We start from the raw sequence: 57,671 nt of genomic DNA, 5'->3' as shown, positions 1-57,671 counted from the left end.
ACTTCGGCCCGCGCCTTGCTCGGGGTCATCGAGCAGACGCAGATGTCATATCGTCCGTTCCAGTGTCCGGCAGCGATCACATCCCAGGACGGTGTCTGCAGTTTCAGCTTCACCCCTAGCCGTTGCGCAACGGCCTTGGCGACATCCACGTCAAACCCGTCCAGTTGGTTCTGTTCATTGAGAAAGGAGAATGGCGGATAGCTTTCCATCAGAACGCCGGTCAGCTCCCCGCTGCTGGTTACACGATCCAGCGTCGGACCAGCGAAAGCCGTCGAGCAGGTCGCCAGCAATGCCAAGCCAAAAGGTAAAAGCGCCTTGGTTTTCAAAGATAAATGCTCCAATCGATTCAAGATACTGAATAGATTAAAACGCACTATAAAAATGATTTGTACTTAATTTATGGAATATATGACTGCGTTCAAGCTATATTGAATCGAGCTGCTCAGCACTTGCATCGCTGATTTTTCGTGGTAAATGAGGCCACGCAAAGCAAACGCTACCGCATCGTCGGGCCGGATGAGCTGGACCTCAAACAGGGCCTGATCAGCATTGATTCACCGCTGGCCCGTGCACTGATCGGCAAGGCACTGGACGCCGAAGTGCGGGTCCAGACACCGACCGGTGAGCAGTGTGTATATATCGTGGCGATCGACTACCCGTGACACTCAACGGCGAGTAATCAAGCCTTGCCGGGCAACACGGGTCAGTTGCCTGATCACTTCAGGCGCATCTTCGAGACTGGGGGATTGAATCACTGCCAGATCGAAACTGTCGTCGGCAAAACGGGCGAGCGACTCACCGTCTTCGACAAACTGGATCAGGAAGGCAGCGGGACCGCCGGTACGCCGTGGCCAGCCATCGAGATAACGCAGTAGCGTCGGCTGATGTTTGCCGCCAAGCAGGATTTTTGGATTGCGCTGGGTCAGATGTGCCGTGATCGGCGCGGGACGTACAACGGGGTTTAGTGCATTCATTGTGTCGTGTCTCTGCCTCAAAAGTCTGCATGGCAGGTGAGAGGCAACACCGAACCAGCGCTTTAGCGGTATTTCGAAGCCTGTTCCGGCTTCTATCGGCAACTGGATGAGTCACCTGGCGCCCCGCAAGTAGCTGTTTAAATCGGCGCATGAGCAACATCCTAGAGAAGCTGACTGGACAGTGTCAAGAATGACGCGCAACAAAAAAGGCCCGCACAATGCGGGCCTTTTCGTTGCGCCAGAGCGGTCAGCCGGCGATGGCACGGTCCGCCGAGAGCTTGCCCGCACCTTCGATCAATACCGCGATACTGCCGCCAAGCAACGCCAGGGCGAATTCATAACCGTTGTTGGCCATGAACAGCCCGTTGCTGATATGCACCGAGAAAATCGCAACCAGCGACAGGAAGGTCAGGCCAAGCGCGGCCGGACGAACCAGCAGGCCGATGATCAGGGCCAGGCCGGCAAAGAACTCGGTGCCGCCCGCCAGCGTCGCCATCAGGTAACCCGGTGTCAGTCCGATGCTTTCCATGTACTGCGCGGTTCCCGCCAGACCATAGCCACCGAATGCCCCGAAGAGTTTCTGCGAACCATGGGCGGCGAAGACAATACCGACAACGATGCGCAGAACGGTCAGGCCGTAGCCAGCGCGGGTAGACAGTACTTTGTTGATCAGAGTGCTCATGCTGTTTAATTCCTTGCCAGTGTGTGTGTTGGTTGGCCGCCATATTAATCAGTAATTCACATGTTAAAAGCGCAAAAAACCCAACATAACAATCAGTTTAGTTGATCATTTGCGTGAGACAACTTTTTGCCCCTGAGGCTCCAACGACTCCCGCTCCCGGTCGAATGCCAGGTAATACTTGTTCACGCTATTAACATAGCTGACCGGCCCCATGCCCACTTGCTCCATGGCCACGCGTTCAACCTGGAAGAACCACTGGTTGGGGTTCAAGCCTCGCCGCCGGGCTTCGGCGCGCATCCCCTGGACTCGCTCCGGCCCGATGTTGTAGGCCGCGAGCACGAAGGCCATGCGCTCGCGCTCGTTGAGTTTCGGGCTGGCAAAGAATTTGCGTTGGATCATCGCCAGGTACTTGGCCCCGGCCTGCACATTGCCATCAAGGTCCTGGATATTGTTGACCCCCACCCGCTGCGCCGCAGAAGGCGTGATCTGCATCAGGCCGGTCGGACCACCGCCACTGCGGTTGGCGGGTTGCAGGCCTGACTCCTTGAAGGCCAGCGCCGCCAGGTTCAGCCAGTCCATGCCCTGGGCATCGGCGTGTTTCTGCAGCACCGGGCGAAGTTTTTCCAGACGCTGCCGGTCCGCCTTGGCCATTGGATAGTGCACTTGATAGAGACGCCGATAGATCCGCAGGAACGCGGCGTCCTGATCCGACGGTTTTTTGTAACCGGTGAGGAAGCGATCGATGCTGGCCCGCAGCATCGAGGCATCACGGCGCACGAACCAGAACTCCTCTCCAGGCTCACTGATGAGTACCTGCTTGTCGAAACGCAGCCTGGGCAGGATCTTGCCCCAGCGCTCGGCGATCGGCTGTTCGACAATGGTCAGGTGGAATATCCCGCCCTGCACCATCTCCAGTACATCCTCGACGGCAAGGCTCGGATCGACCCATTCGATCGTGACCGGTGGCAATTTGTGCAGGGCGAGTTTTTGATTGATCTGGCTGACAGCATCTCCGGCGGCGCTGCCGGCGGGTAACGCCAGGGTCTTGCCGGAAAGCTGTTCAAGCCTGGTGTAGCGGCGTTCGCCCTTGATGCCCACCAGGACCAACGGAATGTTGCTGGCAATCGGCTCACTGGTGCTGACGGCGAAGCCCGGTTGCAGATCGAGCAACTCGCCTGGCGCCACCAGATCGCCCTCCCCGCGCTGCAAAGCACCGAGCAGTTGGTCCTTGGCCTTGGGAATGATCTTGAGGGTGATTTCCTGACCATCACGGGCGTGACCGTTGAGGTATTGCTCGAAAGCTCTCAGGCGATGGTACTCGACCCCGATCGCCTGCCCCTGGACTTCGCCGGAACTGTTGCGGCTCTGATTGACCAACACCCGCAGCACACGGCTGCTGCGAATTTCCGCAAGGTCGCGCACCTTGCTGGCCGGCACGGCTTGCAGCGGCCCGGGCAGACGCGCGACCGCCGACATCGGCAGCAGCAGCGAACAACACAGCAGTAGCAAAACCGAGGGACGAATCATCCACTCTCCGGAAAGAAGATGAGGCCCGCTTCAATGACGAATGGCATCAAGCGCGGCGACAAAAACAGAGCGCCCAAAGCGCTGGCAAGGTGCGAAAGACTGGCACAATGATGGCAAAACTACCAACCCGGCCTGCCCCAAGGCTCAAGAGACAGCGTTAACCCGTTGTAGTTCTTGGTTTTTCTTATAAATCCACGGCTCTGATATGCTTTCCGGCCTTTGGGCCGAGGTAGCACCATGCAACTCATCGATATCGGCGTCAACCTGACCAACCCCAGCTTTGCCGACAAACACCAGGCCGTACTCGACCGCGCCTACGCGGCCGGCGTATGCCAGTTGGTGCTGACTGGCACCAGTGTCGAGGGCAGCGAACAGGCCCTTGAACTGTGCCAGCAACTGGACGAAAGCACTCAGCGCTTGTTCGCCACCGCCGGAATTCACCCTCACTGCGCCAGTGACTGGAACGCCGACAGCGCCCGACGCTTGCGCAGCCTGCTCAAAGAGCCGAATGTGGTGGCCGTGGGTGAATGCGGGCTGGATTTCAACCGTGACTTCTCGCCGCGCCCGCAGCAGGAAAAGGTCCTCGAAGAACATTTGGCCCTGGCCGTTGAACTGCAGTTGCCAGTATTTCTGCACGAGCGCGACGCCAGCCAGCGATTGCTGGAAATCCTGCGTGACTTCCGCGACCGCCTGCCGGCCGCCGTTGTGCATTGCTTCACCGGGGAACAGAAGGCACTGTTCAGCTACCTCGACCTGGACTTGCACATCGGTATTACCGGCTGGATCTGCGACGAGCGCCGGGGCACGCATTTGCATCCGTTGGTCAAGGAGATCAAGCGCGGACGCCTGATGCTCGAAAGCGATGCGCCGTACCTGCTGCCGCGCAGCCTGCGCCCCAAGCCGAAAAACGGACGAAACGAGCCGGCGTACCTGACCGAAGTATTGCGCGAAGTCGCGCTGCATCGCGGGGAAAGCCAGGAGGATCTGGCGGCACATACGACAGCCTGCGCAAGGGCGTTTTATGGCCTGCCGTTGATCTCCTGATCAGCAAAAATCCCGGTGGGAGCAAGCTCGCTGCCACAGGTTTGAAGTTGATCTGCATCAAAATTCAGTCTCTGGAGTAGCGGCACAATAATGGCACCTTGCCAAAACTGTTTCAGCTATCAGAGAAGACCTCCATGGGTGCCTGGCTTAGCAATATCTCGCTGAAGTACAAATTCTGGGCGGTCAATGCCGTCGCCTTCGTCACCACGCTGCTGTTGGTGCTGTACGCCGTACACCTTGAACAACAGGCCCGCGCTCAGGCGTCCCAAGCCTCGGCTCAGGCACAGGCGCGAATGCTGGCCGACTGGCCTGCCGGGCAGCCCCTGCCCAGGACCGACAACCTTCTGACGTTCGATCGCGGACAGGCGCCGACGCTGAATGGACAGCCCATGCTCGAACTCGCCGATGCAAACGGCTGGGTCGAGATCAACGCGATGCCACTGTTCGGTGACAACCCGTTGATGGGCGCCGAAGTGTTTACTCGCACGGGTGGCCAGCAGCTTGCAGTCATCGCCCATGGCCCAAGCCTGAGCCAGGTATTCAACGAACGATTTTCCAACTACGCGGTGGCCGTACTCATCCTGATGCTGGCAATGCTCGGCGCCTCGCAGCTTTTGATCCGCTTTCTGCTCAGCCAGCTCAACACCTTGAAAGACGTCATGCTGCACGTGGAGAAAACCGGTGACCTGTCCGCTCGAGTGCCGTTGGCTTGCAGCGACGAAGTCGGGCAGATGGCCGGAGCCTTCAACGCCATGCAGGCCGGTTATCAAAGGGTGGTCAACACCGTCGCCAGCACCGCCCGGCAACTGGATGACGGCGCCGCGCGACTGGCGGCCAGCATGAATGAAGTGCGCCACGGCATGCTCGGCCAGCAGAGCGAAACCGATCAGGCGGCCACGGCGATCAATGAAATGACCGCCACGGTCTATCACATCGCTCAACACGCCGGTGCCACCCGCGACCTTTCACAATCGGCCGATACCCTGGCCGGCAGCGGGCAGGAGGTGGTGACGCGGGTGCAACGCTCGATTGCCGGGCTGTCCACCGGCGTCCAGCAGACTGCCGAGATGATTCAGCGTCTGGCCGAGGACAGCCAGAAGATCAACGGCGTGGTCAACGTGATTCACAGCATCGCCGAGCAGACCAACCTGCTGGCACTGAACGCCGCCATCGAAGCGGCCCGGGCCGGCGAGATGGGTCGCGGCTTTGCGGTCGTTGCCGATGAGGTGCGCAACCTCGCCAAACGCGTGCAGGCCTCCACGGACGAAATCACCCTGATGGTCTCGGCATTGCAGGCCGGGACACGGGACGCCGTGGATTTCATGCAGGAGAGCTCGTTCAAGGCCGACGACTGCGTACAACAGGCGCAGGAGGCCGGTGCGGCATTGGCCGAGATCACCGGCGCGGTGGCGCAGATGCGTGAAAGCAACACGCAGATCGCGGTGGCGGCCGAACAGCAGAGTCAGGTAGCGGAAGAGATGAACCGCGCGGTGGTGAGCATCCGCGACGTGACCGAGAACACGGTGCGGCAGACAGTGACTTCGGCGACCACCAGCATTGAGCTGGCGGCGTTGGCCGGGGAACTGAGCAAGGCAATAGGTCAGCTCAAACTTTGAGGGCCCTTTCGCGAGCAGGCTCGCTCCCACAAGGGTTTTATGTATGCCCGGAATCTGATGGTCACCGAAGATCAATGTGGGAGCGAGCCTGCTCGCGAAGGCGTCAGAGCTGACAACATCAATCCAGACCATGGCGCCTATCAAGCCAATAGCCAGCCTTGATTCGCCGCCAGCAATGGCCGGGCCTATTCTTCTTACATGTGTTCAACATGGATCGAGGATCAGCATCATGGGCAAACGTCACCCCAACCTTCCCGCCTGGCAATGGCGAGCGTACCCGAACAATCATCAGCACCCGACCAATCTGGTGTTGCACCTGATCGCGGTGCCGCTGTTCATCGTGGCGGCTCTGCTGATTGTATCCGGGGTGTTCAGCCTGACCCTTGCGAACATCGCCATCGGCGTCATCGGTGTGATTGCGGCGCTGGCCCTGCAACGCCACGGCCACAGCCTGGAGACGCAAGCCTCCGAGCCGTTCAGTGACCGCAAGGATGCGATATCGCGCCTGTTGGTCGAGCAGTTCCTGACGTTTCCACGGTTCTTTCTCAGCGGTGGCTGGTGGCGCGCCTGGCGTGAGCGCCACCGCCGTCACTGATCAGGCGAACACCGTCACCGTCTGCCGACTCATGGCGATCAAGCGGCCATCCGCGCTCCACATTTTTGCCGCGGCATGCCCGTAACCGTCGGCGGCGTGCTCGGTCTCGACGAGGTATTTACACCAGTCCAGGGTGTTCAACTCCAGCAGCGGTTGCACGAATTCGATGGTCCAGGTCAGGGTGCTACCCATCGCCGGCTTCTTCAAAAACGGCATCAGGGCCGGCGGCCAGGCGTCCACCAGCGCGAGGAAATGCGCCTCGCTGACGGCCTCTTCCTTCACGTCGCCACGCAAGCGTACCCAGCCGCCCATTTGCCGGGAGGTACTGCCGCTGAACGGCAACCCGCCGACATTCCAGCGCATTGCCAAATGTCGCATGAACTCCGGAATAACGCCTTCGACAAATGGCAGTTCCTGGCACTCATCCCAGTGGCTCATTTCAGGCGCAGGTAAAGCGCTCACCGCGACTTCCGAAGGGCGCGAGGCACCAAAACTGCCCTGGATCAAGGTCACCACCTGCCCTTTCTGCATCACCCGGCCCAGCACCTGGCTGACCGCCTTGCCTTCACGCAATACGTCGACTTCAAAACTGACTGGAACCTGGGGCTCGACCGGGCCGACGAAGGTGATTGCCAGCGAGCGTACCGGACGATCCGCCGGCACCCGAGCACGCATGGCTTCGTACTGCAAAGCGGCCACCAGGCCACCGAAGCTGGCGCGCCCCTGGGCCCATGAGGCCGGGATAGACAGCTCCTGCGGCTGGTTACGGACAGCGTCGAGCAGTTCGGAAAAGCGCATGAAAACCTCTGGGACAGGAAAAAGATGAAGGGATATTACCCAGCCACAGAGGGCGATACAGCACCCATTCCGGCCAAATTGACTGACAGATGAGCCGCACAAGGCCCGTGCCAAGCACAAAACTCTGTAGGAGCGAGTGCCCGCTTGCGGCCCGCTCGCGATAGCGCCCGGACAGCCAACATCAATGTTGAATGTCACGACCTCATCGCGAGCCCGCTCGCTCCTACAAGGGATCCGTGGTGTTTTCAGGATTTGAAGCAATCGCGACTGAGTTTTTCCAGCACGCGGTCAGCAATCTGTTCAGCCTCGGCCATGGTGGCTTTCCACACTGCAACGCAAGGCTGCAAATCCGCTTCCCGTTCAGCCATGGCCAACCATTGCACGCAATCGTGCCAGTCGCCAAGCGCACCCTGGGCCGATTTCAACCGGGGCATGGCGGCTTTCGGCAAACGATCCAGTTCAGGGTAAGCATCGATGCCATAACGCACGCGTTTGATCAGCAGACGTAGCCGATGACGGTCATGGGCCGGATCGTGCAGGGCCTCGTCGAGCTTTTTCCACTGTTTGCCCAGGCGCTTTTCGATGCGCTTGCGCAAGCCCTTGAGCAATTCCTGGCGCTGGGCGGCGCGCAGAAAACGCGGAAATGCATCGAGAACGATCAGCAACTGCGCCAGTTCAGGGCTGGCCGCCACCGCAGGGTAGGCCTCGGCCATCTGCGCCATGCGCCGCTGGGCGGCCTGGGGTTGCTGGTGCTGGAGCAGGTACGCCGCCAGCACTTCGCGATCACGTAACGGCGTGGTCAAGTCGCCCACCCGCGAGGCGGCCGCTTCCAGTTGCTCGACGCCGGGCAATCCGCGCAATGGCAACAACAGGCTGCGTAATTGCCGTATGGTTGTGCGCAGATCGTGTAACGCTTCGGGATCAGTATGCTCTTTCAAGCGGGCCTGACAGGCCAGCAGACGAATTTCCAGGCCCAGAACACGAGCCACCAGCCGATCGATCATGGGGGGGTTACTCCGTAGACAGCGCCAGGTTGCAAGCGCCAGGCTGCAAGTTCGATGAGGCTTGCAGCTTGCAGCTTAGAGCTTGTAAGCGCTTTTCGCCTTAACGCCCCGCACGCGACTCGCGAATATAGAAACGGGCCTTCTCGGCCTTGCTGGTGCAGCCCTCGAACCCCTCGAATTGCTGTTGGGTCTTGGCCGCGGTCAACAGCGACAGGGCCTTGGAGTAACTGACGGTCCCGGCAAAACCCTCTGCTTTGGCCAGGTCCAGTTCATGCCATGCCGCATCCAGATTACTACCGCAACTGTCGCGATAGGCGGTTTTGCCAGCACAACCGGCGAGCGCCAGGGCAATCAATGGCACGCAGATCCAGGCTTTCATCATTCACTCCTCAAAGATAGGTCAACAATCATGCAAGTAAGACGGTGTGGCACCTGAAAAGTGCCGTTGGTCCGTTGTGCAAACTATAGCGCTGACGAGAACAACCATGTGCCGCCATGGAGTGTCGAAAATACGACGCTCTAGCCCCATCCAACGACCATGACGATTGAAGCGCGCCCCTCGATGGGTGCATTGTTGAACCATTCAAACGAGGGCGATCCATGAAAAAGCGTGTCGCACTGGTATTGGGCTCGGGTGGAGCCCGGGGATATGCCCATATCGGGGTCATCGAAGAGATCGAACGGCGCGGCTATGACATAGCCTGTATCGCCGGTTGCTCCATGGGCGCGGTGGTGGGCGGGATCTATGCCGCCGGTAAACTCGATGATTACCGCGACTGGATCGAGAGCCTGGATTATCTCGATGTGTTGCGTCTGGTGGACGTCAGTTTTCGTCTGGGGGCGATTCGTGGCGAGAAAGTGTTCGGGCAGATCCGCAAGATCGTCGGCGAGATCAATATCGAAGACTTGCGCATCCCCTATACCGCCGTCGCCGCCGACCTGACCAACCAGCAGGAAATCTGGTTCCAGGAAGGTTGCCTGCACCAGGCCATGCGCGCCTCGGCAGCGATCCCCAGCCTGTTTACCCCGGTGATGCAAGGCAACCGCATGCTGGTCGATGGCGGCATACTCAACCCGCTGCCGATCGTGCCGGTGGTTTCGAGCCATAGCGATTTGATCATCGCGGTCAACCTCAACTCCACCAACCAGCGCCACTATCAACTGCCGGTCATCCAGCGTCCCGCCGCCTTCAAGACCCGCTTCGACAGCCTGATCAACTCCCTCGGTTCCAAGCTGCCGTTCCGCCGCAAACAGGCCGAGCAATTGTTGATCCTGGAGCAGGAAGCTCTGAGGGCCGCCGAAGGCGCAGATCTCAATCCATGGATCGAATCCGCCGAGCCTCAAGCGCAACAACCCGCGGCCGCTCCCGAAGCCAGTGGCGCGCCCCGCTCCGCCACGGGTTCGATCATCATCGACAACGTCGGGCCGGCGTCCCTGCTGGATTTGATCAACCAGAGTTTCGAGGTGATGCAGACGTCGCTGGCGCAATACAAGATTGCCGGCTATCCACCAGACATCCTGATCAACGTGCCCAAACGCGTGTGCCGGTTTTTCGAGTTCTACAAGGCGCCAGAGCTGATCGCGCTGGGAAGGGAGATTGCGCGGGATACGCTGGACCGGTATGAGAACGAGCAGAACTGAAAGCCTGAAAGTTATCGAGTGACTATCAGGGCCTGCTCCGGGCGGCGTTCCGACGAAGGGGCCGGACCATTCAGCACAGAACTAAAGGCTGTCCTCACTCAACAACCGATACCCCACCCCCGCCTCGGTGACGATGAACCTGGGTTGGGTCGGGTCATCCGCCAGCTTCTGGCGCAGGTGCCCGACCACGATGCGCAGGTAGTGAGTGTCTTCGGTGTGCGTCGGCCCCCAGATGTCCTTGAGCAATTGCTGCTGGGTGATCACCCGCCCGGGATGCCGCGCCAGTTGCGCCAGCACGGCGTACTCCTTGCGGGTCAGCGCGACTTGCGCACCGTCGAGCAACACTCGGCGATACGCCAGGTCGACGGTCAACGGACCGAAACTCAGTGCCGCTGGCTGGGTTTCACCCACGGGCGCCTGGCGCAGCAACGCACGAATCCGTGCCAGGAACTCCTGAATACCGAACGGCTTGGTCACATAGTCATTGGCACCACCATCGAGGGCTTCGACCTTCTGCCCTTCACTGGCGCGCACCGAGAGCACCAGTACCGGCACCGTCGACCACTCGCGAAAATCACGCAATACCTGTTGGCCGTCCATGTCCGGCAGGCCGAGGTCGAGCACCAGCAAGTCCGGTTTGCTCAATGCAGCTTGAGCCAATCCCTCACTGCCCGTGCCGGCCTCCAGTACTTTGTAGCCCTGGGAAGCGAGGCTGATGCGCAGGAATTTGCGGATCTGCGGTTCGTCGTCGATGACCAAAATGGTCGCGGTCTGGCTCATGAATTCACATCAACACAAAGAAGTGGCAAGAGAGTAGCGCAAGCGCGATCAGGCTTCACTTTCGTATCCCGGCTGAGCCTGTAGCGGCAGGTGCAATGTGATGCAGGTGCCACGCCCCTCGATGCCGTCGGCGACACTGATGCGTCCGCCATGGGCACCGACCATGCCCTGACAGATCGCCAGCCCCAATCCGGTCCCCTGCCCGCCACGATCACCCCGCGCCGCGGTGTAGAACATGTCGAAGATCTTCTCCCGCTCCTTCTCCGGAATCCCCGGCCCCTCATCGCTGACGGAGAAAAACAGCTCACTGTCATGGGTCCCGGCGCGCAATTGCAAACGCCCGTGGTGTGGCGAAAACCGCGCGGCGTTTTCCATCACATTGATCAGTGCCTGTTCGATCAGTGCGGCGTGGACGAACAGCAGCGGCAAATCCGCCGGTACTTCGATGCTGACCTGCAGCGACGCAAGTACCGCGCGCAGGCGATTGAGCGCACTGCCGACGATATCGGCCGGCGACACCCAGTCCCGCGCCAGCTTCAGGGCACCGTGGCCGAGGCGGGTCATGTCGAGCAGGTTCTGAATATAGCGGTCGAGGCGCTCGGCTTCATCGCGCGTGCCTTCGAGCAGTTCGCGGCGATCCTCCAGCGGGATCGCTTCCCCCAGGGCCAGGAGACTGTCGATACTGCCGCGCATGGACGTCAGCGGCGTGCGTAAATCGTGGGAAACCGAAGCCAGCAAGGCACTGCGCAACTGCTCGGTTTCGCCATGCAGCCGCGCCGCTTCCAGATCATCGGCCAGTTGCGCCCGGGCCAGCGCCTGGGCCAGCGGCTGGCTCAGCGCGGTCAACAAGCGACGGCGCTGGCCGCTCAGGGTCTGGCCTTCCCTGGCGCAAACCCCCAGCAACGCCAGCGGACCGTCCTCCACCGATAATGGCCACCACCACCAGCGGCTGAACGGCAAGGTGCCGGTGCCCGCACCCGCCGGTTGATCGTGCTGCCAGGCCCAATCGGCCGCGGCGCGTTCAGCTTCGGTGAACTCGAGCGGGCCGCCGGTTTCGACTTTCCAGCCGTTTTGACCATCGCGATTGAGCAGGCACAGTTGCACATCGCTCCAACCATTGAGGTGTTGGGCAGCCGCGCTGACCACGGCCTGGCGGTCGGTGGCGGCGGTGAGTTTGCGTGACAGGTCGAGCAATTCGCTGGTCTCTTCCTGGGTGTCGCGCAGGGCCTGCAATTGCCGCCGCTGGCGTGCCGCGAGATTGCCGGTGAGGGCCGCCATCAGCAGAAAGAACAGCAAGGTCAGCACGTCTTCTTCGCGCTGGATCCTGAAGGAGAAATTCGGCGGAATGAACAGAAAGTCATAGGTCAGAAACGACAGCGCCGCACAGGCCAGCGCCGGCCCGAGACTGCTGCGCACCGCCACCAGCAGCACGGCGGCGAGGAACACCAGCGAGATGTTCGGCAACGGCAGTACACTCGCCACCGCCCAGGCCAGGGCACTGGCCAGGACCGTCGCGACCAAGGCCAACGCGTAGTCGAACCAGACCAGCGACTGCATCGACCGTCGATGAGGTTGATGCTGTGGATGATCGCTATCGAGGACGTTGATTTCCAGTCCACGCGCATTGCGCAGCAGCCGTGCCGCCAGCCCGCCACCGAACAGGCGCCGGCGCAATCTCGGCCGGGACTGACCGACCAGCACCAGGCTGGCACGACGCTCGGCGGCATGCTGGATCAGGGTTTTCGCCACTTCACCGGCGCGCAGCAACACCACTTCGCCCCCCAGGCGTTCGGCCAGTTGCTGGGCGCTTTGCAGGCGCAGGCGCGACTGTTCGTCGCGCACGCGACCGTTGTCCACATGCACCAGACTCCAGGGCAGGTGCCGCCGTTGGGCCACTCGACTGGCATGCCGTACCAGGCGCTCAGCCTGGGCATCGCCGTCCACCCCCACCAGCAATCGCCCACGCACCGCTGGCGCCGCTTGCCCCAACTGACGATATCCCTGGGCCAGATCGTTATCGACCTGGGCCGCCGCGGTTTGCATCGCCAGTTCGCGCAGGGCCGTGAGGTTGGTCTGGGAGAAGAACGCATCGATGGCCGCCCGCGCCTGCTCAGGCACATAGACCTTGCCGTCGCGCAAACGCTCGAGCAGCTCCCGTGGCGGCAAGTCGATCAGCAGCAGTTCGTAGGCTTCCTGCAACACCCAGTCCGGCAGGGTTTCGCGGACCTGCACGCCAGTGATGCCGCGCACCTGGTCGTTGAGGCTTTCCAGATGCTGGACGTTGACCGTGGTGTACACGTCAATGCCGGCGGCGAGCAGTTCCTGAATATCCTGCCAGCGTTTTTCGTGACGGCTGCCGGGGGCGTTGGTATGCGCCAGCTCGTCGACCAGCACCAGTTTCGGCTTGGCTTTGATCAGACCGTCGAGGTCCATTTCCTCAAGCAGCACGCCACGGTATTCCGAGCGCACCAACGGTTGCTGCGGCAGGCCGCCGAGCAGGGCTTCGGTTTCGGCCCGGCCATGGGTTTCGACGACTCCGGCAATGACTTTCACCCCCTGGCGCAGTTGGGTGTGAGCCGCTTGCAACATGGCGTAGGTCTTGCCGACACCCGGCGCGGCACCGAGAAAAACCTTGAGCCGGCCACGGCCATCGCGGGGCAGGTCTGCTAACAGCGCGTCGGCGCGGCCGGAGTTGCTCATGATTGGGGATCTCTTTTTTCTTGAAGAGGATGGGTGGCAGTTCTATCGCCTTCGCGAGCAAGCCCGCTCCCACATAGGATCTTCAGTGGCCACAAATTGTGTGTACGACATCTATCCGATGTGGGAGCGGGCTTGCTCGCGAATGGCAACGCCACAAACCTAAAGTTTTTCCAGCGCCAGATTCAACTCAAGCACATTCACCACCGGAGGGCCTACCAACGGCCGCTCGATATGCGCGTCCAGCAGTTGTTGCAGCGTCGCCACCGGCAAGTTGCGCGCCGCCGCAACACGCGCCAGTTGATAGGCAATCGCCGCCGGTGGCAAGTGCGGATCGAGACCACTGCCGGACGTAGTGACCAACGCCAATGGCACTGGCCCCTGACCGGGCACCAACAGTTTTCCGGCATCGTCGACCACCCGCGTCGCCAGCGCCGGGTTGCTCGGCGACAGGTTGCTGGCACTGCTCGACACGGTGGCAAAGGCACCAGCCGAAGGACGCGGGTGGAACCAGGCGTCGCCGACGAAATCCTGGGCAATCAGCGATGAACCGCGGACCTTGCCCTCGGCATCCCGTACCAGGCTGCCGTTGGCCTGATCGGGGAACGCGACCTGGGCCACGCCGGTGACCACCAGTGGATAAGCGACACCCGTGATCAGCGTCATCAGGACCAGCAGGCTCAGGGCCGGGCGTATCAATGTGGACATTTCAAAATCCTCGAACTCGAAAAAGAACCTGTAGGAGCGAGCCCAGCTCGCGATGCAACTGAGAGCGCCGCGTACCGTCAGGATGTACGCGTTATCGTTAATCACGAGCGTGCTCGCTCCTACAGGGGCGTGTTCAGTCAAACCAGATGCAACGCCGTCAACAGCATGTCGATCGCCTTGATGCCCACGAACGGCACCAGGATTCCGCCAAGGCCGTAGATCAGCAGGTTGCGCCGCAGCAACGCCGCCGCACTCGCCGCCTGCACGCGCACACCGCGCAATGCCAAAGGGATCAACACCACAATGATCAAGGCGTTGAACACGATCGCCGAGAGAATCGCACTCTGCGGACTACTCAGGTGCATCACGTTGAGCACGCCCAGTTGCGGGTAGATCGCGGCGAACAACGCCGGCAGAATCGCGAAATACTTGGCCACGTCGTTGGCGATGGAAAAGGTGGTCAGCGCACCACGGGTGACCAGCAACTCCTTGCCGATCTGCACCACATCCAGCAACTTGGTCGGGTCACTGTCGAGGTCGACCATGTTCGCCGCTTCGCGTGCCGCTTGCGTACCGTCGTTCATCGCCATGCCGACATCCGCCTGGGCCAATGCCGGGGCGTCATTGGCGCCGTCGCCGCACATGGCGACCAGGCGACCGTCGTTTTGCTCGTGACGAATGCGCGCCAGTTTTTTCTCCGGCGTGGCTTCGGCCAGCACGTCATCCACACCGGCCTCGGCGGCGATGGCGGCTGCGGTCAACGGATTGTCACCGGTGACCATGACGGTGCGGATCCCCAGCTTGCGCAGTTCGGCGAATCGCTCGCGAATGCCGGGCTTGACCACGTCCTTGAGGTGAATCGCGCCGAGCAGCTTGCCGTCGACACACACCAACAGCGGGGTGCCGCCGCTTTGGGCGATCTTGTCGATTTCGCGGGACAAGGCCGGTGCCAGGTCAGCGCGTTTCAGGCCGACGAAGGCCAGTAACGAATCCACCGCGCCTTTGCGGTACACGCGGCCCTGATAGTCGACACCGGACAAGCGGGTTTCGGCGCTGAATGGCACGGCCGTCAGCACTTGAGCGGACGGCTCCGGCTGCGGATGGGTGCCGCGCAGGTACTCGACGATAGACTTGCCTTCCGCTGTATCGTCGGCCAGCGAAGCCAGCAATGCGCCTTCGGCCAGTTCCATGGCTGTCACGCCCGGGGCGGCATACACCGCCGAGCAACGACGGTTGCCGAAGGTGATGGTGCCGGTCTTGTCCAGCAGCAAGACATGCACGTCCCCCGCCGCTTCCACCGCACGACCGGACTTGGCAATCACGTTCAGGCGCACCAGACGATCCATCCCGGCGATACCGATGGCCGACAGCAAACCGCCAATGGTGGTCGGAATCAGCGTGACCAACAGCGCCACCAGGAACACCAGCGGCAGGCTGCCATTGGCGAAGTGGGCGAACGGTTGCAGGGTGACGACCACCAGCAGGAAGATCAGGGTCAGGCCGATCAGCAGGATGTCGAGCGCCACTTCGTTCGGGGTTTTCTGGCGTTTGGCGCCTTCGACCAGGGCGATCATGCGATCCAGAGTCGACTCGCCAGGGTTGGCGGTAATCTTCACCAGCAGCCAGTCGGACACCAGCCGAGTGTTGCCGGTAACGGCCGAGCGGTCGCCACCGGACTCGCGGATCACCGGCGCCGATTCACCGGTAATCGCTGCTTCGTTGACGGCCGCGATCCCTTCGATCACTTCGCCGTCACCGGGAATCATCTCCCCCGCTTCAACGCGCACTACATCGCCTTTGCGCAAGTTGGCGGCGGGTACCACCTGGAAGCTGCCGTTGCCGGTTTTGCGCCGGGCGCTCAAACCTTCGGTACCGGCCTTGAGGCTGTCGGCGCGAGCCTTGCCGCGACCTTCAGCCAAGGCTTCAGCGAAGTTGGCGAATAGCACGGTGAACCACAGCCACACCGCGATTTGCGCGGCAACGAAGGTGGGCACCACCGTGTCGGGAATGAAGCACAGCACGGTGGTGAGGATTGCGGTCAATTCGACCACCAGCATCACCGGCGCACGCTGCAATTGCCGTGGATCGAGCTTGACGAAGGCTTGCACCAGCGCCGGGCGCCACAGGGCCGAGATCGCGGTTTTCGGTTGTTCCGGTGCCTTGATGGCGACCGGTTTGACTACAGGCATGTTCATCATTGGCTCCTCAGAAGGCCATGCTCAGGTGTTCGGCAATCGGACCCAGTGCCAGGGTCGGCAGGAAGGTCAGGCCACCCACCAGCAAGATGGTCACGGTCAGCAGGGTCACGAACAGCGGGCCGTGGGTCGGGAAGCTGTTCTGCCCGATCGGCGCGGTTTTCTTCATCGCCAGGCTGCCGGCCAACGCCAGAACCGGAAGGATGTAGCCGAAGCGACCGATCAACATGCCCAGGCCCAGCATCAGGTTGTGGAACGCTGTGTTGGCGCCGAAGCCACCGAAGGCCGAACCGTTGTTGGCGCTGGCAGAGGTGTAGGCGTAGAGCAACTGGCTGAAACCATGGGCGCCAGGGTTGCTCACGGCGGCCACCGGGCCGGGCAGGCTGGCGGCGATCGCGCCGAGTACCAGTACGCCAATCGGCATGACCATCAGGGTCACCACCAGCAATTGCACTTCCCTGGCTTGCAGTTTCTTGCCGAGGTATTCCGGCGTGCGGCCGATCATCAGGCCGGCGAGGAATACCGCGATCAGCACGTTGAGCAACATGCCGTAGAGCCCGGCACCGACGCCGCCGAAGATCACTTCGCCGACCATCATGTTGACCATTGCCACCATGCCACTGAGCGGGTTGAGGCTGTCGTGCATGCCGTTCACCGAACCGTTGGACGCGGCCGTGGTGGTCACCGACCACAGCACCGTGGCAGTGGTGCCAAAGCGCGCCTCCTTGCCTTCCAGTGGCGCAGCCTGCTCGACGGCAACATTGTCCAGTGCCGGGTTCGGTTGGTATTCAGCCCACAGCGAGGTTGCGCCGCCGATCAGGAACAGCGCCAGCATGCAGGCGATGATCGCGCGACTCTGGCGCAGGTCTTTCACGTAGTGTCCGAAGGTGAAGACCAGCGCGACCGGGATCAGAATGATCGAAGTCACCTCGAACAGGTTGCTCCACGCCGTCGGGTTCTCGAACGGATGCGCCGAGTTCACGCCAAAGAAACCGCCACCGTTGGTGCCCAGTTGCTTGATCGCAATCTGGCTGGCAGCCGGCCCCAGCGGAATTACCTGGTCAACCCCTTGAACCGTCACCGCATTCACATACTGCGCGAAGGTTTGCGGCACGCCCTGCCAGACCAGATACAGCGCCAGCAGCAGACACAGCGGCAGCAGGCCGTAGAGGGTGGCGCGGGTCATGTCGACCCAGAAGTTGCCCAGGGACTGGGTGGATTTACGACCAATGCCGCGGCACAACGCAACCAGAACCGCCAGGCCAGTGGCGGCGCTGACGAAGTTCTGCACGGTGAGGCCGACCATCTGGCTCAAGTAGCTCAGGGACGCTTCGCCGCTGTAGGTCTGCCAGTTGGTGTTGGTCATGAAGCTCACGGCGGTGTTGAACGCCAGCGTCCACTCCTGGCCCGGAAGGTTTTGCGGGTTCAGCGGCAAGTGGTCCTGGAACAACAGGATCGCGAACAGCAGCAGGAAGCCCGCCAGGTTGAAGGCGAGCAAGGCCAGCGTGTACTTCTGCCAGCTCTGTTCGGTCTGCGGATCGACGCCGGCCAGACGATAACAACCGCGTTCGACCGGGCCGAGAATCGGCGTCAGCCAGGTGCGCTGTCCTTCCATCACCCTGTAGTAGAAGCGCCCGAGAAACGGCGCAGGGACCAATACCAGAGCGAAAAACCCGAGGATCAGCCAATAGTCATAACTGTGCATAGCCGCTCCTAGTTCCGGTCCGCGCGCAGCAGCGCAACCAACAGATAAATGAACAGCCCCACTGCCAGCAGCAGCGACACCCCGTCCAGAACGCTCATGGAAGTTCTCCGTGTTACGGCGTATTGCCGCGAGTGCATTCATTGTCGGAAAGGAGGCTGTAAAGGAACGAGATCGAGGGCACGCGCAGGGCATAAAGAAAGCGTAAAGAGTGGGCTTGCGCCTGGGTTACAGGGGGCGCAAGCAGGCTCCAGTGGGCAAAATGCCGGGGTGCCGCATGGGTGCTGTAAAATGTGCGCGAGAGTAGTGAGCGAAGGCGGCAAGTCATGGATAATCCCGCCTGATCGGCGCGACGCAACCCAATGGGGTCAAGAACGCTTGCACCTCCCCGCTCGCGCCTGCAAGCTACCGCCATTCGCATTACTGAAAAAGGCTGGCCCAACGTGCGTATCCTTATTACCGGCGGAGCCGGCTTCATTGGCTCGGCCCTTGTCCGCGAGCTGATCCAACACACTGAGCATGAAGTGCTCAACCTGGACAAACTGACGTATGCCGGCAACCTCGAATCGCTGACCAGCATCGCCAACGACACTCGCTACGAGTTCGTTCAGGCCGATATTGTTGACCAGGCGACCGTCAGCGCCGTGCTGGCGCGTTTCCAGCCGCACGCGATCATGCACCTGGCAGCGGAGTCCCACGTCGATCGCTCCATCGACGGGCCCTCGGAATTCATCCAGACCAACATCGTCGGCACCTACAGCCTGCTCGAAGCCGCCCGCGCCTATTGGCAAACCCTGCCGGAGCCGGAGAGAAGCGCCTTCCGCTTTCATCACATTTCCACTGACGAGGTTTACGGCGACCTGCACGGTGTCGACGACCTGTTTACGGAAACCACGCCTTACGCACCGAGTTCGCCCTACTCCGCCAGCAAGGCCGCGTCCGACCACCTGGTCCGCGCCTGGCAGCGAACCTATGGCCTGCCGGTGCTGTTGACCAATTGCTCGAACAATTACGGGCCGTTCCACTTCCCCGAGAAACTGATTCCGCTGGTCATCCTCAATGCCCTGGCCGGCAAGCCTCTGCCGGTGTATGGCAATGGCCTGCAAGTGCGCGACTGGCTGTTCGTCGAAGATCACGCCCGGGCACTGCTCAAGGTGGTGACCACAGGCACCGTCGGCGAGACCTACAACATCGGCGGGCACAACGAACAAAAGAACATCGATGTGGTGCGCGGCATCTGCGCCCTGCTTGAAGAACTGGCACCGCACAAGCCTGAGGGCGTTGCGCATTACGCCGACCTGATCACATTCGTCCAGGATCGTCCCGGGCATGACCTGCGCTACGCCATCGACGCTGGCAAGATTGAACGCGAACTGGGCTGGGTGCCCGAAGAGACGTTCGAAACCGGGCTGCGCAAAACCGTTCAATGGTACCTGGACAACATGGAGTGGTGCCGTCGTGTCCAGGACGGCAGCTATCAAGGTGAACGCCTTGGCGCCATCAATCCCAAGGAGCTGCTCGCATGATGAAAGGTATTGTTTTGGCGGGTGGCTCGGGCACGCGCCTGCACCCGATTACGCTTGGCGTGTCGAAACAGCTGCTACCGGTCTACGACAAGCCGATGATCTACTATCCGATCTCGGTGCTGATGCTGGCCGGCATCAAGGATATCTTGCTGATTTCCACCCCGCAGGATCTGCCTCAGTATCGCAATCTGCTGGGTGACGGCAGCCAGTTCGGGGTGAATTTCAGCTTTGCCGAGCAGCCATCACCGGATGGGCTGGCCCAGGCCTTCCTGATTGGCGAAGAATTCATTGGCAATGACCCTGTGTGCCTGATCCTCGGCGACAACATCTTCCATGGCCAGCACTTTGGCGAACAACTGCAGAACGCGGCAAAACGCACATCCGGCGCCACCGTGTTCGGTTACTGGGTCAAAGACCCCGAGCGTTTCGGCGTCATCGACTTCGACAGCGAAGGCCGCGCGCTGTCCATCGAAGAAAAGCCGAAAAAGCCGAAATCCAGTTATGCCGTTACCGGCCTGTATTTCTATGACAACGATGTGATCGAGATCGCCAAGGCGGTGAAGCCATCGCCACGCGGCGAACTGGAAATCACCGACGTCAACAATGCCTATCTGCAACGTGGCGATCTGCAGGTCGAGCGATTTGGTCGAGGCTTCGCCTGGCTCGACACCGGCACCCACGACAGCTTGCTCGAAGCCTCTCAGTACGTGCAGACCATCGAACACCGCCAGGGCCTCAAAGTCGCCTGCCTCGAAGAAATAGCCTATGAAAATGGCTGGATCGACCGCGATCGGTTGCTTGAGCGCGCCCGGTACTTCGGCAAGACCGGATATGGCCAGTACCTGGCCAAACTGGCAGGGGAAGAGCAATGAACCTGTGCCTGCCCGATTTGTCCGGCGACAAGATCGGACTACTCCCATGAAAGTACTCATCAATGGCCGGCACGGTCAGGTTTCACATGAGTTGCAACGGCGACTGGGGGCTGTCGGCGAACTGATCGTACTGGGTCGCGACCAGCTCGATCTCGCGCAACCCGATCAGATTCGCCGTCAGGTGCAAAACGTCCGGCCTGATCTGATCATCAACGCCGCAGCCCACACGGCGGTTGATCTGGCAGAAATCGAACCGCAATCCGCCTTTGCCATTAACGCCGTAGCGCCCGGCATACTGGCCGAAGAAGCGCTGGCTCTCGACATTCCGTTGATACATTACTCCACGGACTACGTATTCGACGGGACGAAAGCCGCGCCTTACAACGAGGACGACACACCCAACCCGCTCGGGGTGTATGGCAAGAGCAAGCTGGCCGGTGAGCAAGCCATCAGGGACGTGCACGGTAAACACCTGATCCTGCGTACCAGTTGGGTCTATTCAACTCATGGCCGTAACTTTCTGCTGACGATGCAACGTTTGCTGCAAGAGAAACCGCAGTTGCGTGTAGTCGCCGACCAAATCGGAGCCCCCACCTGGGCCGGCACAATCGCCAACAGCACCCTTGCCTTGATTGAACACTGGCAGGCGAACGAAGTGGCCAACTGGGGTACTTATCACCTGACCGCTCAAGGGGAGACCTCCTGGTTTGGCTTCGCCCAGGCAATCGGCGAAGCACTGCGACAACAGGGCATGCCCTGCGCCGACCTGTTTGCGATCCCGTCCAGCGACTACCCCACTCCCGCCGCCCGGCCGCTCAACTCGCGGCTCGATTGCAGTCGCTTGCTGCGCGACTGGGGCGTCAGTCAACCTGACTGGCGAACAGCGCTGCGCGAGTGCCTGACTGAACAATCCTGAGTATCGCCGCTGCCCGCACTGGCATTGAAATGCCGGATCTGCGCGGCGTTCGAGTGAACCTTGAACACAGGCATGGAATGGGGGATAACGATGGAACTGCGATTAAACCCCATCACTCAAAGTGGTATGCACGATCGGTTGGCGAACCCCTCGCCAAACCGTCAGTTTTTCAAGGAGAGCCCCATGCCCTGGTATGCCTGGTTGATTCTGGTCGTTGCCATCGGCTCGATCGTTGGTGGCCTGATGCTGCTGCGCGACACCGCCAACAAGGTCGAATTGACCGAAGAGCAACGTAAACGCGTCGCCGAACGCAATGCGGAAATGGACGCCAAGGAAGCGCAGGACCGCTGACCGAAAACCCCGCCCCGAACGGCGGGGTTTGTCTTTGTGTGAAAAACGCCTGAAATCATGCCGCTTTGTACCCATATCGAAGCATCTGCATGTGTTTTAGAAGTAGAAGTACAGTCACCATGCAATTTTCATTGGTTAATATGGGCCGCATTGATGCGGAGATATCAGATGCGTTACTCGCAGGACCATAAAGCCCAGACCCACCAACGCATAATCAAGGAAGCTTCAGCGCGCTTTCGACGCGATGGCATCGGCGCAACCGGGCTGCAACCCCTGATGAAAGCACTGGGCTTGACCCACGGTGGCTTCTACTCGCACTTCAAGTCCAAGGACGAACTGGTCGAAAAAGCCTTGCAAGAGGCTGGTGCTCAAGTCGACGGATTGTGCGCGCAAATCTTCGCCGAGGAACGTCCACTCGAAGCCTTCATCGACACCTACCTGTCCGAATGGCATCAAACCTCACCTCACGAGGGCTGTCCGCTGCTGACCATTTCTTCTGAACTGGGGCTGCGCGGCCAACCGAGTCCAACCAGCGATGTCGTGCTCCAGGCGCGACTCGATCAGATCCAGCACACCCTTGACGGTGAGCACGCCGCCGACCGCAGCATCGTCATCATGTCGACGCTGGTCGGCGCCTTGCTGTTATCGCGCAGCGTTGCAGACGCCGAGTTTGCCCAACGGATTCTCGACGTCACACGCGAACACCTCAAACGCTCACAGGATTAACCCTGCCAACGCTTGAACAGCACACTGGCATTGACCCCGCCAAATCCGAAGCCGTTGGATAACGCGTACTCGATGGCCATCGGCCGCGCGTTGCCATGAACGATGTCCACGCCTTCAGTGGCAGGGTCCGGATTCTCGAAATTGAGCGTCGCCGGCACGATCTGGTCGCGGATCGCCAGCAATGTGAAGATCGCTTCGAGCCCTCCCGCTGCGCCGAGCAAATGCCCGGTCGCCGACTTGGTGGAGGTCACAGCGATACCATTTTGCGCCCCGAACAATGCCTTGATCGCCGCCAACTCCCCCATATCCCCCACCGGAGTCGAGGTGGCATGAGCATTCAGATGCTGGACCTGAGCCGGTGACACACCTGCTTGTGCCAATGCCAACGACATCGCTCGCCGGGCACCGCTGCCATCCTCGGGGCCGGCGGTCAGATGATAGGCATCGGCACTGGTGCCGTAGCCGACCAGCTCCGCCAGTGGTTGAGCGCCGCGAGCCAGCGCATGGTCCAGAGACTCGATGACCAGCAGCCCGGCCCCTTCTCCCATGACAAAGCCATCGCGCCCACTGTCGAAAGGTCGCGAAGCGCGCTCTGGCGTTTCGTTGTAAGCGCTGGACAAGGCGCGAGCAGCCGCGAACCCGGCAAGGCTGACCCGATCGATCGCCGCTTCCGCGCCGCCGCACACGGCGATATCCGCCTCACCCGCGCGAATCAGCCGCGCTGCGTCGCCAATTGCCTGAACTCCGGCAGCGCATGCCGTGACCGGTGCGCCCAATGGCCCCTTGAAGCCATGCTCGATCGACACATGACCTGCCGCGAGGTTGACCAGAAAGGACGGGATAGTGAATGGAGACAAACGTCTCGGGCCACGGCTATCGGTGGTGCGCACCGCATCGGCAATCGCGCCGAAACCACCCACACCGGAACCGATGATGGTAGCCGTGCGCTCCTGGGCATTGGCGTCCAGTGCTTGCCAGCCCGCCTGCTCAAGCGCCTGTCGCGCAGCTTCCATGGCGAACAGAATGAAGCGGTCCATTTTCTTCTGTTCCTTGGGCGGGGTTGCCCGGTCCGGATCGAACCCCGCTTGCGGATCATCAGCCAGCCCGGGCACCGCGCCGCCGACCTTGGCCGGCAGATCGGCCACCACCTCGTCCGGCAGATTGCGCAGCCCGGAACGCCCGGCCAGCAGCCGTTCCCAGACCGCTTCGACACCGCTCCCGAGCGGCGACACCAGGCCCATACCTGTTACGACAACGCGACGATCACTCATACAACACGTACCTCAAGCCGATTGATGGCGCTTACCGATAACGGGCAGCGGCCTTGCTTTTGGAAAGGTTAGGCGCCATCACATGACGCGCCGCCACGAACGCATCCCAATCCGCCACATCGGGCAATGAAGGAATAGTGATCAATTCACCCTGATCCAGACCCGACAACGCTGCATCGACCATCTCACCCGCCTCCATCACCATGTCCGCGGGAATCTGTGACGCATCGATGCCAGAGCGCTCCCAGATCTCGGTGCGTGTCACACCGGGCAACACCGCCTGGATCTTCACCCCGGTGCCGTCCAGCTCGGCGCTCAATGATTGAGTCAAACTCAACACATAGGCCTTGCTGGCGCTGTACGTTGCGTTGAAACGCTCCGGAAACAACGCCACCACCGATGCAATATTGATGATCGTGCCGCGCCCGGCCCTGGTAAAACTGGCCGCGGCCGCCGAGGCCAACCGCGTGACAGCGGTGATATTCAACTGAATCATTCGCTCCAGTTGATCGGTATCGGCATTGGCTAACAGGCCGTCCGCCGCTACGCCGGCGTTGTTGAGCAGCAGACTGATGCTCGAGTCGCTGCGTAGGCGCTGTTCGAGCCGCAGCACGTCTGCCTTCTCGGTCAGGTCCGCCTTCAGCACTTCAACCTTGACCCCATGCTCTGAGCGTAGCTTGCTTGCTGCCGCCTCCAGTCGCTGCTCGTCGCGAGCCACCAGCAACAAATCAAAACCACGGGCCGCGAACCGCTCGGCGTAAACCGCCCCGATACCGGACGAAGCGCCGGTGACAACGGCCGTACCCTGGGACTGAACTGAACTCATGACGGTGCTCCTGAAGGATGCTGAAAGACGACTGGCGCCAAAGCACTACGGCGCCAAGCCTTTATATTATAGGCATAATCAAAAGACAATATGATGGTCGTAATTTTTTAATCCCAAAAACCGGTCGGCCCTCGCCAGTGGCCCGGTCAGTATGAGATTAGACCCTGAGTGAACACGGAACCGCGTTGAACCTGAGCGATGGAATGAACGGTACTGCGGGCTAACCGATAAACGGTGGGGTGGACAAACAGACCACTTTCACTACGTCGAACCAGTCCCTGGTGCCATCGAAGCGATTTCTGACCCCCTCCGTTTGCATCTGCGACCCTTTCTCACCCTTGCTGTTTGGTAACAAATGCAGGAAAATCCAAAAAATTTTAACCAGATGTAAATCTTTTCAACCTGGATGACGATAATTTTCCAGAAACACTTGGGAGCGTCTATCCAAACTTTCAGAGCGCGTAATGAACATTCCAGTAAATACAATCAACACCCCGGGAAATGAAGTTACTGAAGTAAAGGAGCTTATTGGTAGCCTCTGGAGCCAACGGGCGATTGTTTTACTGTTTACTGCACTGACTGTTACCGCCGCTATTGGTTATGCCCTATTGGCAACACCGGAATATGAAGTTGAAACTTTTGTTCGGCCTGTACCACTGGCAGATCTGGACGAGTTGAATGAGTCCGGACTTTACAAAATACTGCCAAGTGATGCGCTGAATATCGTTGGCTCATCGATGCAATCTTATGATGTTCGCCTGAAGTTCTTCCAGGCCAACCCACAGTTCCTTGCGCCATTGCAGGCGCCAGGACAATCCATTGAAACTACATTTGAGAAATTCAACGAAAGAGCATTTTCGCTGGAAAAAGTCGACCCCAAGAAAAGCTCCAGCCTTACCGAAGCCGTTGGCCTTAGCCTCAGATATCCTCAAGGTGTGGATGGTGTAGGCATCTTGAAAGCCTTTACCGACTTCGTCGTTAAAGCCGAAAAAGAAAAAGTGGCCGCAAACCTGAAAACCCTGATCGCCAACCGCATCGAAAATGTGGAAAAGAAGTTGGAGTCGAAAAAATCCTCCTATGATGCGGAAAAAGACTCAAAAATTGCCCACTTGCTGGAAAAAGACAAGTTAAAAAAACAAACGCTCCAGGACGAACTCAAAGCACTGCGTCAACAACTGCAAAGCCGCAGACAAAACCGCATCAAAGAGCTTGATGAAGCCATTGTCATCGCCAAGAAACTCGGCATTGTAAAACCCACCACGCCTTCGGCGCTTGGAGATGGGGAGCAGGCACATCAGGGCAACATGATTCGCACAGAAGTCAACAATCAGAAAATTCCGCTGTACTTCCTGGGCCAGGCGGCACTCGAAGCAGAACGCGCGACCCTGGTAACTCGTACTTCCGATGACTTCACCGAGCCGCGTATCGATGAAATTCAAAAAGAACTCAGCCTGCTGGCTACCAACCGCGAAGCGGCTCTGCTCAAAGAGCGGGACAATCCTGAACTGTTCCTCAAGGACTTCGCAGATATTCGCGGTGAGTTGACTCACTTGAAACAGCTGAGTGTAAATTTCGATCAGTTCAACCTGGTTCAAGTTGATAAAGATGCGACAGCACCTCAAGCGCCGATTAAACCGAAGAAAGCCCTGATCGTCGGATTTGGCCTGATCTTTGGATTCATACTCGGCGTGGGTGTCGCCATTCTTCGTCGCGCCCTGCTTTCAATGCAGTCGACTCGCCGTTAATCATCAATGGCTGCGCTTGCCCTGCAAGCGCAGCCCGACTTGACCTGTTGTTCCAGTACCCGCCTTTACCACCCCGAAAATCCATATCGCGTTATCACGACCTGACTTGTCGAAAACGTGATACGCAATGAACGGTTAACGGGTGACAGCTTAATTGTGTAGCGTTTCTGGTGAAGTGATCGCTTGATCATTCCCACTCAACCAGACATTGACGTTCTCGACACTTTCTTCCGACAACTTTCCGGCCCAACGATTCAGGATAAAAAGGTTGGTTATAAAGTCATACTGAGTCTTGAGCAGATCGCGACGTGCCGCGAACTCGTTCTGCACCGCCGTCAATACATCCACGGCATTGACCACGCCGTAGGTGAATGCCTTTTCTGCTGCAATGCGCGATTGTTCGGCCGAAGCCAATGCATTGCGATTGGCATGAATCTTTTCCACGCTTGAGTCAGCAGTCAAATACGCGTTGGTCGTTTCCTTGACCACCTGACGACGCGTCGCCACCAATTGCTGTTCTGCGGTGAGCTGATCCTGATACAACTGCCTTACCCGCGCGGACGTCGCGCCACCGCTATAGATCGGGATCTGTACCCCCACACCTGCGACATAGCTGTCGGTCTGCGGCGTCAACGAATTGTTGTAACCCTCGTTGGTCTGTTGAGCGCTCAGGTTCAGATTGACCGTGGGATAGTGCCCGCCCTTGCCGGCGCGCAGGGCAGCTTCGGCAGCCTCCTGGGCACTTTCACTGGCCTTGATCGCCGGATTTTCGGCGATCGCCAAATTCACCCAACTGTCCAGGCTTTCGGCGGACACCTGTAATTCGACGTCATTACGCACACGGCTCAGTTTCTCTTTGACCGGCCGTCCGATAATTTCCGACAACGCAACACGGCTCAGACTGGACTGGTTCCGCGCATCGACTTCCTGGGCAGCCAGCGAATCGACTCGAGCCTGGAGGTCGAGCATGTCGGTCACCATTGCCAACTGCTTGCTGTAGAGCGCACTGACCCTGTCGAGGTTTTTCTGGGTAGCCCTGCGTTCGGCCTGCACCAATTCAAGCTCATCATCGGCAGCCAGCGCAGCGAAGTAACGCTGTGCAAGGTCCACCGTGGCCTCGGCCTGAGCCTCCTTCGATTCGGAGTCCGCCTGCTTCGCCAGGCTTTTGAAGTGCTGGTAGTTCTCCCAGGCAGCCTTGTTATACAAAGGCTGGGTCAACCCCACCGAGTAATTGCGGCTGTCGTAGGCCTGGTCGATTTGCAGGTTGGTCTGTTTGATCCGGTTGAAACCGGCGTTAGCCGTCACAGAAGGCAACAGACTGCCAAACGCCTGGTTTTGCTGTTCGACTCCGGATTGAGCCTTGGAGTAAGAAGCAATCACCCGAGGATCTTCCAGGCGTGACTCGCGGTACAACTGCATCAAGTCGACCGAGTAGTTCTGCTTGCTGACCGATGACGTCGGCGGTGTCGTGATGGCGGACCGGGGGACGGGCGCTTCGGCGGCGTGGACAGGCAAAGCCATCGAACCCAACACCAGGCAAGGAAACAGACGCACGATCACTCCTCGATCATCGACTGGGCGATAACGTTACGTGCCGGCTGCATCAAGTACTGCAGCATGGTGCGCTCTCCGGTGTTGATCAACACCTCTGCCGGCATACCCGCCAACAGCTTGCGATCCCCCAGTTTGCGCGCCCCTTCCTGAGTCACGCTGATCCGGGCCAGGTAATACGGCGCACTGGTTTTCTCGTTGATCAAGCGGTCGCCGGACACACTCGTCACCCGACCTTCGATGACCGGTGTCGTGGCCGTGTTGAAGGCGTTGAAGCGAATGTCCGCCAACCTGCCGATCGCGATTCGATCGATGTCATTGGGCGAGACCTGCGCCTCGACCACTAGATCGGAAACCGATGGAACGATATCCAGCAGCGGGGTGGCGGGGCGTACAACGCCACCGATGGTGTGAACCGTCATGCCAATCACCATCCCGTCTTCCGGAGCGCGGATAACCACCCTGCTCAGGCGATCTTCCAGCGCCGCGGCTTTTTCCTGCAGGTCGTAGGCCTTGGTCTGGGTCTCTGCCAACTGCTTGGTAACGTCCGCGTTGAAGTCCTTGTCGATCTGCAGGATCTGCAACTGGGTTTCGTTGATCTGCAACCTGGTCTTGATGTTTGTCGAGCGGTGATCCGCCACTTCAGACTTGAGCAGGTCCAACTTGCGCGCCTGCTCCAGCATCCGCTGTTTATCGACAAACCCCTGGGCCAGCAACTCCTTCAGTTCGGCAATTTCGCCGCTATAGGACTCCTGCAAGCTGGTCTTGGTACCGATCATGGTGTCGGTTCCCTTGATTTGCTGATTCAGCTGACCAATACGCTCTTGCAGGACCGCGATTTGTCCAAGCCGCGAGTTACGCCGTGCGTTGAACACCTGAGTCTCGCCGTACCGTGCCTCGGCACTGCGCTGACTATCGGAATTGAGATCGTTCGGGAAGGCGATCACCGGCAGGTCATCCCGCTCGGCGAGCAGGCGCGCTTCCATTGTCCTGGCAGCGATCAGCTGGCTGCGAGTCATCTCGTACTCGGCGCGCAGTTGAGCGTCATCGAGCACGATGATCGGGTCACCTTTTTTCACCACATCGCCATCATGGGCAAGCAGGTCCTTGACGATGCCGCCCTCGAGATGCTGCACCGTCTTGCGATACGTTTGCACAGTAACGACGCCCGGCGCGAAAGCCGCGCCGTCGAGCGGAGCAAACGCCGCCCATCCGCCAAACAGGCCGAAGGTCACGAATACAATGAGAAATCCTTTGCGGCGTACGGATCTGTCAGACGTGGGCAGATCCGCGAAAGTGTCGGCAGGAGTAGTGAGCGTACGGTTCATCGATTGCTTCCTGTCAAACTTCGGTCGAAGCGACGTCTGTGGCTGCCCTTGCAACAGGCTTTTGCTGGGCGGGCAATTGATGCGCATTGAGTTGCGCAAGGACCTGATCCCGCGGGCCATACAAACTGATCGTGCCGGCGTTCATCACCAGCAACCGGTCGAGTTGGGCCAAAATCGAGGTCCGGTGGGCGATTACGAAAACCGTTGCCCCGGTGAGTTTTATCTGCTGCAACGCCAACGCCAACGCTCGCTCGCCGACCTCGTCCAGATGAGCGTTCGGCTCATCGAGCACAATAAGTCTCGGGCTGCCATAGATTGCCCGGGCCAATCCGATACGCTGCCGCTGCCCACCCGATAGATTGATGCCCCCCTCGCCGATGACCGTGTCGTAGCCATTGGGAAGCATCAGAATCATTTCGTGGACACTGGCGATCCTGGCCGCCAGCACTACTTTTTCCGGATCTACGACACCAAAACGCGCGATGTTGTCGCTGATGGTGCCTTCGAACAACTCAATGTCTTGGGGCAAATACCCCAGGTGCGGCCCCAATTGGCTTTTGTCCCAAGTGGCAATATCGGCAGCATCCAGACGGACTACGCCATGCTGCGGCTTCCACACACCCACCAGGGCCTTGCCGAGCGTCGACTTGCCCGACGCACTTGGGCCGACGACACCAATCATCGCACCTGCCGGTGCGTTGAAACCGATACCTCTGATGATTGGAGTCTTTGCCCCAGGAGCACCCAGGGTGAGGTTTTCCACCGTCACATGACCGATTGGAGCGGGCAATTGCATACGCTCGGGTTCGGCATTTTGCTGGTCGAGAATGCTGTTCAGACGCGCGTATTGTGAACGGGCAGCGATGAATCCTTTCCAACTGCCGATCATCAAGTCCAGCGGAGCCAACGCTCGACCCAACAGCACGGAACCTGCGATCACCAGCCCGGGGTTGATCTCATGGCTGACCGCCAGATAAGCACCAAGACCGAGAATCAGCGATTGAACAAGCAGACGGAAAGTTTTTGATATCGACGTGATGATCCCACTGCGATCGCTCGCTCGCGATTGCAACAGCAGTACTTTCTTGTACTGCAGACTCCAGCGTGACATGAGGGAATCCAGCATGCCCATGGACTCGATCACTTCGGCATTGCGCAAATTCTTGTTGGTTTGCAGCTTCGCGACAATGCTCTGTCTGTTGGCCTCTGCAAGGACTTTGCCCGTGGACTGCTCATTGATACAGGCCAACGCCAGCAGAATCACCGCACAACCGATTGCCGTCCAGCCATACCAGGGGTGAAACAGGAATAGCACCGCGATATAAATCGGCAGCCATGGCGCATCAAAAAACGCGAAAAGACCGTTCCCGGACAAGAATTGGCGCAACCCGGTCAGATCGCTCAGCGACTGGGCCGATGCATCCTGGCCACCGCTGTCCAGAGCCCGCTTGAAACTGGCCCGGTAAACATCCCGGCCAAGCAACACGTCGAGCCTGGTACTGACTCGAACCATGATCCGCGAGCGCACCCACTCCAGCACGCCCATCGTCACGAGCAGAACGGTCAGAATAATGGTCAACATGGCCAGCGTCGTCAGGCTGCCGCCCGTGACTACCCGTCCGTAGACCTGAAGCATGTAGAAGGTCGGGACCAACATCAGAGCGTTGATGAAAAGGCTGAAAAAACCCACCGACATGAAACTGTCCCTGCAGGCCCTCAGGGCTACCTGCAAGCTGTTTTCGGGTGTACTGCGTATCATCTCGGAACTGACAACCTAATGTATTGATCGGGGATTGCGGGGCGCGCGAGTGTATCACCTGAGCACTGCTTGCAGAATGAAATCGCCAGTATCCTGGCAGCGCAATGCAGTCGACGAGCAGCGCTGGTCCTTACTCCCTGACGACTTATAATTCCGCTATGGTTGATAATGGTTCTTTAACATACCGGCCAAAGAACTGTAACATATGTCAAATTTTGGCCAGCAACGTCGTTTGCAGAACGATTTGGATATCGGGAGCGGCCACCCAATCAATATGGAGTCACTTTTGATCAATTATTTTTCTTTACTCGCCAATATCGTCCGGCAAGAAGCGGCTGCAACCGGCGCGTTGCTGCAAGACGTCGCCCGCGAACTATTGGCCAACAATACAACTCACTCGGATGGTGCCTGGTGGGCTGCCCACGGCAATGACCCCTTCTATACCGCCGAGCAAATTTACAAAACCGTCACAGGCGACCCGACTGCCGAACGCGCAGAACTTCTGTGCGGCAATATGGTTAACGTATTCAGCGGCCTGTGCGCGGAGCTTGGCCTGCAAAAACGTACCATCTGGACGTATTCAGACTCCCAGGGATTCTTTCAGGGACATACGTACCTTGAAATTTTCAATACAACTACCAACAAATGGGAAATTCAGGACGCGGACTATAACGTCTATTACACCGACGTTCGCACGGGCGAGCGTGTCGGTGTCAAAGACATGATGAACGCAGACGACATTGAGTATTTCATCCCGAACAATGCAACTGAATCCGGATGGACAGAAACAGGCGCAGAAGCCTTGCGCCTGGCTAATCTCTATGCAGCGCAAATTATTACTACCGAACATAAGCTCTATACCAGCAACGACAGCCTGAGCGATACCTTGCTGGACAGCATTGCCAACTCTCTGAGCGGAGTATTTGACTATACGGTAGACAGCGGTATTAACGACCTGGTCTCCACGCATTTCACCGATAGCGACGCCGTCACCAACAATGGAAGAGCCTCGATCACGGGCACTTCGAGCGCTGACTTCATTTCATATGATGGCAGCTCACTCAGCCCGGTGTTCGCCACGCTCGTCGGTGGAACGGGCGATGACACGCTCGCGCTACGTTTTTCCGGTGGTCAACTGTACGGTAATGAAGGCAATGACATCCTCATTGGCGGGCAATTGGCAGATCTTCTGGTCGGCGGCACTGGTGATGACTACATGTCTGGCGGTTACGGTGCAGACCAGTACGCGTTTTCGAAGGGCGACGGCTTCAACGACACCATCGACAGTTTCGGCGTAGGGGCCGACCAACTGGTTTTCCTTGGCGTTGCCGGCACCGGTGGTTCGGGTCGTACGCAAATGTCGGAAAAAGAGTTCAACTTCAGGGTCGACCAGAAAGTAACCGCGGACGGTGTCTATCTTCGCTATGACACAGATGGCGACTCACGTTTTGATGGCGGGATGTTGATCGAAGGCCGTACGACACTGCTCACCGCCAAAGACGCTACATTTGTTTTCAACGCCGATCCACTCAAAGGCTTCAATACGACTGCCGTTGCTGGCAACCCTGGCTCCGGGTACGCCGAAAAAATCTACGGTGGCAATGCGGCAGACAAAATCCTCTACACCGGTACCCTTGGCGCAGAGCTGGCTGGCAGTACCACCGGATTGAACAGTGGCAATGACATCATCCAGTCTCACTCGGATGCCAATTGCTCGCTGTACGGTCAAGATGGCAATGACACATTGGCTGGCGGAAACGGCAGCGACTTCATCGTTGGCGGCACCGGCAACGACCTGCTGACGGGTGGAAAAGGACGGGACGTCTTCGTATTCACCGCAGGCTCGGGCACAGACACCATCCAGGATTTCAAACAAGGTGAAGACACCCTGTATATCTACGGCTGGACGACTACCAAGAACGTGACGCAAACGCTGCAAGACAATGGGCTGGTTGTGACGTTCGACACTGCTGGCGATGGCGCTCACGGTGGCAATATCACGCTGCTTGGCCAGACAACCTTGCTGAACAATGCTGACCTGTACTTTGCCTGAGTTCGCCTGAGCGACAATAACAAAGACCAAAAAGGCCGATCAATGATCGGCCTTTGTCGTTCAATCACACCTCAGTTCATTTCGATCCTGTCGCGGTTTCTATCCAGAATCGTCTTGCCGATACCCTTCACTTCCAGCAATTCTTCAACTGACGCAAACGCACCATTGCTTTCACGATAAGCAACAATCGCTTTGGCTTTGGCCTCGCCCACTCCAATCAACTCACGTTGTAGCGTAGATGCGTCAGCACTATTGAGATCGACTTTGCCGGATTGCGCCTTGGCGGCTACATCCTGCACCAAAGGTGCGCCCTTCACCTCGGGCGTATTGACAGGTGCGGCGGTGGCCACAAGTGAGATGCTGGCGAGAAGGGCGAAAATCAGAGAATGGAAACTGCTTGTACGCATAAGTGAAGCTCCATGCCGTCGTTTGAGAAAGCAGCTTTTCCGAAGCTGCTCTCCAAACTTAGGCTATGGAATTGGACTGTCAAAAATGTGTACGTTACCGGATATGAAACAATCAGGGTTCCAGGCGGCGCTGCTGGTAGATCCAGTCGACAATCTCACCATCCGGGGTATAGCCGCTGACCGTATCGCGCAACAACTGACGGACGCGCGCATAGTCATCCTGATCCACCGCAGCAAGCAACTCGGCCAACTTGACCTTCAGCACATCCCAGGACAGATGATCCTCGTTGGCCGTCATGATCATCGGGTGCTGAGTAGCCGCCACGTTGTCACCAATCAGAAGCTCTTCGTAGAGCTTCTCACCCGGACGCAAACCAGTGAACTCGATGGCGATGTCGCCATGCAGGTTCTTTTCCGAGCGCACGCTCAGGCCAGACAAATGGATCATCTTCTCGGCCAGTTCGACGATCCTCACGGGTTCGCCCATGTCGAGGACGAAAACATCACCGCCCTGCCCCATGGAGCCCGCCTGTATCACCAACTGTGCCGCTTCGGGGATGGTCATGAAGTATCGAGTGATCTTCGGATGCGTAACGGTCAGCGGACCACCCGACTTGATCTGTTTGTGAAACAGAGGAATCACCGAACCCGACGATCCCAGGACATTACCAAAACGCACCATCGTGAAACGCGTTTTATTCACACGCGAAACATTGCTCGTATCACCGAACAACACAGGAGCCAGTTCACGACTCAGCGCTTGCAACGTCAACTCGGCAAGGCGCTTGGTGCTACCCATGACATTGGTTGGTCGCACGGCCTTGTCCGTCGAAATCAAGACAAAGTTGGCAACTCCTGCCTGAAGCGCAGCCTGGGCCGTATTAAGCGTGCCTATCACATTATTGAGCACACCTTCGGCAATGTTGTGTTCGACCATGGGGACATGCTTGTAGGCGGCGGCATGATACACCGTGTCTACTCGCCAGGTTTTCATGACATCCAGCAACTTGTCCGAGTTACGAACCGACCCGAGAATCGGCAAAAGACGGATGGACAGCGACTCTCGAGCGACCCGCTGCTCCAACTCGGACAAGATGGAGTAAAGGTTGAACTCACTGTGTTCAAACAGTAGAAGCGTCGTTGGGCGCAGCGCCAGGATTTGCCGGCACAGCTCCGAGCCAATGGATCCCCCGGCGCCCGTGACCAACACTGACTGCCCCGTGATGCAATGCTCGAGCAAATCAGCCTCGGCCGGGACTGCGTCACGCCCGAGCAGGTCGGCGATGTCCACTTCCTGGATATCATCGACCTTGACCCGGCCACTGGCCAGGTCCATGAAGCCCGGGACGCTTCGAACGTGCAGTGGAAAGCCTTCGAGAAACCCGAGAATCTCACGACGGCGTCCACGGTTGGACGAGGGAATGGCCAGGAGAATTTCCTGAGCGCCAGTGTTATCGATCATCTGCTGGATGTGCTTGGGCTTGTACACCTGCAATCCGGAGATCACCCGATCGGCGATTCCACAATCGTCATCGATAAAAGCCACAGGCCGCATGACACGCCCCATGCGCAAGGCGGTAACGAGTTGATTACCCGCCGCCCCCGCGCCGTAAATAGCCACTTTCGGCAGGCCGTCATCCCGGCTGGTGAACGGGACGTGCTGGGCAGCACTGAACCAGTCACCCATAAAGTACTGACGCATGGCCAGGCGCAGCCCGCCGATCATGATCAGGCTCAACCACCAATAGTTGAAAATGATCGAACGCGGAACCACATTTTGATGATTGCTGTACCAGTACACCACAACGCCAAGAATCAAGGACGACAGTGTCACCGCCTTGATAATGGCTATGAGCGCGTCATTTCCAAAGTAACGCATGACGGCACGGTACATGCCAAAGCGAACGAAAAGAGGAATGGCGATGACCGGTGCACTGACAAAAAACCAGACGTGTTGAGTGAACGGGTTGACCAATTCGTCCAACCCGAGACGCACGACAAACGCCATCCACAGGGCAAACCAGACCAACGAAATATCAGTCAGGACCTGCAGAATGCGCTTATGTCGTCTTGGCAGACTTAACAACTTTGCCCGAATCTTATCCATAACCCCTTTAAACACCTCTCGAAGCTCCCAGCATTGATACAGCAACCACAGCTTTCGGTAACTCACTTGCCGACAAAGCAATACTCAAAAATCAATGCGGCCATTACGCCTTGCCGGTAATTTCCAACTCGCCTGCGTGAAACTTGAAAGCCAGCAAAACCAGTGGTACGTAGGCCAGGACCAGTCCTGCCGCACCATCGAGATATTGCATGACGACCAATATAGCCACTGGTACTAACCACAACAAATTGATCGCTGCGATTGCCAGCGTGACCAGCCGATGGCTGCCAAATTGTCGTGAAGCATACTGGTATCCATGGCTGCGATGGGCTTCATAAACCTTATCCCCTCGCAAAAGCCGACGAATGAGGGTGAAGGTCGCATCAACAATGAAGACGCCCAACAAAATGAGCCAGGCCCACAGAAACAGTGGATTGGTCCAGGCTGCATGAAGCGACATCACCGCCAGCACGATACCCAGAAAACCACTGCCGGCATCGCCCATGAAAATCTTCGCTGGCGGGAAATTCCAGATAAGGAAACCCAAAACGGCCGCGGCCAATACAAGCGGAGCGATGGCAAGGCTGGCGTGACCTGCAATCCAGTAGACCAGACAAGCACCGACACAGGCGCAAATTGCCTCGACGCTGGCCAAGCCATCGATGCCGTCCATGAAGTTGTAGAGGTTGAGCATCCAGACCAGATAAAACGCTGCAATGACATATCCGAACCAGCCGAGACTGAACTCGAAACCGAACAGATTTATCGGTGCCATCCCCCCAATCCAGAACAGTGCCCAGAGCGCACCGCCGAAATGCGCAAGCAGGCGCCAACGCGCGGCAATATGCCCGTGATCGTCAAGAAAACCAATGATCGCGATCCAGCCGCCAGCCCCCAACAGAGCCAACACCATCGGCCAGGCGACTGCATCTGTCCACGCCAGGATGGGCAGCGCAATCAGAAAGCTCAGAACAATAGCAACACCACCACCCCGAGGGGTCGGGACGGAATGTGAGCTACGCGCATTTGGAACATCTATCAGGCTGCGTGCCAACGCGTACTTGCGCAATGCACCGGTGCCCAAAAATGAAACACCCACCACCAACGCCAACAACCATATTGTGTTCAAAGGTCAACTTCCTGAAACAGCCACAACCAATTCAGCAATTGGACTGGCATTGTCATAAGCCAGCTTAGCGCTGCCTTTCCTTGTAGTAGTTGGCAGCCGACACAAGCGCCTCATCGACGCTGACCGGCGGAGTCCAGCCCAGCAATTCTCGAGTCTTACTTATATCGACTTGCAACGATCCGCACAGACGCTGCGACAAAGCCTGCTTGCCCAGAAGCTGCGCCCCTCGCTCAAGCAACACGCTTGGCACAGGTAACAGGCGTGCAGGCTTACCCAATGCCTGTGCCATCCGCGTCAACAATTGTGTCGTGGACAAATCCTCGCCATCGCTGACGAGAAAGGTCTGATTGGCCGCGGCCGGATGACGGATACAGGTCACGATCAAATCCGCAAGATTCTGCAGCGCGACCAGGCTGCGTCGATTATGGATAGCACCGAACGGCAAGGGGATTCCCTTGTCCAGCCAACGCATCATGTTCAGAAAGTTGGCTCTTACACCCGGGCCATAAACCAGCACCGGACGGATGATCACCACCTCCATCCCCGAAGCGCTCGCAATTTCGCGCAGCCCTTGTTCGGCTTCCATTTTCGAAACGCCGTACGGATCGCCGGGCGCGGGTGTCGCGTCGGCGAAGTAAGGCTGATTCAGCGGCGTACCTTCGCCATTCACCTTGATCGAACTAATGAACACAAACCGCCGAACACCCAACGAGGCTGCCTGCCGAGCGAGGCTTAGCGTGCCCTCGACATTCACCTTGCGAAACGCTTCCAGCGGATCGGACTCGGTGTCATTCATGACGTGAACGCGAGCCGCGCCATGAATGACAACCTCCACCTGATCCAGCGCCTGCGACCAATCGGTATCAGCACTGAGCCCGGCGGTTCGAATGGTAGTAACGCGCGACGGACAGTCAGGCAAGGCGTGCCCACGAATGGCTGCCACCGGTTCCAGATCGTCAGAGGCCGCCAATCGACCCAATACTGCGCGACCAACGAAACCCGTAGCACCTGTCAATAAAACACGCATTTTTCAAACCTCGACGACGCTCAGGATTTCGACCAGACAGTACGGTTGATGTAGTCGGTGTAACTCAACACGACCCGAACTACCTGCTTCGACACAGGACCCGCCTGGTAATCCCTGACGACCGGAATTACGCGCTGGCTGCGATCATGCTGGCTGGTAACCACACGTACGGCATCCAGAACGCCCTCCACTTTCAGGCCACTCATGATGAGAGTGCCTTCATCCATCCCTTCCGGACGTTCGTGCGCATTACGAATGGTAATGGCAGGCAGATTCAGAAGAGAGGCTTCCTCGGTGATGGTGCCGCTATCGGACAGCACGCAGAACGCCGACATCTGCAACTTGATGTAGTCGAGAAGACCGAATGGCTTCGAGAAGCGAATCAGAGGGTGGTCCAGCGACTCACCGATCGCTTCCAGACGCTTGCGGGTACGAGGATGCGTGGAAACGATGATCGGGTACTGGTACTTGTCGGCCAGGGCTCGCAATGTATTGAGCAAATCGCGCAGGTTGTCCGGCGTATCGACGTTTTCTTCACGGTGAGCACTGATGATGAAGAACTTGTCCTGCTCCAGGCCTTCTCGCGCCAACACGTCGGAGGTGAGAATTTTCGGCATGTAATAGTCGAGTACCTCCTCCATGTGCGATCCGGTCTTGATGATGGTTTCAGGACGAATCCCTTCAGCGATCAGGTAACGCCGGGCATGCTCGGTGAGGACCATATTGATATCGCTGAGGTGATCGAGCACCTTGCGATTCAGTTCTTCAGGGACGCGCTGATCAAAGCAGCGGTTGCCGGCTTCCATGTGGAATACCGGAATCTTGCGGCGCTTGGCGGCAATGACGGCCAGACAGGTATTGGTATCTCCGTAGAGAAGCAGCGCATCGGGCTTTTCCGCCTCAAACACTTCGTCCGCCTTGGAAATCACTTCGGCGATGGTCTTGGCTGCGGTATCGCCAGCAGCCCCCAGGAAGTAATCAGGCTTGCGAATTTCGAGATCATCAAAAAAAACCTGATTCAATTCGAAGTCGTAGTTCTGGCCCGAGTGAACCAACACGTGATTAACCTGCTTATCGAGCTCGGCAATGACGCGACTCATCTTGATAAGTTCTGGTCGCGTACCGACCAGTGTCATGACCTTAAGCATCGAGTTGCTCCTGAATGTATTCCAGATTCAACAGAACTTTTTTCACGCCTTCTACATCCAGACGCTCAGTGTTGTGAGAGGTGTAGTCGTCGAGATCGGAGATCTCCTGCTCGCCCTCAACAAAAAACTTCTTGTAGTTCAGGTCACGATTGTCCGAAGGAATACGGTAGTAGCGCCCCATATCTTCGGCTTTGGCCATTTCTTCACGGGAGATCAACGACTCGTAGAGTTTTTCGCCGTGACGGGTACCGATAACCTTGACGGCATTGTCGCGAACAAACAGTTCCTTGAGCGCCTGGGCCAGGTCCGCCACTGTCGAGGCAGGTGCTTTCTGGACGAAAATATCGCCTTGCTCGGCATGCTCGAACGCGTGCAGAACCAGATCAACGGAATCCTCGAGCGACATCAGGAAGCGTGTCATGTTCGGGTCGGTGACAGTCAGCGGCTCGCCGCTCTGCAACTGATTGATGAACAATGGGATCACCGAACCGCGCGACGCCATGACGTTCCCGTAGCGAGTCGCACAGATCACCGGACCCTTGGCCGGAATCATCCGCGATTTGGCAACCATCAGTTTTTCAGCCATGGCTTTGGAAATACCCATGGCATTGATCGGATAAACAGCCTTGTCGGTACTGAGTACAACAACGCGTTGCACGCCCGAAGCAATGGCCGCATTCAAGACGTTTTCGGTACCCATGACGTTGGTACGCACGGCTTCCATCGGGTAAAACTCGCAGGAAGGCACTTGCTTCAGGGCGGCAGCGTGGAAAATGTAATCCACCCCCACCATCGCCTGATCCAGGCTGTCGCGATCACGCACGTCACCGATGTAGAACTTTACTTTGTCGTTCGACAAAGCGATGCGCATATCTTCCTGTTTCTTCTCGTCACGGCTGAATACGCGAATCTCTTTTACATCGGTATCCAGAAAACGCTTCAACACCGTATGGCCAAACGAGCCCGTACCGCCCGTGATCATCAAAACTTTATTGTCGAACATACCTACCTTCCCAAACCTGATTGAATTTAATGATCAACGCAGCGCGCGCATCGACTTAACCAATTCCAACCACGACGGTGGAACATAACCGGTTGCCGCCTGAAACTTTGAGGAGTCCAGCGAGCGATCGATAGAAACCTGACTGTCCGCGATGATATCGATTTCCTTTTCGTAAACTTCCGCTACCAGCTTCAGAAGAGACAACTTGTCAATCGGAGCGACCGAAACATGATACAGGCCGTGGAGTTGTGGATTCGGAATCACGTAATCGCGAATGACACGTGCCAGCTCCACGGTAGGAAGGCCCGAGAAAATCGCCTTTTCATAACCCTTGACCGACCCGCTCTGGGACAGGAACCAGTCCACCAGCGAATACTGGCTGCCCAGTTCGTGACCAATGATGGAAGTGCGCAGCGTAACGGCATTCTGGTCCGTGTGAAGCTCACCGATGTACTTGGACTTGCCGTAGAGATCCTCTGCATCAGAGATATCCTCTTCGGCGTACATGCCTTTACGGCCGGAAAACACGCAATCGGTGCTGATATGAATCAGGCGAGAACCGGACAACGCGCACAACTTGGCAATGCGATGCGGCAACATGGCATTGATAGGCAGGGCGGAAAGGGGATCCTTGGCGTCAGCCAATTGTTTGATCAGCCCGACGCAGTTGATGACGACATCCGGCTTGACCCGTGCCAGAACCGAAACCAGTGAATCCTGGTCGAGCACGTCGACATTACTGATCAACGAACCGTGCATGTCCTCAGAAAAGTATTTTGCGCCACCCGGATTGCGCAAAGTGCCCCACACCTCGAAGTGCGGGTTTCCATGGAATTGCCTGAACACTGTGCTACCCAGCATTCCGGTGACCCCTAACACAAGAACCTTCATTTTGAGCTACCTTTTAATTCATTGATCCTGCTACTGAGGATTTCGACCAAACGCTGGCTTTGCCGCTCCATCTCGAAATGCTCGAGGTAGTACGCCCGACCTGCCCGTCCCAACGACTCCCGTTCGTCCGAAGTCATGCGGAAAAGTTGCTCAATACAGTTGGCCATACCTTCGGCGTCTTGCGCCGCAGCGGTCAGACCGGCTCCCGCTTCTTGAATGACGCGCGCGCCCTCCCCGTCCAGCGCGGCGATGATCGGCCTTCCCGCTGCCAGGTAAGCCTGAACTTTACTGGGGATGGTATAGGAGAACGCCTCATCCTGCTTCAACGTCACCAACAATCCGTCGGCACGACTGAAAAAATGTGGCATTTCAGTGGCCGCGAAGCGTCCGGCAAGAATGAGATTGTCCAAACCACGGGATTTCTTCTCGCTTTCGATCCAGCTCAACATGCTGCCACTACCGACCAACACAATCCTGAGTTGCGACAAATGGCGAAGTTTGTCAGCAACCTCAACCAGGGTTTCGACCGACTGGGCGGTACCCAGATTCCCGGCGAAAACCAAACAGAAATGATTGTCGAGCTCCGCGAGCAAGGGTGCCGGTATCCGGGTCTCTTCCATACTCGCCGGCACGTCCTGATAGGAATTGGGGTAATACACTACCTTGCCAGGGTCGGCATAACGGGCGACCGGCTCTCGAAACGCCCTCGACTGAACAAGAAGCGTATCGACGAAGGCGTAAATACCTTTCACCAGCCAGCCCACTGCGCTCAATATTGCTTTGTTCTTGATGAACCCGGTCGCACTCAAACTCTCTGGCCAGAGATCCTGCACCCATACCACCAGATGACTCTTGAGTTTCCACTTCAAGTAAATCGCGGGGATAACCGATGTAATCGGAGAGGGCGCAAATACAAAAATCGCATCATAGGCCTCCCCTTTTACTGCGCGTGGGTAGTGCTTCAAGCCATTCAGGATGAATGACAAATAGTTCAACACCAGATTCTTTGCACCTGAAGCACCACGAGGTCTAAGTGGTGCCCGGAAAACACTCACAGAAGACTCGAAGTTTTCTTCCTGAACCCCGGAAGCACTGTAGCCGTTGAAAACCGCGCCATCCGGGTAATTGGGCTTTCCGGTAAGAACCTTAACGGTGTGACCCTGGTCAGATAGAGTCTTGACCAAGTCATTGATAATAAAGGACTCTGGCCAAAAATATTGCGACACCACAAGAACCTTCATTTATCAAACACCTTTTTTGCGGCTCACGGCCAATGCCAGCAATTCCGACCATGTTTTTCTTGAGGTTTTTTCCCAGTCAAATTTATCGCTCTGGGCCGCCGCCGCAACGGAAAGCTTTTCCAAAAGTGCTGGATCTGTTAGCGCCTCAGACAGCACATTGCTTATATCTTTTGAATCGAACGGAGAAAAATACAGCGCTGCCTCCGCTCCAAATTCCGGCATCGGCATAACGTCTGAGCATACCATCGGCCTGCCAGAGGCAAGCGCCTCCAACAGAATATTAGGGCAGTTCTCGCACGATGAGGCAAAGAGATTCAGATAGGCGTGATGATACAGTGGAGGAAGACTCTGATAAGGAATAGCGCCCAGCAGCAGCACTTGGTCTTCGAGGCCTAGTGTAGAAACCAGCGCCTTGACTCGCTCGGCCTCAGGCAGGTTTGTCTCACCCACAAGGACCAGGGGAAACCTGGCACGAAGTTCCTTTGGCAGTTCTGCGTAAGCACTGACTACTTCATAATGATGCTTGTAAACATCAAATCTCGACACATACAGAACATACTCACCAGCTGGCAAAAACGCCGGCCGAGGAACATCAGAATCGGCGTGGGTACGAAATACCGAGCCAATTCCGTGAGGAATCGTAACTGCATTCTTGATATTGGTTAGCGACTCAATGACACTGCGTGCGTAATTCGAAATGAATATCGTCAAATCCGCTTCGCGCATGCTCTTGAGCATAATACGGTTCAACAACCAATTTCTCAGACGCTGCAACCCTGGCGGTATGCTTTTTCGCACTCGCAGATCAAATGGAATCATGTTCCTGAACATTGTCGCGACTTTGCAGCCTGCGGGTACAGAAGTGCCCACTACGCCACCGGGACAAAACAGGACGTCAGCCTTCTCAGCCTTCAAAATGCCGGGCAAAACCCACCGCTCCCACACGGCTCTCACCAGCGGATTTTCAGTGGACCAGGCTGGTTCGACCCGCTTGATTCTCGGATGATCCGGCAATTTGAGCGACGCAGGGGCGAAAACCAGAATCTCAAGTTCAGCATTGTCTGGTACGAACTGAAAAAGATTAATCAGGTAGGTCTGACCTCCACCAAGACGGGCAGAGAGCGCGTTGAAAACTATCTTCATGGAAAACCTTTTGGCCAATCTGAATTAGTGGCTATTTTTATCGAGCCAGGATTGGAACATTAGAATATTCCACAAATGAAGACTGCGATCGTATGTTCCGTTCTGATGCTGGAGCCATGCCGAGCGAATTTTCTGACAATCGAAGTAGCCCTCTCTCTTGAGTCGCTCCTCCGTCAACAATTCCTCAGCCCATTCTTTCAGCGGCCCACGCAGCCATTGTGCCAATGGAATGGAGAAGCCCGCCTTCGGTCTGTCAAAGAATGAAGTAGGAACATATCTCTTCAGAAGCTCGCGAAGTGGCCATTTCCCAACACCATTTTTTATCAGCTGGTCTGACGACAAGGAAAACGCGAGTTCTGCAACTCGATGATCCAGCAATGGCGCGCGGGTTTCCAGGCTCGCGCTCATCGCACCTCGATCCACTTTAACCAGCAAATCATCAGGTAAATACTGAGAAACGTCCCAGCGACGCATTTCCTCAACGTAATCCACTGCCGATTCCCAGGAACCTGCGCCTTGAAGTTGAGCATCGATACCTAGTACTACACTCTCGTTCGACTGCCACTGAGACATCAGACCGGTATACATCTGCGCCAGATTTTCAGAGCCCAACAGTTCGGACATTCTGTAGATACGTCGGCCGTTAACTTTGCTTCGAAGGCTACCGGGCAAAATCGAACAGACGTTGTCCCACCCCTTGGCCGAAAGTGAGCGAAGTGAATAGGCCATGATCTGACGCGCAGGCAACGGTAGCTTTTTAATGCGTGCCCATAGTCCTGCTGTAGTCTGATAGCGGGGATAGCCGGCAAAAATCTCATCGCCACCATCACCGGACAAGGCTACGGACACATGCTGTTTTGTCATCCTGGATACCAGGATTGTAGGGATCTGAGAGGAGTCTGCAAAAGGCTCGTCGTATATGTCCGGCAAATGCGGAATTATTGAAACAGCATCGTCCGCTCCCAAATAAAACTCGGTATGGTTAGTCCCCAAGTGCTTGGCAATAGCCTTGGCGTAAGGCGCCTCATCAAACTCAGGCTCGTTAAAGCCAATCGTGTAAGTGTTGATACTGGTAGAGCTTTGCGATTGCATCAACGAAACGATCAAGCTTGAATCAACACCGCCCGACAAAAACGCTCCAAGTGGAACATCGGCAATCATTTGCGACTTTACCGCAGCAGACAATTTCTCACCGACAATGTCTACAACTTCCTTATCGCTGGCCTGCGACAAATCGTATTTCAACTCTCCAGATCGCGGTAACGACCAATAGGAAATGGGATTTAACTCATTAAAAAGCGAGCCAGCACTCAAATAATGTGCTGGCTCCAGCTTCTTGATACCTTCGTAAATAGACTCCGGAGCCGGAATGTAGCCAAACCTGACGAACTTTGCTAACGCATGGCGATCAATTCGCAAATCGCTGCCAAACGCTGCCTTGATCGCCTTCAATTCGGAGGAGAAGACAAAACGGTCGCCTACAATACCGTAATAGAGTGGTTTTTCACCCATTCTGTCGCGTGCCAGGGTTATCGTTTTGGAAACTTTATCCCAGACAGCAAAAGCAAACATACCAACCAGGTTTTCAAGGGTTTTTTGTACCCCCCACGCACCGAGTGCAGCCAGCAACACTTCTGTATCAGAGTGCCCACGCCAAACACGCGTCAAACCAGACGCAATCAGCTTTTCGCGCAACTCGTTGAAATTATAAATTTCACCATTGAAAACAATAATGTACCGCTCGTCGTCGGAAACCATCGGCTGACTTCCATGTACCGACAGTTCCAGGATCGAAAGCCGGCGGTGCCCCAGCGAAACTCCACTATCGGCATCTGACCAAACTGCTCCATCGTCGGGCCCACGATGTATCAGCGCGTCCACCATCTTGCCAACGGCAACGGCACCTTGCTGATCCAACTTCCACCCGACAACTCCTGCAATTCCGCACATACCTGCTCTCTCAATCCAATGAAAATATTAAAGTTTACTTCAAAACCCGAACGAGCTTCATCGTGAAGAATAATCCTAATGCCATCACATAAAAAACCAATGAGTTCAGCAAATATATTTCGCCATACCAAACCCAGTGCATGACCGATGCGGCACACAGCATGTACAAGAAAATTCGCAAAAAATCATCCTCGCGACAGCGCGAGTCGATCAATCGCAGAAAACAGACACTGATGAATCCATTGAGGAAAACCCCAAACAATCCGAAATTCTCGAAAGCAACACCAGAAACGTGGATCCCGCCGAGCCCGGTAATGTAGTACCAGAGGGCTGGATTATCCACCACAATGGGTTTCTCCATACCCAAAGCCGAATAGATTGGCGATGGCGCCAATGAAAGAAACATGTCGAGGTAGGTCTGACCGTAGCGCAGGTGCTCACCATCCCAAAAATTGGTTAGCTGCTGGACAAGCGGCAAAATTATCGCATTCCAGGAGTTGAACAATAAATACTGCGTAATATTGTCCGAGGTTAAGTCCACATCCATTCGGCTCATTGAAACAACAACACCACTGACGAGCAGAAGAACCATGAATACAGCGACGAACAATAGAGCCTTGAACTTGATATATTGATTATAGCGAAACAACAGCCCCAAAATTGAAGCGACAACCAGGACAACAAAATCGCGATCCCCTGTCATGGCATTGGCAACACAATAGGAAATTACGAGTGCGCCAGACACAAAGAACATCGATCTGGATGGGTAGGAAAACGCCAAGGCAAGGATCGCAATGATGGAAAAAACCACCACTGACTCGATACCTGCGAACATTTCAAGCATTGCGTTCGCGTTTATAAGCCTGAAGCTGATAAAGAAGGTGGACAGCGCAAGAAAGACTGCACCTGCCAGCTTGAAGTCGAACGCGGAAAAAAAAGTTTCCCGCTGCGAATCCAGATTTTGGGCTGGCACCAGCAATGACAATAGATAGCCAATGAGTCCACCAGCAACACCAAGGAACCAGACCAGCGAAAGTCGGAATACTAAAACATCATCCAGATAAAACGCATAGTCTCCAATGGGCCAAAGCGTGACGGTCTCCCCCCATAGACAACTGATAAGACCCAAAAAAGGCACCGAATAGCAAACGGCGTACAAGGCAACGAGATATTTTTTTGATATCAGGCACAGAATGCATTGCATCAGCAAAACCAGCAAGCACATTGAAACCAGTAATATAACCATTAACCTTGACCAACAAAAACAAAGCAACCAAAGTGTAAACCAGACTCAAAACTGGCCCCAACATCACTTTCAGCCATGAACCCTGTATAAACAACGCTCATATCCAACACACTTGTCACTGTAGCAACTTCCGGCCGCCCAAGACCGTCAGCACAACTATTTGAATCGCCAGCGCCAAAACAAAGGACCTGAAAAGGTCGACCGCCAACATGTCGCCTTTCAATCCCGCGATTACCGTCATCGACAAATAAACAAACGCATAAACACAACTACCCAAAAAAACAACCCGGGTCATGTTTTTACTATGCAATATTTGAGTGACAATTGTAGTCGTCAGTCCGATACCGCCCGCCACTACTGCGTAAGCCAGCAGATCATTTTTGCTGCAAAAACTACTACCAAGCAAGCACAACCAGTAGCCCTGCGACAGGACAAGGAACACTGGCAAACAAATCGAAATTGATAGCCCAAGCATCAAATACAACTTGCTTGCACTATTCCCGCGCCCTGCCAGCTTTACGATGGCATAGGACGTAAGCGAACTTGGCAATACAGTTACCAGAATATAAAAAAGAAAAAACAGGTTAAAATAGCCAACCTCAGACACGTTCAAGCTCGAGTTGGCAAATATCATCAGGCAAATAATATGAACAGGTGCCCCGAGAATCATACTACCGGCAACAGCCGGAGCCCCTGAGCGCGAAAGCAAAGCCATCATTCGCTGACAAGATGAAGTCTCTCGCCCCGCCTTGCTCTCATGACCAAACTTGTTTCTCTTTATTGTAAAAAAACCAAATACCGGTGCAATTAACGTACAAATTGCCAACGTTAGAATTACGCCCTCTATCTCTCCTCCGATTTTCGCGATGGAAACCACAAGCAACAATCCAAGCAGACCATGAGCAGCCAACGCTGCGGCCCACCTACCTGAGGTATTAAGGGAAAACATCAATCCGGTTATAGTCAAATTGCAAACACAAGCAAAACCTAGAAAGAATGCTCCAAACAGCAAGTAGCCAGAGTTCACTTCATAAGAAGAAGCAGGTGCCGGAAAAATCAAAAATACGATGACACAGAGGGCACCTACTAAAATGCCACCCCACGACATGAGACCCAGGGAGGTCTTGTAATTTACGTTTTCGGCATTCAGGACCGCATAACGACTCAATGCCACACTCAGGCACTCTCCTACCACCGTCGCGACACCCGTTACGATCGCGTAATGGTAAGAGAATACCCCGTACAGTTCGACGCCTAAAATTCGCGCCAAACTGAACAACAATACAAACATGCAAAGCTTGTTTGCAAGGACTGTGATTGCGCAGATTTCTTTAATCACAAGACTTAACTTCTTGCAAAGAACGAAACATACCAACTAGCCGCTTTCAGCATACCTTCGCCAACATTGAAAAGCGGCTTGTAGCCCAACAGATTCTTTGCCTTATCAATATTCGCTTGCGAATGCCTTACGTCACCAGCGCGAAAATCCCGATAGACCATATCCGAAGTAGAGTTGACATCAACGCGAGCCAAAGCGTCCTTGATACAGGCAAAAACCTGGTTCAATGTTGTTCTGTCACCAACGGCGACGTTGTAAACATTATTCTTTGCTTCCGCTCCGGCGCAGGCAGCCAGTATGTTGGCTTGAACTGCGTTCTCTACGAAACAGAAGTCCCGACTGGTTTCACCATCACCATTCACGAAAACCTCTTCGTTATTGATCATGGCCGCCGTCCACTTGGGAATCACGGCTGCATAGGCACCATTAGGATCCTGACGTTTACCAAAGACGTTAAAATAGCGAAGCCCGATGGTATTGAAACCATATGTACTGGAAAAAACCTCGGCGTACAGTTCATTTACATATTTGGTGACCGCATAAGGGGAAAGCGGCTTACCAATCACGCCTTCAACCTTGGGTAGCCCTGGGTGGTCCCCGTAGGTAGAACTGGAGGCAGCATAAGTAAAACTTTTTACTTTCGCATCTTTTGCCGCAACCAACATATTCAGAAAACCGTCGATGTTGGTGCTGTTCGTTGTAACAGGATCATTGATGGAGCGAGGAACAGAGCCTAATGCTGCCTGGTGCAATACATAGTCTACCGGGATATCGGTAGTCCCAGGAAAAGTCATTGCGCTCCTGCAATCGTCGATATTCCTGATATCGCCGTTTACCAGTGCAAAGCGCGCCCATTGCTCAGGACTCACTACCGATTGCACTTCATCGAGATTACGCTGATGTCCTGTTGCAAAGTTATCAAGACCTACAACCTGCTGATCTAATTGCAGCAGCGTCTCCAACAAATTGGAGCCAATAAATCCGGCAACTCCTGTAACCAACCAAACCTTTGGGGACTGTTGAATTTCAGCTTTAACTTCTTCGAAACGAATCATGTAATTCTCGACTTGGTTTTTCCGGCGGTAACGAATCAGGGTCCTTACAGACCCTGATACTCAGAGACGCAGATCTGACTGAGAGGCATCCAATAGGTACTTGAGATCATAGAGAACATGCTCTGCCTTACCCAGGCTCCGAATTTGCTCAGCCCCCATCGCGGAGAATTCATTGTGTGCAACAGCCAGAATGATACCGTCGTAAGAATTTACCTGTGGCTGCTCGATAGGAGTAATTGAATACTCATGCATGGCTTCCGCTGAATCTACCCACGGGTCATAAACATCAACAACAATATTGAACTCAGCGAGCTCATTCACAATATCGATGACCTTGGTATTGCGCAGGTCCGGGCAGTTCTCTTTGAACGTCAACCCCATGATCAAGACGCGCGCACCATCAACATGAATCTTGCGTTTGAGCATTGCTTTGACAAGTTGAGATACTACATAGGCTCCCATACTGTCATTCAAGCGACGACCCGCTAAAATAATCTCGGGATGATAACCGATGGACTGTGCTTTGTGAGTCAGGTAATAGGGATCCACACCGATGCAGTGACCGCCGACCAATCCCGGACGGAAAGGCAAGAAGTTCCACTTCGTCCCCGCCGCCTCGAGAACCGCCTGAGTATCGATACCCATTTTATTGAAAATAAGTGCCAACTCATTGATCAGGGCAATATTCAAGTCACGTTGCGTATTTTCAATAACCTTTGCCGCTTCCGCGACTTTAATACTTTTGGCCTTATGAGTGCCGGCAACAATGATTGTATTATACAAAGCATCGACAAGATCAGCGACCTCAGGCGTAGACCCGGCAGTTACCTTCTTGATGGTAGTAACACGATGCTCTTTATCGCCAGGATTGATCCGCTCCGGGCTATAGCCGGCATAAAAATCAACGTTGAATTTCAGGCCGGATACTTTTTCCAGCACTGGAACGCAATCTTCCTCGGTAGCACCAGGGTAGACCGTCGACTCATAAATAACGATATCGCCCTTTTTCAAAACGCGCCCAATCGACTCACTGGCTTTGACCAATGGAGACAAATCCGGTCTCTTATGCTCATCAATCGGGGTTGGAACGGTAACAATGTATATATTGCAAGCAGACAACTCTTCCAACTCGGAGCTAAAACTTAACCCCGACGCAGAACTCAACTCGGAATCAGAAACCTCCAGAGTAGCATCATGACCTGCTTTCAGCGCTTCGATTCGACGCTTACTGATATCAAATCCGACGACTTGCATTTTTTTGCCAAACTCAACCGCCAGCGGCAAGCCCACATAACCGAGACCCACTATGGCCAACTTCACATCTTCGAGTTTAAGCATTGTTTTCCCTTGCCATTCATCAATATTAAGTCGATCGTAAAATGCGCGCCTATTTTTGCGCTTTAGAAACAAACATCACGGCTGCGTAAACGAGAAATTATACCGAAAGCGCCTAAGGGAGCCATAACAATTTTTAGAACGCCAAGGGAGGATCCCAACGCTCCACCCTCCCCATCTAGCTCACACTCAGAGCCACAGACTCAAGGAAAAGCCGCCGCAACGCGGTTGTCTATTTTCGACTGCAACCCGCCTATCACAATATCGACAACACACTCAAGCCCGCGAAAAAGAAAACGTAAAGGTCCAGTAAAACGGGGCTCACCCTGAAAGTTCTTGTCGAAACCGATACCTGCAAGACCTCTGGAATCAATTTTTCAACCAAAAAACGATCAATTTCGACTACCAGCTATACAACCCAACCTCGTCAAATGATAGAAGCACCCAATCCTTGGGTGACCCACAACCCATGCAATCCAGCTATTCCGGCCTCAAGGCAAACAGCCCACGAAACAATACGACAGCAATACCAGACATAAGACCAGCAATTACCCCCAGCACAAGGACCAGGGCCTTGTTAGGTTTCACCGGACTATCTGGCAACTCCACCACCCCATCTTGCCGATAAACGGACACCAACGCCGGCTCTGTTTTCAGCCCGTTGAAGAAATTTAATCGATCCTGAAGATCACGCAAGCGATCCGTAAAGGGATCATCGGACTCACGAGCCTGCAAACTTTCAATTTCGGCCTTTAGCGCTTTCGAGCCACGCATGTACGTAAGCTGACCAGCCTCTCCACCCGCAATGACCGACTGACTCACCGTGATCGAAGGCGGCTTCTCCAAACCAATTGACTCAGCGATCCGCAGCGCCTCACTCAATCTGACAATCGAATCCTCTCTGGCCTTAGTGCTTTTCTCCCTGAGGGAACTTATTTGTTGTTCCAAATTACGCGCCCGGACCTCAGACTCAATTGAAACGTTCTTGATCATTTCGTTCTTGGCCAACTCACCAGCCTGTGCCACATATTCGACAACCCACTCCCTGGCCCTCTCAGGACTGGTAGTCTGCACGACAACCGAATACCTGTCAGAGCCATCCCTAAGTGGCGGAACCACACGCAGCACCTCAGAGAAATGCGAATACAGGACATCCCTGGGTTTCTTTTTCTCCTCCGAGGACAAACTCGGCATATAGATCGTGCTAAAAAACTCTAGACGGAGCGACTCTGCCTGCAAATATCGCGTGTAAATATCATAGACATCCTTAACTGTATAAGGAACCAACTCTGACTCTTTCATTCGACCGTAGTTGAAGTTGGATATATCACTCTGAGAGGGTGGTATCACAAATACCTTCGCCTCGTAGACGGGAGAAGCAAGGAAAACATAGCTCGCCGCGAGGGCAGCACCGAGGACAGTAAAACCGATAACAAAAAGTTTTTGACGAAAAATCGCACGAACAAATCTTTGAAACTCAAAATCTTCTCGCCCATAATCTTTTTTTGAATCAACACGCATATATTGTTAGCCTTTTGACTTAAGCGGTAGCGCTAATCCGTAAGCTTGACCACTAGAGAATAATCAACATTGACTCAGGAAGATAACAGGGGAAACAGCAACACTCTTTTTTCAACTCACGCAAAATACCTTGCTACATCCTCGGACGCGCACCTAAAAACTCCAGGTAGAACCAATGGCCAGCCTATCGTCCGCGCTTTCTTCCCAGGAAATGTGCCATCACAACACCCCCTCCCAAGATCATTCCCGCCAGGAACGAAGCTACTCCGAACATCGAAATCTGTAGCTGGGGCGACGAAAAACCGAAGAAGGAAACGACGACGAGCTGCTGGTTTTCCAGCACGAAGAGCAGGCATGTCATTGAAATTAACAAGACAAACCCCGTGAACACGAATCGCTTGATTCGACTCTTATCTAGCCAACTCATCGCCACCTGCACCCTCCTCATCCTCATTCACACGATCACGCAGCTCTTTCCCCGGCTTGAAATGCGGGACGAACTTTCCATCGAGACTGACAGACTGGCCGGTTTTCGGGTTACGACCGACCCTTGGAGCGCGGTAATGTAAAGAGAAGCTGCCAAACCCTCGGATCTCGATACGATCTCCGGTAGCCAGACATTGGGACATTTGCTCAAGCATGGTCTTGATGGCCAGCTCAACATCCTTGGATGAGAGCAGCCCTTGATGGGTGACAATTCGTTCGATCAACTCCGACTTCGTCATATTTTTCCCTTCTTTTTCAAGCAGCTAGGTCAGCGCTTCAAAGGTTTTAGCACGCCAGGATGATTTTGAACAGCCCGAGTTTGCCATCTGTTCCACCACGCCAAAATGCTTGATTCCTGGAAAGTAGCGGACTACCGAGTGATCACGACCTCATCGGCAAACCACCAACATAGTGCGCGTCAGTAAACCCGCCGGATTGAATCCAAAAAAGTAGCTTTCCTCCTCTTCCTTGACATCATCAGATCTCGCTACAACTTTGTAGCTCAGCCCCTTGCACTCCTTGGCCGCGCGCTTGTAACACTTATCCCATTTCGAACCAAGGCCCGAACAATCGACTTCAATGCCATTGACCCCACGTACGGCGTGAGTTTTTGCGTTGGTGGTACAACCCGCCAGTGCCAATACTGCTACTGCGACAATGAGCTTGTTCATTCACTTCCTTTTGCCAGAAACCTACCGGGTGATCATTTACCTCAGGCTAAAGACTAGCTGCAAATAAGCGTTTGATCCGATTAAACAATCTGACATTTTTTCAGCGCTTTTGGTTCACAGCCCTGACAAGCAAACCCGAGCGCGCCTCACACACCAAACTCCAGGCACAAAAAAGGGCGACCGAAGTCGCCCTTTTTTACAGAAAGCCAGAACTTAGTTCTGCTTTTCCATTTGTGCACGCAGCAGGTCACCCAGAGTGGTGGCCACAGGAGCATCAGTAGCTACTGGCTTGTCGCGCAGGCTCTGGATTGCTTCTTTCTCGTCTTCAACGTCTTTCGACTTGATCGAGAGCTGAATTACACGGCTCTTGCGGTCAACGCTGATGATCTTGGCTTCTACTTCTTCGCCTTCTTTCAGAACGTTGCGCGCGTCTTCAACGCGGTCACGGCTGATTTCGGAGGCTTTCAGAGTCGCTTCGATATCGTCGGCCAGAGTGATGATGGCGCCTTTAGCGTCAACTTCCTTCACGATGCCTTTAACGATGGCGCCTTTGTCGTTCTCTTGAACGTACTCGGAGAACGGATCGCTTTCCAGCTGCTTGATACCCAGGGAGATGCGCTCGCGCTCTGGGTCAACCGACAGGATAACGGTGTCCAGCTCGTCGCCCTTCTTGAAGCGACGAACAGCTTCTTCGCCCACTTCGTTCCAGGAGATGTCGGACAGGTGAACCAGACCGTCGATGCCGCCGTCCAGACCAATGAAGATACCGAAATCGGTGATCGACTTGATGGTGCCGGAGATCTTGTCGCCCTTGTTGAACTGGCCAGAGAAGTCTTCCCATGGGTTCGACTTGCACTGCTTGATGCCCAGGGAGATACGACGACGCTCTTCGTCGATGTCCAGAACCATAACTTCCACTTCGTCGCCAACTTGTACGACTTTCGAAGGGTGGATGTTCTTGTTGGTCCAGTCCATTTCGGAAACGTGTACCAGACCTTCAACGCCTTCTTCCAGCTCAGCGAAGCAGCCGTAGTCGGTCAGGTTGGTTACACGAGCGGTAACGCGAGTGCTTTCCGGGTAACGGGCTTTGATAGCAACCCATGGATCTTCGCCCAGTTGCTTCAGGCCCAGGGAAACACGATTGCGCTCGCGATCGTACTTCAGAACCTTGACATCGATCTCGTCGCCAACGTTGACGATTTCGGAAGGATGCTTGATACGCTTCCAAGCCATGTCGGTAATGTGCAGCAGGCCATCGACGCCACCCAGATCGACGAATGCGCCGTAATCGGTGAGGTTCTTGACGATACCTTTGACTTGTTGGCCTTCCTGCAGGGATTCCAGCAGAGCTTCGCGCTCGGCGGAGTTCTCGGCTTCCAGGACGCTGCGACGGGAAACGACAACGTTGTTGCGCTTCTGGTCCAGCTTGATGACCTTGAATTCCAGCTCTTTGCCTTCCAGGTGCGTGGTGTCGCGCACTGGACGGACGTCAACCAGAGAACCTGGCAGGAACGCACGGATGCCGTTAACGTCGACAGTGAAGCCGCCTTTAACCTTACCGTTGATAACGCCCTTGACCACTTCTTCGGCTGCGAAGGCTGCTTCCAGAACAATCCAGCATTCAGCGCGCTTGGCTTTTTCACGGGACAGCTTGGTTTCACCAAAGCCGTCTTCAACCGAGTCCAGAGCAACGTGAACTTCGTCACCGACGTTGATGTTCAGTTCGCCGGCGTCGCTGTAGAACTGCTCCAGCGGGATCAGTGCTTCAGACTTCAGGCCAGCGTGAACGGTTACCCAGCGAGCCTGGTAATCGATATCAACGATAACACCGGTGATGATGGAGCCTGCCTGAAGGTTCAGGGTCTTTAGGCTTTCTTCAAAGAGTTCCGCAAAGCTTTCGCTCATTTTAATTCCTGTTGATGAGGGCGAAGAATACGCCCATCTCCACATCCCAGACGATGTGGGTTGGTTTCATTTAAAAGAAGCCACCGCAGGACTATGACTGGTCCCCTGCGGCCCTCTTGGTCACCCGGCGATATCGCGAATGGCGATCTCGCTCATGATGCGTTCCAGCACCTGGTCGATGGATAATTCCGTGGAATCCAGCTGTATGGCGTCAGCCGCCGGTTTGAGCGGGGCTACCGCTCGCTGGGTGTCACGCTCATCGCGCGCACGTATCTCATCTAGCAGACTCGACAGACTAACATCCTCGCCTTTGCCCTTCAACTGCAAATATCGACGACGCGCCCTTTCCTCGGCGCTGGCGGTCAGAAAAATCTTCAGCGGCGCGTCAGGAAAAACGACCGTGCCCATGTCGCGACCATCCGCCACCAGGCCAGGCGCTTCCTGAAAAGCTCGCTGGCGCTGCAGCAGCGCCTCCCGCACGGCGGGCAAAGCCGCTACCTGGGAAGCGCCAGAACCGACGCTTTCGGTGCGAATGACATCGCTGACCTCATCACCTTCCAGGATGATGCGCTGCAACTGACCATCCGTCGCCGCAATGAACTGCACATCCAGATGAGCCGCGAGTTTCTTCAACAACTCTTCGTTGGTCAGGTCGACGCCGTGGTTATGCGCGGCGAAGGCCAGCAATCGGTACAACGCACCGGAGTCCAGCAGGTTCCAGCCCAGACGCCTGGCCAGTATCCCGGCTACCGTACCCTTGCCCGAACCGCTTGGCCCGTCGATGGTGATGACCGGTGCAATGTTGTTCACGACTCTGCCTCTTGTGCCACACGAATGCCGACCTGCGCGCACAGCGCCAGGAAGTTCGGGAACGACGTCGCGACGTTGGCGCAATCATGAATACGGATCGGCGCACTGGCGCGCAGCGAGGCAACGCTGAACGCCATCGCGATACGGTGATCACCATGACCGTGCACTTCACCGCCACCGATCTGGCCGCCGTCGATGATGATGCCATCCGGGGTTGGCTCGCACTTGACGCCCAGCGCCAGCAGACCGTCCGCCATCACCTGGATGCGATCCGATTCCTTGACTCGCAGCTCTTCGGCGCCGGTCAGCACGGTGCGCCCTTCGGCGCAGGCAGCTGCCACGAACAGTACCGGGAATTCATCAATGGCCAGCGGAACCAGCGCCTCGGGAATCTCGATACCTTTGAGTTTAGCTGCCCGCACGCGCAGGTCAGCCACTGGCTCGCCGCCCACTTCACGCTGGTTTTCCAGAGTGATGTCGGCGCCCATCAGGCGCAGGATATCGATCACACCGGTACGGGTCGGGTTGATGCCGACGTGCTCCAGCACCAGCTCCGAACCTTCGGCGATCGAAGCCGCCACCAGGAAGAACGCCGAAGACGAGATATCCCCCGGGACTTCAATGTGTGTTGCGCTCAGCTTGCTGCCAGACTCGACCGATGCGGTTGCGCCGCTGACCGCTACCGGGTAGCCGAAGCCGCGCAGCATGCGCTCGGTATGGTCGCGGGTCGGAGCAGGCTCGGTAACGGTGGTCTTGCCTTCGGCATACAGACCGGCCAACAGCAGGCAGGATTTAACCTGGGCGCTGGCCATCGGCATGGTGTAGGTCAGGCCCTTGAGCTTGTGGCCACCACGAATGGTCATCGGTGGACGACCATCAGCGGCGGTTTCGATCACGGCACCCATTTCACGCAATGGATTGGCCACGCGATTCATCGGGCGCTTGGACAGCGAGGCATCGCCGGTCAAGGTACTGTCGAAGTCCTGCGCCGCCAGAAGGCCGGACAACAGACGCATCGAAGTACCGGAGTTGCCCAGATAGATCGGACCCGGTGCCGGCTTCAGGCCATGCAGGCCAACGCCGTGAATGGTCACGCGACCGTGGTGCGGACCTTCGATCACGACGCCCATGTCACGGAAGGCCTGCAAGGTCGCCAGGGCATCTTCACCCTCGAGGAAGCCTTCGACTTCGGTAACGCCTTCAGCCAGGGAGCCAAGCATGATCGAACGGTGGGAAATCGATTTGTCACCTGGTACGCGAATCCGACCGGACAGGCGGCCACCAGGTTGAGCCAGGAAAATCAGATCGTTGGAATTCATAGCGTCCACATAGGCCCTGCGGGCCAGGATTTTACTGAAATGCTCGCGGGCAACCCGGGCGCGAGTGAAAACGCCCAACAATTGGTGCCCATCCCCTGCATCGACCGCGTCGCGCAAGGCGTCGAGATCGCTGCGAAATGTATCGAGTGTGCGCAGGACAGCTTCGCGGTTGGCGAGGAAGATGTCGTGCCACATGACCGGGTCGCTACCGGCGATTCTTGTGAAATCGCGGAAACCGCCCGCAGCGTAACGGAAGATCTCAAGATTTTCATTGCGCTTGGCCAGAGAATCGACCAGACCAAACGCCAGCAAGTGCGGTAGATGACTGGTCGCCGCCAACACTTCGTCGTGACGAGCGACCTGCATGTGCTCGACATCGGCGCCCAGTTCGCGCCAAAGGCGATCAACTACTGCAAGCGCTGCCGGATCGGTCTGATCCAGCGGCGTGAGGATCACTTTGTGGCGACGGAACAGCTCGGCGTTGGAGGCTTCCACGCCGCTCTGCTCGGAGCCGGCAATTGGATGGCCCGGCACGAACCGCGCCGGCATGCCGCCGAACGCCTCGGTTGCCGCTCGCACCACATTGCCTTTGGCGCTACCAACATCGGTCAGGATCGCTTGGCCCAGATCCATGCTCGCCAAACGCGCGAGTACTTTCTCCATGGCCAGAATCGGCACGGCCAGTTGAATCACATCAGCGCCCTGGCACGCAGCCAGAAGGTCGCCTTCACAGCGATCCACCACACCCAACTCGACCGCCAACTTGCGTGATTGCGGATCGAGATCGACTCCGACCACCTCGCGACATATACCGCTTTCACGCAAGCCCTTGGCAAACGAACCGCCGATCAGCCCAAGACCGACCACCACCAGGCGACCGATCACAGGTTCAGCAGATTGCAGTGCAGTGACATCAACCACGAGCCAGGACCTTGGTCAGCGCCTCAAGGAAGCGGCTGTTCTCCGCCGGCAGACCAATGGTGACGCGCAGGTGATTCGGCATGCCGTAGTTGGCCACCGGACGCACGATCACGCCTTCGCGCAGCAGACC

General features: G+C 56.4%; 50 protein-coding genes and 1 pseudogene (2 of these 51 only partly in view). 12 read left to right on the top strand and 39 right to left on the bottom strand.

What is annotated here, in order from left to right; genetic code table 11:
• On the bottom strand, positions 1–326 hold the 5' portion of the coding sequence (locus CAG47_RS11430) for an ABC transporter substrate-binding protein (RefSeq protein ID WP_085724962.1). The gene continues 496 nt to the left of window position 1, outside the view; the window shows 326 of its 822 coding nt (coding positions 1–326); it begins with the start codon at positions 324–326; its stop codon lies beyond the left edge, outside the window.
• A 147-nt stretch (positions 327–473) separates the two neighbouring features.
• On the opposite strand from CAG47_RS11430, the pseudogene CAG47_RS11425 reads away from it, so the two are divergent.
• Positions 474–662: pseudogene (locus CAG47_RS11425) on the top strand (GreA/GreB family elongation factor); the annotation flags it as partial.
• 3 nt (positions 663–665) lie between these two features.
• Here the strand turns inward: CAG47_RS11425 and CAG47_RS11420 are convergent.
• The 3 genes from CAG47_RS11420 to CAG47_RS11410 all read right to left on the bottom strand — a co-directional run bounded on the left by CAG47_RS11420 (position 666) and on the right by CAG47_RS11410 (position 3,183).
• On the bottom strand, positions 666–974 hold the full coding sequence (locus CAG47_RS11420) for a hypothetical protein (RefSeq protein WP_008001428.1): 309 nt from the start codon (positions 972–974) through the stop codon (positions 666–668).
• 247 nt (positions 975–1,221) lie between these two features.
• Positions 1,222–1,656 (bottom strand): DoxX family protein, encoded by a 435-nt coding sequence (locus tag CAG47_RS11415; RefSeq protein ID WP_085724961.1) that lies wholly within the window; start codon positions 1,654–1,656, stop codon positions 1,222–1,224.
• Positions 1,657–1,761: 105 nt separating this feature from the next.
• On the bottom strand, positions 1,762–3,183 hold the full coding sequence (locus CAG47_RS11410) for a transglycosylase SLT domain-containing protein (protein ID WP_085724960.1): 1,422 nt from the start codon (positions 3,181–3,183) through the stop codon (positions 1,762–1,764).
• A 237-nt stretch (positions 3,184–3,420) separates the two neighbouring features.
• Between CAG47_RS11410 and CAG47_RS11405 the strand changes: the two genes are divergently transcribed.
• The 3 genes from CAG47_RS11405 to CAG47_RS11395 all read left to right on the top strand — a co-directional run bounded on the left by CAG47_RS11405 (position 3,421) and on the right by CAG47_RS11395 (position 6,438).
• On the top strand, positions 3,421–4,227 hold the full coding sequence (locus CAG47_RS11405) for a TatD family hydrolase (protein ID WP_085724959.1): 807 nt from the start codon (positions 3,421–3,423) through the stop codon (positions 4,225–4,227).
• A gap of 134 nt (positions 4,228–4,361) precedes the next feature.
• Positions 4,362–5,843 carry a methyl-accepting chemotaxis protein gene (locus tag CAG47_RS11400; protein ID WP_085724958.1) on the top strand — a complete coding sequence of 494 codons (1,482 nt, stop codon included), beginning with the start codon at positions 4,362–4,364 and terminating at the stop codon, positions 5,841–5,843.
• A gap of 229 nt (positions 5,844–6,072) precedes the next feature.
• Positions 6,073–6,438 carry an Mpo1-like protein gene (locus CAG47_RS11395; RefSeq protein ID WP_085724957.1) on the top strand — a complete coding sequence of 122 codons (366 nt, stop codon included), beginning with the start codon at positions 6,073–6,075 and terminating at the stop codon, positions 6,436–6,438.
• On the opposite strand, the gene CAG47_RS11390 is transcribed toward CAG47_RS11395, so the two are convergent.
• The 3 genes from CAG47_RS11390 to CAG47_RS11380 all read right to left on the bottom strand — a co-directional run bounded on the left by CAG47_RS11390 (position 6,439) and on the right by CAG47_RS11380 (position 8,619).
• Positions 6,439–7,236 carry an acyl-CoA thioesterase II gene (locus CAG47_RS11390; RefSeq protein WP_085724956.1) on the bottom strand — a complete coding sequence of 266 codons (798 nt, stop codon included), beginning with the start codon at positions 7,234–7,236 and terminating at the stop codon, positions 6,439–6,441.
• A 245-nt stretch (positions 7,237–7,481) separates the two neighbouring features.
• Positions 7,482–8,240 carry a CHAD domain-containing protein gene (locus CAG47_RS11385; protein ID WP_085724955.1) on the bottom strand — a complete coding sequence of 253 codons (759 nt, stop codon included), beginning with the start codon at positions 8,238–8,240 and terminating at the stop codon, positions 7,482–7,484.
• A gap of 100 nt (positions 8,241–8,340) precedes the next feature.
• Positions 8,341–8,619: a hypothetical protein gene (locus CAG47_RS11380; protein WP_085724954.1), complete on the bottom strand. Its 279-nt coding sequence runs from the start codon at positions 8,617–8,619 to the stop codon at positions 8,341–8,343.
• 221 nt (positions 8,620–8,840) lie between these two features.
• Here CAG47_RS11380 and CAG47_RS11375 point away from each other — a divergent pair, with 221 nt between their 5' ends.
• Entirely contained in the window at positions 8,841–9,881 is a 1,041-nt protein-coding gene (locus tag CAG47_RS11375; protein WP_085724953.1) for a patatin-like phospholipase family protein, read from the top strand.
• A gap of 81 nt (positions 9,882–9,962) precedes the next feature.
• Here CAG47_RS11375 and CAG47_RS11370 read toward each other — a convergent pair whose 3' ends face one another.
• The 6 genes from CAG47_RS11370 to kdpF all read right to left on the bottom strand — a co-directional run bounded on the left by CAG47_RS11370 (position 9,963) and on the right by kdpF (position 18,064).
• Complete coding sequence (locus tag CAG47_RS11370; RefSeq protein WP_085724952.1) at positions 9,963–10,661, bottom strand: response regulator; 699 nt, start codon at positions 10,659–10,661, stop codon at positions 9,963–9,965.
• Between the two features lie 48 nt (positions 10,662–10,709).
• Positions 10,710–13,361, bottom strand: a complete 2,652-nt coding sequence (locus tag CAG47_RS11365; RefSeq protein WP_085724951.1) for a sensor histidine kinase KdpD — start codon at positions 13,359–13,361, stop codon at positions 10,710–10,712.
• A 159-nt stretch (positions 13,362–13,520) separates the two neighbouring features.
• A complete protein-coding gene (kdpC, locus tag CAG47_RS11360) occupies positions 13,521–14,066 on the bottom strand; it encodes a potassium-transporting ATPase subunit KdpC (protein WP_085725069.1) in 546 nt (181 codons plus the stop codon).
• Between the two features lie 137 nt (positions 14,067–14,203).
• A complete protein-coding gene (kdpB, locus tag CAG47_RS11355; RefSeq protein WP_085724950.1) occupies positions 14,204–16,261 on the bottom strand; it encodes a potassium-transporting ATPase subunit KdpB in 2,058 nt (685 codons plus the stop codon).
• A gap of 10 nt (positions 16,262–16,271) precedes the next feature.
• A complete protein-coding gene (gene kdpA / locus CAG47_RS11350) occupies positions 16,272–17,966 on the bottom strand; it encodes a potassium-transporting ATPase subunit KdpA (protein ID WP_085724949.1) in 1,695 nt (564 codons plus the stop codon).
• An 8-nt stretch (positions 17,967–17,974) separates the two neighbouring features.
• On the bottom strand, positions 17,975–18,064 hold the full coding sequence (gene kdpF / locus CAG47_RS11345) for a K(+)-transporting ATPase subunit F (protein ID WP_007899818.1): 90 nt from the start codon (positions 18,062–18,064) through the stop codon (positions 17,975–17,977).
• Positions 18,065–18,406: 342 nt separating this feature from the next.
• Here kdpF and rfbB point away from each other — a divergent pair, with 342 nt between their 5' ends.
• The 5 genes from rfbB to CAG47_RS11320 all read left to right on the top strand — a co-directional run bounded on the left by rfbB (position 18,407) and on the right by CAG47_RS11320 (position 22,354).
• Positions 18,407–19,489, top strand: a complete 1,083-nt coding sequence (gene rfbB / locus CAG47_RS11340) for a dTDP-glucose 4,6-dehydratase (protein ID WP_085724948.1) — start codon at positions 18,407–18,409, stop codon at positions 19,487–19,489.
• The gene (rfbA, locus tag CAG47_RS11335) at positions 19,486–20,361 is read left to right on the top strand and encodes a glucose-1-phosphate thymidylyltransferase RfbA (RefSeq protein ID WP_085724947.1); all 876 of its coding nucleotides are present in this window, start codon (positions 19,486–19,488) and stop codon (positions 20,359–20,361) included. The genes rfbB and rfbA overlap by 4 nt, the downstream gene beginning before the upstream one ends.
• Before the next feature lie 46 nt (positions 20,362–20,407).
• Complete coding sequence (rfbD, locus tag CAG47_RS11330) at positions 20,408–21,277, top strand: dTDP-4-dehydrorhamnose reductase (RefSeq protein ID WP_085724946.1); 870 nt, start codon at positions 20,408–20,410, stop codon at positions 21,275–21,277.
• A gap of 183 nt (positions 21,278–21,460) precedes the next feature.
• A complete protein-coding gene (locus CAG47_RS11325) occupies positions 21,461–21,628 on the top strand; it encodes a DUF2897 family protein (RefSeq protein ID WP_007985427.1) in 168 nt (55 codons plus the stop codon).
• A 168-nt stretch (positions 21,629–21,796) separates the two neighbouring features.
• Positions 21,797–22,354 (top strand): TetR/AcrR family transcriptional regulator, encoded by a 558-nt coding sequence (locus CAG47_RS11320; protein ID WP_085724945.1) that lies wholly within the window; start codon positions 21,797–21,799, stop codon positions 22,352–22,354.
• Here CAG47_RS11320 and fabF read toward each other — a convergent pair.
• Both fabF and CAG47_RS11310 read right to left on the bottom strand, forming a co-directional pair.
• On the bottom strand, positions 22,351–23,625 hold the full coding sequence (gene fabF, locus CAG47_RS11315; protein WP_085724944.1) for a beta-ketoacyl-ACP synthase II: 1,275 nt from the start codon (positions 23,623–23,625) through the stop codon (positions 22,351–22,353). The two genes, CAG47_RS11320 and fabF, sit on opposite strands and share 4 nt — an antisense overlap.
• A 31-nt stretch (positions 23,626–23,656) precedes the next feature.
• Positions 23,657–24,451 (bottom strand): SDR family oxidoreductase, encoded by a 795-nt coding sequence (locus CAG47_RS11310; RefSeq protein ID WP_085724943.1) that lies wholly within the window; start codon positions 24,449–24,451, stop codon positions 23,657–23,659.
• A gap of 464 nt (positions 24,452–24,915) precedes the next feature.
• On the opposite strand from CAG47_RS11310, the gene CAG47_RS11305 reads away from it, so the two are divergent.
• Entirely contained in the window at positions 24,916–26,196 is a 1,281-nt protein-coding gene (locus CAG47_RS11305) for a Wzz/FepE/Etk N-terminal domain-containing protein (protein ID WP_085724942.1), read from the top strand.
• Positions 26,197–26,346: 150 nt separating this feature from the next.
• Here the strand turns inward: CAG47_RS11305 and CAG47_RS11300 are convergent, their stop codons facing one another.
• From CAG47_RS11300 to CAG47_RS11290, 3 genes are read right to left on the bottom strand one after another with little or no spacing between them, the layout of a single operon-like run.
• Entirely contained in the window at positions 26,347–27,717 is a 1,371-nt protein-coding gene (locus CAG47_RS11300) for a TolC family outer membrane protein (protein WP_085725068.1), read from the bottom strand.
• 35 nt (positions 27,718–27,752) lie between these two features.
• Positions 27,753–29,075: an HlyD family type I secretion periplasmic adaptor subunit gene (locus CAG47_RS11295; RefSeq protein WP_085724941.1), complete on the bottom strand. Its 1,323-nt coding sequence runs from the start codon at positions 29,073–29,075 to the stop codon at positions 27,753–27,755.
• Between the two features lie 13 nt (positions 29,076–29,088).
• Entirely contained in the window at positions 29,089–30,831 is a 1,743-nt protein-coding gene (locus CAG47_RS11290) for a type I secretion system permease/ATPase (RefSeq protein ID WP_085725067.1), read from the bottom strand.
• A 208-nt stretch (positions 30,832–31,039) separates the two neighbouring features.
• Between CAG47_RS11290 and CAG47_RS29230 the strand changes: the two genes are divergently transcribed.
• Positions 31,040–32,887, top strand: coding sequence for a calcium-binding protein (locus tag CAG47_RS29230; protein WP_085724940.1), 1,848 nt, complete (start codon positions 31,040–31,042; stop codon positions 32,885–32,887).
• A 71-nt stretch (positions 32,888–32,958) separates the two neighbouring features.
• On the opposite strand, the gene CAG47_RS11280 is transcribed toward CAG47_RS29230, so the two are convergent.
• The 21 genes from CAG47_RS11280 to hisC form a co-directional block, all read right to left on the bottom strand.
• A complete protein-coding gene (locus CAG47_RS11280; RefSeq protein ID WP_085724939.1) occupies positions 32,959–33,294 on the bottom strand; it encodes a helix-hairpin-helix domain-containing protein in 336 nt (111 codons plus the stop codon).
• Positions 33,295–33,406: 112 nt separating this feature from the next.
• The gene (locus CAG47_RS11275) at positions 33,407–35,401 is read right to left on the bottom strand and encodes a nucleoside-diphosphate sugar epimerase/dehydratase (protein WP_085724938.1); all 1,995 of its coding nucleotides are present in this window, start codon (positions 35,399–35,401) and stop codon (positions 33,407–33,409) included.
• Positions 35,402–35,504: 103 nt separating this feature from the next.
• Positions 35,505–36,530 (bottom strand): glycosyltransferase family 4 protein, encoded by a 1,026-nt coding sequence (locus tag CAG47_RS11270; RefSeq protein ID WP_085724937.1) that lies wholly within the window; start codon positions 36,528–36,530, stop codon positions 35,505–35,507.
• Between the two features lie 64 nt (positions 36,531–36,594).
• The gene (locus CAG47_RS11265) at positions 36,595–37,557 is read right to left on the bottom strand and encodes an SDR family oxidoreductase (RefSeq protein ID WP_085724936.1); all 963 of its coding nucleotides are present in this window, start codon (positions 37,555–37,557) and stop codon (positions 36,595–36,597) included.
• 20 nt (positions 37,558–37,577) lie between these two features.
• The gene (gene wecB, locus CAG47_RS11260; protein WP_085724935.1) at positions 37,578–38,705 is read right to left on the bottom strand and encodes a non-hydrolyzing UDP-N-acetylglucosamine 2-epimerase; all 1,128 of its coding nucleotides are present in this window, start codon (positions 38,703–38,705) and stop codon (positions 37,578–37,580) included.
• On the bottom strand, positions 38,698–39,708 hold the full coding sequence (locus tag CAG47_RS11255; RefSeq protein WP_085724934.1) for a polysaccharide biosynthesis protein: 1,011 nt from the start codon (positions 39,706–39,708) through the stop codon (positions 38,698–38,700). The genes wecB and CAG47_RS11255 overlap by 8 nt, the downstream gene beginning before the upstream one ends.
• A 33-nt stretch (positions 39,709–39,741) precedes the next feature.
• A complete protein-coding gene (locus CAG47_RS11250; RefSeq protein WP_085724933.1) occupies positions 39,742–40,599 on the bottom strand; it encodes an SDR family oxidoreductase in 858 nt (285 codons plus the stop codon).
• The gene (locus CAG47_RS11245) at positions 40,596–41,840 is read right to left on the bottom strand and encodes a glycosyltransferase family 4 protein (protein WP_085724932.1); all 1,245 of its coding nucleotides are present in this window, start codon (positions 41,838–41,840) and stop codon (positions 40,596–40,598) included. Before CAG47_RS11245 ends, CAG47_RS11250 begins: the two co-directional genes overlap by 4 nt.
• Before the next feature lie 3 nt (positions 41,841–41,843).
• Positions 41,844–42,983 (bottom strand): glycosyltransferase family 1 protein, encoded by a 1,140-nt coding sequence (locus tag CAG47_RS11240; protein ID WP_085724931.1) that lies wholly within the window; start codon positions 42,981–42,983, stop codon positions 41,844–41,846.
• 24 nt (positions 42,984–43,007) lie between these two features.
• Entirely contained in the window at positions 43,008–44,933 is a 1,926-nt protein-coding gene (gene asnB / locus CAG47_RS11235) for an asparagine synthase (glutamine-hydrolyzing) (protein WP_085724930.1), read from the bottom strand.
• A 34-nt stretch (positions 44,934–44,967) separates the two neighbouring features.
• The gene (locus tag CAG47_RS11230; protein ID WP_143515834.1) at positions 44,968–46,137 is read right to left on the bottom strand and encodes a hypothetical protein; all 1,170 of its coding nucleotides are present in this window, start codon (positions 46,135–46,137) and stop codon (positions 44,968–44,970) included.
• A gap of 157 nt (positions 46,138–46,294) precedes the next feature.
• Positions 46,295–47,518 carry an oligosaccharide flippase family protein gene (locus CAG47_RS11225; protein WP_085724928.1) on the bottom strand — a complete coding sequence of 408 codons (1,224 nt, stop codon included), beginning with the start codon at positions 47,516–47,518 and terminating at the stop codon, positions 46,295–46,297.
• A gap of 5 nt (positions 47,519–47,523) precedes the next feature.
• Positions 47,524–48,573, bottom strand: coding sequence for an NAD-dependent epimerase/dehydratase family protein (locus CAG47_RS11220; RefSeq protein ID WP_085724927.1), 1,050 nt, complete (start codon positions 48,571–48,573; stop codon positions 47,524–47,526).
• A gap of 60 nt (positions 48,574–48,633) precedes the next feature.
• A complete protein-coding gene (gene tviB / locus CAG47_RS11215; RefSeq protein WP_085724926.1) occupies positions 48,634–49,911 on the bottom strand; it encodes a Vi polysaccharide biosynthesis UDP-N-acetylglucosamine C-6 dehydrogenase TviB in 1,278 nt (425 codons plus the stop codon).
• A 477-nt stretch (positions 49,912–50,388) separates the two neighbouring features.
• Positions 50,389–51,429 carry an LPS O-antigen chain length determinant protein WzzB gene (locus CAG47_RS11210; protein ID WP_085724925.1) on the bottom strand — a complete coding sequence of 347 codons (1,041 nt, stop codon included), beginning with the start codon at positions 51,427–51,429 and terminating at the stop codon, positions 50,389–50,391.
• Between the two features lie 410 nt (positions 51,430–51,839).
• Positions 51,840–52,154 carry an integration host factor subunit beta gene (ihfB, locus tag CAG47_RS11200; RefSeq protein ID WP_085724923.1) on the bottom strand — a complete coding sequence of 105 codons (315 nt, stop codon included), beginning with the start codon at positions 52,152–52,154 and terminating at the stop codon, positions 51,840–51,842.
• A 150-nt stretch (positions 52,155–52,304) separates the two neighbouring features.
• Complete coding sequence (locus CAG47_RS11195; RefSeq protein ID WP_085724922.1) at positions 52,305–52,586, bottom strand: hypothetical protein; 282 nt, start codon at positions 52,584–52,586, stop codon at positions 52,305–52,307.
• A gap of 213 nt (positions 52,587–52,799) precedes the next feature.
• Positions 52,800–54,491 carry a 30S ribosomal protein S1 gene (rpsA, locus tag CAG47_RS11190; RefSeq protein WP_085724921.1) on the bottom strand — a complete coding sequence of 564 codons (1,692 nt, stop codon included), beginning with the start codon at positions 54,489–54,491 and terminating at the stop codon, positions 52,800–52,802.
• 120 nt (positions 54,492–54,611) lie between these two features.
• Positions 54,612–55,301, bottom strand: coding sequence for a (d)CMP kinase (gene cmk / locus CAG47_RS11185; RefSeq protein WP_085724920.1), 690 nt, complete (start codon positions 55,299–55,301; stop codon positions 54,612–54,614).
• Positions 55,298–57,505, bottom strand: a complete 2,208-nt coding sequence (locus CAG47_RS11180) for a bifunctional prephenate dehydrogenase/3-phosphoshikimate 1-carboxyvinyltransferase (protein ID WP_256577402.1) — start codon at positions 57,503–57,505, stop codon at positions 55,298–55,300. The genes cmk and CAG47_RS11180 overlap by 4 nt, the downstream gene beginning before the upstream one ends.
• A gap of 28 nt (positions 57,506–57,533) precedes the next feature.
• On the bottom strand, positions 57,534–57,671 hold the final stretch of the coding sequence (gene hisC, locus CAG47_RS11175; protein ID WP_085724918.1) for a histidinol-phosphate transaminase. 975 nt of this gene lie beyond the right edge of the window; only the last 138 of its 1,113 coding nucleotides appear in the window; the start codon falls outside the window, past its right edge — the gene reads right to left on this strand; it ends in the stop codon at positions 57,534–57,536.

It is taken from the genome of Pseudomonas sp. R37(2017) (assembly GCF_002113375.1).
Lineage (GTDB): Bacteria > Pseudomonadota > Gammaproteobacteria > Pseudomonadales > Pseudomonadaceae > Aquipseudomonas.
Note: the sequence above shows the minus strand (reverse complement) of the source record. Positions and strands in the feature narration are given on the sequence as shown.

Coding starts and splice junctions, on each gene's coding strand:
- rfbD (WP_085724946.1), top strand. CDS start 20,408: ATGAAAGTACTCATCAATGGCCGGCACGGTCAGGTTTCACATGAGTTG.
- CAG47_RS11220 (WP_085724927.1), bottom strand. CDS start 48,573: ATGATTCGTTTCGAAGAAGTTAAAGCTGAAATTCAACAGTCCCCAAAG.
- ihfB (WP_085724923.1), bottom strand. CDS start 52,154: ATGACGAAGTCGGAGTTGATCGAACGAATTGTCACCCATCAAGGGCTG.
- CAG47_RS11310 (WP_085724943.1), bottom strand. CDS start 24,451: ATGAGTTCAGTTCAGTCCCAGGGTACGGCCGTTGTCACCGGCGCTTCG.
- CAG47_RS11255 (WP_085724934.1), bottom strand. CDS start 39,708: ATGTTCGACAATAAAGTTTTGATGATCACGGGCGGTACGGGCTCGTTT.
- CAG47_RS11325 (WP_007985427.1), top strand. CDS start 21,461: ATGCCCTGGTATGCCTGGTTGATTCTGGTCGTTGCCATCGGCTCGATC.
- CAG47_RS11300 (WP_085725068.1), bottom strand. CDS start 27,717: ATGGCTTTGCCTGTCCACGCCGCCGAAGCGCCCGTCCCCCGGTCCGCC.
- CAG47_RS11375 (WP_085724953.1), top strand. CDS start 8,841: ATGAAAAAGCGTGTCGCACTGGTATTGGGCTCGGGTGGAGCCCGGGGA.
- CAG47_RS11210 (WP_085724925.1), bottom strand. CDS start 51,429: ATGCGTGTTGATTCAAAAAAAGATTATGGGCGAGAAGATTTTGAGTTT.
- CAG47_RS11265 (WP_085724936.1), bottom strand. CDS start 37,557: ATGCGTGTTTTATTGACAGGTGCTACGGGTTTCGTTGGTCGCGCAGTA.
- CAG47_RS11405 (WP_085724959.1), top strand. CDS start 3,421: ATGCAACTCATCGATATCGGCGTCAACCTGACCAACCCCAGCTTTGCC.
- rpsA (WP_085724921.1), bottom strand. CDS start 54,491: ATGAGCGAAAGCTTTGCGGAACTCTTTGAAGAAAGCCTAAAGACCCTG.
- CAG47_RS11370 (WP_085724952.1), bottom strand. CDS start 10,661: ATGAGCCAGACCGCGACCATTTTGGTCATCGACGACGAACCGCAGATC.
- asnB (WP_085724930.1), bottom strand. CDS start 44,933: ATGTGCGGAATTGCAGGAGTTGTCGGGTGGAAGTTGGATCAGCAAGGT.
- tviB (WP_085724926.1), bottom strand. CDS start 49,911: ATGCTTAAACTCGAAGATGTGAAGTTGGCCATAGTGGGTCTCGGTTAT.
- fabF (WP_085724944.1), bottom strand. CDS start 23,625: ATGAGTGATCGTCGCGTTGTCGTAACAGGTATGGGCCTGGTGTCGCCG.
- CAG47_RS11320 (WP_085724945.1), top strand. CDS start 21,797: ATGCGTTACTCGCAGGACCATAAAGCCCAGACCCACCAACGCATAATC.
- rfbA (WP_085724947.1), top strand. CDS start 19,486: ATGATGAAAGGTATTGTTTTGGCGGGTGGCTCGGGCACGCGCCTGCAC.
- kdpA (WP_085724949.1), bottom strand. CDS start 17,966: ATGCACAGTTATGACTATTGGCTGATCCTCGGGTTTTTCGCTCTGGTA.
- CAG47_RS11230 (WP_143515834.1), bottom strand. CDS start 46,137: ATGCAATGCATTCTGTGCCTGATATCAAAAAAATATCTCGTTGCCTTG.
- wecB (WP_085724935.1), bottom strand. CDS start 38,705: ATGCTTAAGGTCATGACACTGGTCGGTACGCGACCAGAACTTATCAAG.
- CAG47_RS11250 (WP_085724933.1), bottom strand. CDS start 40,599: ATGAAGGTTCTTGTGTTAGGGGTCACCGGAATGCTGGGTAGCACAGTG.
- CAG47_RS11410 (WP_085724960.1), bottom strand. CDS start 3,183: ATGATTCGTCCCTCGGTTTTGCTACTGCTGTGTTGTTCGCTGCTGCTG.
- CAG47_RS11240 (WP_085724931.1), bottom strand. CDS start 42,983: ATGAAGATAGTTTTCAACGCGCTCTCTGCCCGTCTTGGTGGAGGTCAG.
- CAG47_RS11390 (WP_085724956.1), bottom strand. CDS start 7,236: ATGCGCTTTTCCGAACTGCTCGACGCTGTCCGTAACCAGCCGCAGGAG.
- CAG47_RS11415 (WP_085724961.1), bottom strand. CDS start 1,656: ATGAGCACTCTGATCAACAAAGTACTGTCTACCCGCGCTGGCTACGGC.
- CAG47_RS11295 (WP_085724941.1), bottom strand. CDS start 29,075: ATGAACCGTACGCTCACTACTCCTGCCGACACTTTCGCGGATCTGCCC.
- kdpC (WP_085725069.1), bottom strand. CDS start 14,066: ATGTCCACATTGATACGCCCGGCCCTGAGCCTGCTGGTCCTGATGACG.
- CAG47_RS11385 (WP_085724955.1), bottom strand. CDS start 8,240: ATGATCGATCGGCTGGTGGCTCGTGTTCTGGGCCTGGAAATTCGTCTG.
- CAG47_RS11195 (WP_085724922.1), bottom strand. CDS start 52,586: ATGAACAAGCTCATTGTCGCAGTAGCAGTATTGGCACTGGCGGGTTGT.
- CAG47_RS11380 (WP_085724954.1), bottom strand. CDS start 8,619: ATGAAAGCCTGGATCTGCGTGCCATTGATTGCCCTGGCGCTCGCCGGT.
- CAG47_RS11365 (WP_085724951.1), bottom strand. CDS start 13,361: ATGAGCAACTCCGGCCGCGCCGACGCGCTGTTAGCAGACCTGCCCCGC.
- CAG47_RS11420 (WP_008001428.1), bottom strand. CDS start 974: ATGAATGCACTAAACCCCGTTGTACGTCCCGCGCCGATCACGGCACAT.
- CAG47_RS11400 (WP_085724958.1), top strand. CDS start 4,362: ATGGGTGCCTGGCTTAGCAATATCTCGCTGAAGTACAAATTCTGGGCG.
- CAG47_RS29230 (WP_085724940.1), top strand. CDS start 31,040: ATGTCAAATTTTGGCCAGCAACGTCGTTTGCAGAACGATTTGGATATC.
- CAG47_RS11280 (WP_085724939.1), bottom strand. CDS start 33,294: ATGCGTACAAGCAGTTTCCATTCTCTGATTTTCGCCCTTCTCGCCAGC.
- CAG47_RS11305 (WP_085724942.1), top strand. CDS start 24,916: ATGAACATTCCAGTAAATACAATCAACACCCCGGGAAATGAAGTTACT.
- kdpB (WP_085724950.1), bottom strand. CDS start 16,261: ATGAACATGCCTGTAGTCAAACCGGTCGCCATCAAGGCACCGGAACAA.
- CAG47_RS11245 (WP_085724932.1), bottom strand. CDS start 41,840: ATGAAGGTTCTTGTGGTGTCGCAATATTTTTGGCCAGAGTCCTTTATT.
- kdpF (WP_007899818.1), bottom strand. CDS start 18,064: ATGAGCGTTCTGGACGGGGTGTCGCTGCTGCTGGCAGTGGGGCTGTTC.
- CAG47_RS11275 (WP_085724938.1), bottom strand. CDS start 35,401: ATGGATAAGATTCGGGCAAAGTTGTTAAGTCTGCCAAGACGACATAAG.
- CAG47_RS11395 (WP_085724957.1), top strand. CDS start 6,073: ATGGGCAAACGTCACCCCAACCTTCCCGCCTGGCAATGGCGAGCGTAC.